Genomic DNA, 54,731 nt, shown 5'->3' on the forward strand with positions numbered 1-54,731 from the left:
ATCATCAGATCGGTTGCCGGCTTTGCGTGGTTCGCGATGACGTTTTTCATCGTTCCCGTAATCGTCTTTCAGGACGGGAGCGTTCGCGATTCGATGCGCGAAAGCGTCGGCCTGTTCCGCGAGACGTGGGGGCAGGTCGGTGGCATCAACCTCGGCGTCGGACTCGTACTGCTGCCGCCGATGATCCTCACCGGACTCGCTGGAATCGGCCTGCCGGTGTTCGTCCTCGCCGATCCCTGGTCGGTTCTCGCGTTCACGCTCGTGCCGACGCTGCTGGTGCTCGGTGCGCTCATGGTCGTCTACCAGGCCGCAACCGGGGTCGCAAAGACGGCGCTGTACCAGTACGCACGTGAGGGGACGCTGCCGCCGGAGTTCGACGGTATCGATCCCGATACTCTGACGCGGTCTTCCGGACCGACCGGTGCGCTGAACCAGCCGCCGAATCAGAAGTCCGGCCAGATATAGACGATAGTAGCCGCTGAAAGTCGGTGCATACCTGGTCGCACGGCCGCCGTGCAATCAGCGTGCCAACAATACCAGTTATCACATAGGAACTCCCTCGGAACCCGACTCACACGGTCCGCCTCCTCCGGAGACGATCGGTCCCGTTGAGACGATCGAGACGCCAGTGCCGACGGAGAAATGGCTATGGAAGGGAAGATTCTTCCGACTGCCTGCCGGAGTGATAGCCATGAGTCAGTTTGCGGCCACCGGCCGGTTCACCGTTCGCGACGGCTACGCCGCGGGTGGAACTCGGCTACGGCCGGAAACACGGCTGTTACCAACGAGCACTCCGATACTCGTTTCGACAGTCAGCGTGGACTCACGCGCACGGAAATCGAATACGACGACTACGACGACGGAGGTTGATGCAGAATGAGCCAACAGCAACTTCAGCAGCTCTCCCAGGAACTGCAAGAGATCGAAGAACAGATCGACGCACTCGAAGCAAACGTCGAAGAAATCCAGCAAGAGCAGACCGAAGTCGACGAGGCCATCGACGCGCTCGAAACCCTCGAGAACGATTCGACGGTGCAGGTCCCACTCGGCGGCGGTGCCTATCTGCGTGCAACCATCGACGATATCGACGAAGCGATCGTCGAACTCGGATCGGACTACGCCGCGGAGTTCGAGCACGACGACGCAGTCGATGTCCTCGAACGCAAGAAAGAGACCCTCGACGACCAGATCGACGACCTCAACGACCAGATCGAGGATCTCGAAGGCGAGAGCGACGAACTCGAATCGCAGGCCCAGCAACTCCAACAGCAGGCGATGCAACAGCAGATGCAGCAACTCGGTGGACAGGGCCAGGAGCCAGACGAGTAATCAACACGCAGTAATCAGTCCGCAGTTCGACGACCGATCGATTCCGTTCCCTGTTACGAACGCAGTACGCAGTTACCGGGTCCAAGTCACCACCGACCGATCACAGCCACCAACAGTTCCAGTCACAGTTACCGTTACCAATGTTCGATAACCTGAAGGAGAAACTCGGAAGCTTCCGCAAGGATGCCGAGGAAGCAGCCGAAGAGAACGTAGAGGAAGTCGACGATACAGCAGTCGAAGCTGAAGCCGAAGTCGAAGCCGAGGGAGAGGGGGAAGGAAACGAAGGAGGCGAAATCGACCCCGACGCTGCCGAAAGCACTGTCGAGGAGGCTCCCCCCACTCGGGACGCTGCCGCCCAGACAACGGACGAGCCCGCCACGCCGGACGACGCTGCGGCCGCCGCTTCGAGTTCACCCTCGGAACCCAGCGACGGTGGCGAGGAGGCCGTGACTGACTCTCGGTCGGAGCCAGCGCCGGCAACCGACGCGACACCTGACTCGCCGTTGGGTTCCGGGTCAGCATCGCGACCCGACAACGAGACAGCGACACCGGCAGATACCACTGACGCCGACGCTGAACTCGAAGAAGACGCTGCGTCGGCGGTCGACGAGACTGAGGACGAAGGCGAGGGAGAGGACGAGGACGAAGACGAGGCAGCAGCCGAAACCGAAGCCGACGACGCCACCGGTACCGGCTTCGGTCGCAAAGCCAAATCCTTCGTCAAGGGCAAGTTCGTCATCGAAGAGGAGGACCTGGAGGACCCGCTTTACGAACTCGAGATGGCGCTACTGTCGAGCGACGTCGAGATGGGCGTCGCCGAGGAGATTCTCGACAACATCCGCGATGAACTCGTCGGGGAGACGCGCACGTTCACGACCTCGACCGGCGACGTCGTCGAAAACGCGCTTCGGGAGGCGATCCACGACGTGATCAGCGTCGGCCAGTTCGACTTCGACGAGCACATCGCGGTCGAGGACAAGCCGGTCACGATCGTCTTCACCGGCGTCAACGGCGTCGGAAAGACGACCTCGATCGCGAAGCTCAGCCGCTACTTCGAGGATCGTGGCTACTCGACGGTGATGGCGAACGGAGACACCTACCGCGCGGGTGCCAACGAGCAGATTCAGGAACACGCCGACGCGCTCGACACGAAACTCATCGCCCACGAACAGGGCGGAGACCCCGCTGCGGTGTTGTACGACGCCGTCGAGTACGCCGAAGCCAACGACATCGACGTCGTCCTCGGCGACACGGCAGGGCGACTGCACACGAACGAGGGGCTGATGGACCAACTGGAGAAAATCGACCGCGTCGTCGATCCCGACATGACGTTGTTCGTCGACGAAGCCGTCGCCGGGCAGGACGCGGTCAACCGCGCCCGCGAGTTCAACGACGCGGCCGAAGTCGATGGTTCAATTTTGACGAAAGCGGATGCGGACTCGAACGGTGGGGCGGCGATTTCGATCGCACACGTAAGCGGCAAGCCGATTCTGTTCCTCGGCGTCGGTCAGGGGTACGACGACATCGAGCAGTTCGATCCGGACGAGATGGTCGATCGGTTACTCGAGGAAGACGCGTAGCGGGCTCTCTCGCCGCTGAACGGGAACTGTACCGCAGAACGGCGATGGATGGCGACCGCGGCTGCACTCGGAATCGACGGCGTGCTTGATTACCGCGGAAAACGGCGATCGAAGACGAAATGTATATTGGTGTTGTGTCTGACATAAGAGTATGCGCCCTCCTCGATCTCGGCGGTCCCTTCTTGCGACAGTTGCGGCGGTGGTCCCATTTACGGCTGGCTGTTCGGAAGCGTGGTTTGACGATCCCGAAACGCCAGCAGAGACGTCGACGACTGTTACTCCCGAATCGTACGACTGTAGCGATCTCTCTCGACCGGAGCCCCGTCCCGAGGCCACGTCGTCCGCGTCGACGTTTGAAGACGGTTCGGCGGAGCAGTCGCTCGAACCGCTCGAGTATCCGTCGACGCTCCCGGATGCCGAAACGACGACCGGGGCAGCCACCCAGTACGCAATCGAGTTCGAGCAGGCGTATCGACAGAACGCGCTGCTCGTCGAATACGGGGAAGCGACGCGCGCGTTCGATCTCTCAGTCACTGATCGGCAGTCGTCACCGATCGGGGCGGACGGAGAGACGAACGGCAATGTGACCGACGCGAGTTCAGAAGAGACGGGAGAAACGAACGGGACCGAGTCGGCAACGGGATCGAACGGCACCCTCGTCTCGCTCGTCTACAACCTGACAACTGAAACGACCGACGATAACCACACCAAGTGGGCTGTACGAGCGGTTTATTACGTCGGCGAGGTCGTCCTGCGAGCCGTCTACGGCGGCGTTGCTACTGATCCGACGTTCGATCCAGACCCGCGCGAACAGACGCACGGTGAACTCGTCGCCTGCCTCCGATGAACCGTCGGCGCTTCCTCACGGGCCACGCGGTGGCAAAACACCAATAGCTTATGAACGCAATCGCCATACTCCTCGATATGTCCCGCGGTATCGGCGTATTCGACCCGATCCAAGCGACCATTCCCGAGTGGGCCGCGATAGTCGTCGCGCTCGTGACGCAACTCGGAGACATCTGGTTTCTCGCGGTCCTCCTCGGCGTGCTCTACTGGCGTCGCCCATGCGAGCGCGGGGAGGTCCTCGTCGTCGCCGGCCTCGGCCTGGCCGGATTCGCTCTGATTACAACGCTCAAGTACACCTTCGCGCTGCCGCGGCCGGCACACGCACTCGTTGAACTCGAGATGCTTTCGCCGACGGTCCGCCCGTTGTACGAGTTCACCGGGACGGCAAGCGGCTACGGCTTTCCGAGCGGGCACGCGCTGGTGACGACGGTCGTCTACGGGAGCCTGGCGGCGCGGCTGTCGCTCTGGACGCTGAGACGGCGGTTGCTCGCGGCGGGAACGCTCGTCACGGTGGTCTGTCTGTCCCGGGTCGCCCTCGGGGTGCACTTCGTCGTGGACGTGGTCGCTGGAATCGGTGTTGGACTGGCGTTCCTGCTCGCAGTCATGCGCCTGCCGGCGGGGTATCCGGACGACGAACAGACGGTCGTTTTCGCGGTCGCGGCCGCTCTGAGCGTCGCTGCGGTTATCGCGAGCAGTGCCACCCTCGATTCGATTCTCGTTCTCTTCGGATCGCTCGGCGCGGTCGTCGGCTGGCGGCTCGTCGGCCGGGAGCGGCTGGCGGCGGTTCCGGAGAGCCGGTGACAGCGACGCGGTGGCAAGTGACGGCGCGTTTATCACGCCCGACCGAAAACGGAGGGTATGGAATCCATCCGCGTCGCAACCCGCTCGGACGCGGCCGCCGTCCGGGAAATCTACGCGCCGTTCTGTACGTCCTCGTCGGTCACGTTCGAAGAGACGCCGCCGACCGAGTCCGAAATGGCCGACCGCATCGAGTCGACGCTCGAACAGTACCCGTGGCTCGTCGCCGAAACCGACGCGGGCGTCGCCGGCTACGCCTACGCGGGGCCGCTGCGCAAGCGCCAGGCCTACGAGTGGCTCGTCGAACTCTCGGTCTACGTGGCCGAGGACGCCCGCCGGTCGGGCGTCGGTCGCGCGCTGTACGAGGCGTTGTTTGCGGTTCTCAAGCCGCAGGGCTACTGCGATGCCTACGCAGTGACGACGCTACCGAATCCGGAAACGGTCCGGTTCCACGAGCGACTGGGCTTCGAACGACTCGTCGACTTTCCCGCGATGGGCTACACGCAGGATGCCTGGCACGACGTCTGCTGGTGGCGACGCCCGCTCGCCGAGAAGGAGGACGAGCCGGACCGGCCCACGCCGTTTCCAGCGTTCAGCGAGGCGGTCGACGTGGGTTCGTTGCTCGCGGCCGAAGCAGACGGGGTATCCGACACGGCGGGGCCAACCGAAGTCTCTTAGTGACCGCCGACTGACATGGTCGCTATGGCACCCTCGAACTGGCGCACCTACCTCGTGACACAGGCCTCGCTCTCCGCGGGCCGGTCGACGGCAGAGATCGCCCGCGAGGCCATTGCCGGTGGCGTCGACGCGATTCAGCTTCGGGAGAAAGACACCGACGCGCGAACCCGATACGAACTCGGGCGCGAACTCCGCGAGATGACGGCCGACGCGGGGGTCGACCTGGTCGTCAACGATCGGCTCGACATCGCGCAGGCGATCGACGCCGACGGCGTTCACGTCGGCCAGTCCGATCTCCCGGTCGCCGTCGCGCGCGACCTGCTCGGTCCCGACGCGATCGTCGGCTGCTCGACCTCGACGGTCGCCGAGGCACGGCAGGCCGAAGCCGACGGTGCGGACTACCTCGGCGTCGGCTCGGTCTACGGGACGACATCGAAGCGCGTCGCCGAACACAAAGACGGCATCGGCCCCGAGCGCGTCGCCGAGATCACCGACGCCGTCTCGATCCCGGTCGTCGGCATCGGCGGCATCACCGACGACAACGCCGGCCCCGTCGCCGACGCCGGCGCTATCGGCGTCGCCGTCATCTCCGAAATTACCGCCGCCGACGATCCACAGGCTGCGACCCAAGCGCTCTCGGCGGCTCTCGAAGCACCAACGCAAAGCCCTTCGAACACGGAAGGACAACCATGACTGACTCGATCGACGTATCCAGCGCTGAACTCGCGAATTCCTTACGGGCGATCGACGAGTCAGCGCCGCTCGTCCAGGCACTGACGAACGAAGTGACGATGAACGACGTGGCGAACCTTATCCTACACTGGGACGGGCTGCCGGTAATGGCGGACTCGCCCGGCGATGCCGGCGAGATGGCCCACGGCGCGGACGCGCTCTTGCTCAACACCGGTCAGGTTCCGGCGACGAAGGTCGAGGCCATGCGCGAGGCCGCACGGACGGCGACCGAGCGCGGAATCCCGATCGTCCTCGATCCCGTCGGCGTCGGGTCGACTCCGACGCGCAAGGACGTCGCACAGACGCTGCTCACGGACGTGACGTTCACCGTGATCAAGGGCAATTACGGCGAGATCAGCGCGCTCGCCGGGGTCGAGGCGGACGTGAAAGGCGTCGAATCGGTCGGCGACTACGAGGAAATCGAGGAGACGGCGCGATCGCTCGCGGACTCGACCGGGTCGATCGTCGTCGCCTCCGGCGTCGAAGATATCGTCGCCGACGCCGACAGCACCTATCGACTCACCGCTGGCCACGAAATGCTCGGCGAAGTCGTCGGCACCGGCTGCATGCTCGGCGCGACGCTTGCGGCGTTCAACGGCGCGCTCGAGGACGAACACGCCGCCGCACTCCACGGCACGCTCGCCTTCGGCATCGCCGGCGAACGCGCCGCCGAACTCCGCTACGAGGGGCCGGCGAGCTACCGGACGAACTTCCACGATGCAGTCGCCGGGCTGACAGCCGATGTCGTCTCCGAACTCGACCTCGAGTTCAGCGGCCGCATCGAACGGGTCGCGTGAGTGTGGCGGTGAAGAACGCTTAACAGACCGGTTTCGGGTTCGCGCCCATCGCTTCCATGTTCTCGACGTACTCGGCGTAGGCGGCCTCGATAGCGCCCGTTGCGGCGTCCATCGCGCGCTCCCGGTCCGCCTCGGTCCGACAGACGGCCGCGAATACCTCGCCGGTGCGTTCGAGTTGGGCGTCCAGGTCGTCGCCGAACTCGCGGAAGACGGCTGCGGTCTGGGGGTCGGCGTCGCCGACGAAGTAGCCGACGACCTGTTCTTTCGAGCGCTTGCTCGCGAGGATGCGACCGGCGAGTGCACCGACGCGTTCGACCGTCGCGTCGATTCCGCGCAGGTGGTCGTGGAGGGCCGGGATCGCGTCCGGTTCGTACTCGTCGTCGCCGAGTTCGTCGCGGACGGTCTCGAAGTGGCCCTCCTCCTCCGCGGCGGTCGCTTCGAACGCCTCGCGTGCGTCGTCGTGGGATTCGTCGTCGGCCCAGGCGCTGAAGGTCTGCCAGGCGGCGTACTCGGCGTCGGCGGTCGCCTCGAGCACGGGTTCGGTATCGATGTCCCCGCCGGTCTCGGCGTAGAGCGATTTCGAGGAGCCGAGTCGCGAGAGTTCGGTCTGGGCGGTTTCGCGGACGGTGTCGAGGAAGGCGTCGAAGTCGGCGACAGTGTCGCTATCGTCAGCCATACCGGTGCTTTGGGAACCCGATAGTTAGACCTATCGTCAGCCACCGACGCTACGGGTCGTCGGTTCGAGCCAGGAGTGCGAGAAAGAGCGCGATCGAACAGACGAGTATCACGACGAGGAGCGTCTCCGCGACGAACCGGATCGACGCGGGGCCGAGATCACCGACGCTGACGAATCCGGCGGCGAGAACGACGATTCCGAAGGCGAGCAACTGATTCGTCGTTTTGCGGCTCCTGAGCCAGTTGGTGTCGTCGGTCATCGGAGTGGAATCACGGTCGCAGCATCTCCTGTCGGGGAGATAGCAGTTTCGATCGCACGCGGCTCGAAAAAGAATCGATACGAATCGGCGGAGCCGACGGTCGAGACAGCCACGGCGAGCGGTGCCGGTCACCGCGCGAGCGCGAGCGGCCTCGTGGTCCCGTTAGTTCGCGTCGCCGGTTTCGACGGGCGCGTTGACCAGGTTACCCCACTCGGTCCAGGAGCCGTCGTAGTTGACGGCGTCCTCGTAGCCGAGCAGTTCGTGCAGGGCGAACCAGGCGACCGAGGAACGCTCGCCGATGCGGCAGTAAGCGACGGTCGTCTCGCCGCCCGTAATGCCCTTCTCGGCGTAGAGTTCTTCGAGTTCGTCGCGGCTCTTGAACTTGCCCTCGTCGTCCGTGACGGCCGCCCAGGAGATGTTCTGCGCACCCGGGATGTGGCCGCCGCGCTGGGCCGTCTCCTGCAGTCCCGGCGGGGCGAGCACTTCGCCGCTGAACTCTTCGGGCGAGCGGACGTCGACCAGCGGAACGCCGCGCTCGATCGCCTTCTCGACATCGTCGCGGTAGGCGCGAATGTTCTCGCGCGGGCCGTCGGCGTCGTACTCGACGGCCGAAAAGTCCGGCTCCTCCTCGGTCGTCGGGTAGTCGTTCTCGAGCCAGTACTCGCGGCCGCCGTCGAGCAGGTAGACCTCGTCGTGGCCGTAGTACTTCAGTTGCCAGTAGGTGTAGGCGGCGAACCAGTTCGAGTTGTCGCCGTAGAGGACGATCGTCGAGTCGTCGCTGATCCCGTGGGACCCGAACAACTCCTCGAGATCCTCCTTCTCGAGGATGTCGCGGCGAGTCTGGTCCTGCAGTTGCGTCTCCCAGTTGAACCCGACCGCGCCGGGCGCGTGTTCCTCGTCGTAGGCCTCCGTGTCCACGTCGACCTCGACCAGCCGATGTCCGGGGTCGTCGCTCTTGAACTCGTCGAGTCGATCCTCGACCCAGTCGGCCGTGACCAGCACGTCGTTGGCGTACTCGTTCGTTGCCATACCCGAGACCAGGTACCCCAGGGTCATAGTGGCTCATGAACCGGACAATTCGGTCGCCGATCAACTGTTCCGGATGGTATTGCCGGTAGATGCGCACCCGGATCGCCGATCAACGCCGGCGCGGCCGTAAGGAGGAGAAAGCCGACGAACGCCGCCGGTTTCCGGAACCACACCGAGTTCAGTCCGCCACAATGGCGGATTATGTTGCCGCTATTTCGGTATCGAGGGGAGACGTGCCGGGATCGGTGTCCTCTCCGTGCTGGACCCATTTCGAGCACGCAATGGACGAATCCGTCGTCGTCGATCTCGACTGGCTCGCAGACGCTCGTGAGGACCCGGAGGTACGCCTCGTCGACGTGAGGGACGCGTGGGAGTACGACGGGATCGGCCACGTTCCCGGGGCCGTCAACATCCCGTTCGACCGGTATCGGGACGACACCGATATCGACCGGGGGACGCTCCCCGGAGCCGAACCGTTCGCCGACTTGCTCTCGACGGCCGGGATCGGCCCCGAGGATACGATCGTCGCCTACGACGACACCCACGGCGTCTTCGCCGCCCGCTTTTATCTCACCGCGCTCGAGTACGGCCACGACGACGTGCGACTGCTCGACGGCGACTTCAGCGCCTGGAATCTGGAGTACGAAACGACCTCGAACGAACCCGAGTTCGAGCCGACGACCTACGACCCCGAACCGCTCGACCCGGACGAAAGCCCGCTGGTCTCCCTGGCGGCCGTCGAAGACGCCATCGAGCGCGACGCGCTGCTGGTCGACACCCGCGAACGCGACGAGTTCGAGGACGCCCGCCTCCCCGGTGCCGTCCGGTTCGACTGGCGCGAGGCCGTCGACGACGAGACGCGAGGCCTCCTGCCGGCGGACGAACTCGAGGCGCTTCTCGAGGAGTACGACATTACGCGCGACCGTGAACTCGTTCTCTACTGCAACACGGCGCGGCGAATCAGCCACACCTACGTCGTCCTCCGAGCGCTCGGCTACGAGGACGTGTCGGTCTACGAGGGCAGCCTCACGGAGTGGCTGGCGATGGACGGCGAGGTCGAAAGCGGACCGGTCGAACGGTAACGAGTCGCACGGTTTACTTCGGCGTTCGGGAACCGGTCAGTTAGCACAGGGCGGTCATACTCAAAAAATTATAGTATAACTGGTCTAACTGGTACCTATGAACGGGTCTCGTCGCTGCGTTCTCGCCAGCATCGGAACGGCGCTTACGGCTGGCTGCACGGACCGCTTCGCGGCCGATTCAGGAATTAAACTCGGAAGTCTTCGCGTCGCGAATCCGGCGGACAGAGCGCATACGGTCGATTTGTGGCTGGAGCGGGACGGCCAAGGTGTCTACGATGGGTCCGTCGAAGTTGCCCCGGACGAGGACGTGTGGATCGACCCGACGTGGTCCTCCGAACCAGCGGAATATGATCTGTACTACACCGTCTCGGATTCGGACGAGGTGTCCGTCTCGCGACTGCACGAGATAGACACAGATATCAACGGGGAGTGTAGCGTTGGGGATCTGTGGACGATCAAGGGGTCGAACAGGAGCGGCGTGTCACTGCGGAGCGTCGATCAGTACGAGGCGGCCGAGTGTAACGTTTGAGCGCGGCGCTGGGTAACACTACGTTTCAATTCGAGCCGTGGCCGCGTCAAGGAGGAGCACGAACACGAATACGAACGCAGCGACGGACACGAGATACCCCCACTCGATCGAGTTCTGAAAGTATTGAAAGACGAGGAACGTGAGAAACACGACGAGAGCCTGTACGATCCGGTCGCGCAGCGTCCGGCCGGCGAGTTCCATAACGAGAGTCCATCGGGAGATGACAATATGGTTTTGTTTTGAATCGCGTTCAGAACTCGGCTGGACGGATCGGTGCGAGTTCCGAGTCACTAGCGCGGACGTCGAACGCGAACTCACATCGCGATTTCGGGCCGAGTTCACCGCCGGGCGCGAGTGTGGTGGTTCGATGGGTGTGGTTGGATCGTGATGGTAATCTGATCGTCTCGCGTCCCGCCGTCAACTCGGCTGACCGCCGCGACCCGAGTTCACTTGCGGTGGAACCGCGCTACTGAACTCGTTTCGCGGGGGTTAGTTCGGTTTGGATCGGTCGGTGTCGGTGCTGGGGGCGGTGTCGGCATCGGTACCGGAATCGGCATCGGTGCCAGGGTCGGAACCAGGGGAAGGGTCCGGCGGAGCGACGCGACAACCGCAGGGACCGGCGATGGCTTCGCCGGGGCCGATCATGGTTCTCTGTGCGATCGGGGTTCCGCAGCGGGGACAGCGCGGGAGTTCACACTGGGCGAGTCGGTCGGGGTGGTCGGTATCGTTCCCGTTCCCGCCGTCGCCACCATGGGCGCTGTCGTCGGCGTCGTCGCTCATCCCAGCCGACACCTCGTTGCTCTCGTAATTCGGCAGGAGATGCGCGCTGCTGATCGAATTAGGCGATGCATCAGTCGTGCGGGATGTTTATATCCCATGAGAATGTACGCAAACATGGCTTCAGTGCAATCCCGCATGGAAGCCACGTCTCGGATGTTCCTGCATCCGGGGCATTTCAATGCCCGTTTAATGGCTTCCGTCCTAATTGTTGACTGGTAGTGACTTATATCTACCGCTGAACGCCGGGAAGGAGCAGAATTCAGAACGCGACCGCGGTCCACTCCCGTCAAGCGCCGTCGATATCTCGCCAATCCGGTGCCGTCGAATACCGCCGCGACGAGAGTTCATCGAACGCCGCGTAGACCGCCTCCGATAGCGCCGGGTGCACGTGAACCGGTTCCGCAACGTCGTCGACGGTCCCCTCCCCGCGGTCCATCGCGGTGACGACCTCCTGAATCAGCGTCGACGCGTGCGGCCCCACGATGTGACAGCCCAAAATCTCGCCGTCCGGGGCTGCGAGCACCTTGACGAACCCATCGTCGGCGTGGAGGATCATCCCCAGCGGCGCGGCGTCCACCGGCACCGTCGCCGCGTTGAACTCGCGGCCCGCATCCTCGAGTTCACCTTCGGTCCGCCCCACGCTGGCCACCTGCGGGGACGTGAAAATCGCGTGGGGCATCGCGGCGTAATCGACCGCCTCGCCGGCGTCGTCGAGGACGTTCGCGGTGACGACGCGAGTCTCGTAGTCCGCCGCGTGCTTGTAGGGTTGCTCGCCGAGCACGTCGCCGAGTGCCCAGATCCCGTCGACGCTCGTTTCGAGCCGGTCGTCGGTTTCGACGTGGCCCGACTCGTCCGTTTCGACGCCGGTCGCCTCCAGGTTGAGGGTATCGGTGTTCGGCCGCCGACCGGTCGCAAGCAAGAGGTCATCGGCCTCGCGGTCGATCGCGTCGTCTCCGTTACCCCCTTCGCCGCTCGGTTCGGCCGTGACGGCGACGCCACCGTCTACCGACTCGACGGCGGTCGCTTCGTACCCTGTCCGAACGTCGCAATACCGTCCGAGTGCGTCCGTCACGACATCGCTCACGGTGTCGTCCTCCCGCGGAACCAACCGGTCGCTTCGCCCGACGATCGTGACCTCGGTCCCGAGCGCGCCGAAGAAGTAGCCCAGTTCCGCACCGATGTAGCCGCCGCCGACGATCACGAGCGAATCGGGCCGGGAGTCGAGAAAGAGCGCGTCCTCGCTCGTCAGGAACTCGACAGCATCCAGGCCGTCGATCGGCGGCACGACCGGACGGCCGCCGACGGCGATGACGACGGTGTCGCCGCGGATTCGCTCACCGTCCGTGTCGCCCGGATCGCTGTCACCGCCGTCGCTCGCATCGATTTCGATCGTCCGCTCGTCCACGAACCGCCCCGTACCGCGGTAGCGGTCGACGTTCTCGGCCGCCTCGATCGATTCCGCCTGCCGATCCGCCTTCTCGTAGACCGCGTCGTGGATCGCCGCGGTGAACTCGCCGTAGTCGACGTCCTCGAGTTCGGCGTCGATGCCGAACTCCGAAGCGTGGCGGAGTTCAGCGACGATGTCCGCCCGGTGGATGAGCGCTTTCGATGGAACGCAACCGCGAGTGATGCAGGCCCCGCCGAGGGGGCCGGGTTCGACGACGGCGGCGGAGAGCCCGTCGCCGGCTGCTGCGGTCGCGACCTGACTCCCCGATCCGCCGCCGAGAACGACCAGATCGTACGCGTCCATACACGCCATAATCACGGCTGACTGCGTAAAACTGAAGCCTGCTATCCGAACGGACGGTGTCCGCCGCGGCTCCGTCCCGATCAGTCTCGGTCAGTCCCGGCCGGGTTCCTGACAGCCGACGATCGTCACCGCCCCCGTTCCGGCGAGCCCGTGGTTCCCCTCGGCACCGCGTTCCCACTCGAGTCGGCCGCTCGATTCGTCACCATCGAAACCGGCCTCGTCGGTCGAGAAGTGCAATTGGAGAGCCGTTCGCCCGTCCCCGTTCACATCGACTTCGTGACCGCCGTGAACCGGCCGCGCACCGCCGCCGTCACTGACGGCATCGGGTGCCCCGAACCGATACCGAACGGGTTCGCTCGTCGGATCGAACTCGTCCGTCTGCGAGACGACGACCGGAACGACGCCGCGGCTCCGCGGATTGATCGGGGCCGGATCGCTTCCCGGTTTGATATCGATCTCGAGATCCGGCGGGAAGTGGGCGGCCGCCTGCCCGCCGAGCGTCGCGATTCCGAGCGTCGTCGCCGCAAGTCCCGTCCCCGCCCGGAGAACTCGGCGTCGGTCGACTCCAGTCTCTGCGCTCGTCGCTTCGTCCCGTTGCGATGAATCGCGTCGTGGTCCGTCCATACTACAGGCCATACCTCACGGTCTCCGGTGGTATTCGCTCTGGTCCGACTGTAGAACGAACCGCGTCGACAGCGGGGCGAACTCGGTCAGTCGTTAGAGCCAGTCGTCACCCGGGTCGTCCGCAGTCGCTTCCTCGTACGATTCGACTGCGGCCGCGAGGTTTTCGAGGGCCTCCTCCGGGGTCTGTCCCTGGCTCGAGACGCCGGTCACCTCGTCGTCGGCGATGTGGAGTCCGTGATCGTTGACTCGCAGAGTCACGTCCGCATCCTCGAGCGCGTCGTACTCCGAGGGATCGACGTCTGCATCGGAGCTCATACGCGAGTATTGTCGGGGTCGAGTGAAATACTCACCGACGTGCCGACGTGTGGTCCGTGTGTCCCCTCATCACAGTTCGGACCGTTTAACTAACGCGTACACGAGCAGTGCTGCAAGGACCGTACTGAGATACGCCTCGGACCCGGCGAGCAGTCGGGCGAGCGGGCCGATCGGCCCGATATCTCCGTATCCGATCGTCGTGTAACTGATGTAGCTGAAGTAGAGGTTCTCGTAGAACCCCTCTGCCCCGGTTTCGAAGAGCGGGCCGCCAAACGCATACGGTATTGCGAAAAACAACGGCGCGATGGCGAAGACGATGCCGATCCGCATCGGCCGCATCCCGTGCCCACAGGTGAGCCCGAGAAAGCAGTTCTCCACCACTCGACCCAGATTCTTCAATCGAGTCCACAGCCCCGCATCCGGATCGGAAACAGCCTCGAGCGTCTTGTGACGGCTGTACCGCTGGCGCTTGACGCGGAACTCGCCGGCAGTCTTCATATCGCCGATCTCGCTTGCGCTCTGTTTGGCCTTCAGATACGTCGTCTCGATGACTTCCGGCGTCATCTCGAGAGCGTAGTCGGGATCGAACTCGTCCGTCCGTGGCTCGTCGAAGCCGTGAATCGTCCAGCCGTTTCGGTCGAGATACTCGCGATGTCCGCTGAAGTCGAACGTATGGCCATCGAACTCGTCGAACTCGGTCCGGCAGAACCGGAAGTAATCGAGGAGTTGGCGGCGGTCCGTTGTCCGTTCGGCCTCGAGTTCAACGTCGCCGACGCTCGCGAGCGTCAAATCGTACCGGACCCAGCCCTCGGCGGGTTGAACGATCCGTCCACTCCGGATCTTACCGCGCGTGAAATCGACGAACGCATCGTCGTCGATTCCGTGCGCCTCGATATCGATCCGCTCTGAGACGAGACAGCGACTGAAATCGATCGTGCCGCCGAACGCCACGTTTCGAACGTTCGCGGATGCGATTTCGGCGTCGTGAAAGTCGACGTCGTCGGCGAATCGCGCCTTCTCGAAGGACACGTCGTCTTTGAGGTGATTCGCCCCACCGACGAACTCACAGCCGCGGAAGGTACACGGCCCGTCGAACTGACCGCCCGAGAAGTCGGCGTCTTCGCGAAATCGACCCTCGTCGAAGTTGACCGCGCGGGCGAACGAGACGTTGGGAAAGTCCGCATCCCCGTTGAAGGTCGCCGATTCGAAGCGTGCAGTCCCGCGGAATTCGGCGTCGGCGAACGTGACGTAGCGAAACGACGCCCGGCGAAACGTAACTGCGTCGTGAAAGACTGCTTCGGCGAAACTGGCATCATCGGTCAGCGTTCGAGCGCCGCCGGCGAACGAGGCCCCACGGAACGTCGCCTGCTGCTGAAACGTCGCGTTGGTGAACGCAGTATCATCCCTGAACTCGACTTCGTCGAAATCTGCGTCCGCGCCGAAGCCAGCGCCGTGAAACTCCGCGTCGCCGGTGAACGTCGCCTCCTGAAAAACCGCCGTCTCGCAGCACGTGAGATCATCGAACATCGTGAAGCCGAACTCGGTCTCACGAAAGGAAACCGTCGATCGGAAGGTCGCTCCGGAAAACGACGTGTTGTCATCGAGGTGATTCGAGTCACCGTGACACTCCGCCGCCCGGAAGGTCACTTCATCGTCGAACGTGGCCTCGTCGAACCGAACGTCATCGCGAAAGGTAGCTTCATCACAGTCGACCGGCCCCTCGAATGTCGCGCCGTCGAACGCAACATCGTTGTCGAACTGCGCTTCGAAGAGGCTGGTCTCTCCGGTGACGGTCACGTCAGAACACGAAACCGGTGTCTCGGCGTGTGCCTCGGTCAGTCGAAGCGATCCGAGAGTCGCCCCGTCCAGAACGACCGGAACTGTCACCCGAGAGTACGACAGCGAGAGCGCTTCGATGGTCGCCCCGCTGAGATCGACCGGATGGCGATCGGCGCTCTCCAGGGTGGTCCGATCCAACGCGAGTGCAGGCAACGTGACGCCGCTGAGATCCTTCTGGTCTTCGGTACCGCGCTCGAGGACCGTCCGAAACGTCTCGCGAACGTCGTCGTCCGTGATCCCTCGTGCCTCCCGTTCGGCCGGCGAAAGATGCAGAATGGAGGGATCAACGGTCGCGGGATCGTCAGCCGCGACTGCACGTGCATCGCCTCCGACGCCGGTGCTCTCACCCCCCTCGTCGCCTCGGTTGCTCCTGTCAGCCGCATCCCCTCGCGTATCTTCCATGGTGGATCAGTAGGTAAATCGGAATCATATAAGTTTAGAAGACAACTCGTCCGCCGGCCACTACCGCGAGAACGGCTCACCGCGGGTGTCGACGAGTCACTTCCTCGTAAGGGCAGTCTGCGTGTACAGCGCGAGTTCGAACTCGGGATACGTGTGATAGGTCTCGTAGCCGCCCTCGTCGAGTTCGATCGTCGTGACGGCTTCCGCCTCCCCGTCGAACGAGTACGCGAGGTCGAACGAGTCGTGTTGTGACAGATATCGGTCGCGGGGAAACGCCGAAAGGGGGCGGTGGTCGACGACCGTCACACACCGCAGCGCGTCGGTCTCGAAGACAAGCCGACGGGAGGGCCGGTCCGGGTTGAGCGAGATCGCTGTCCCATCGCGGCCAACTACCGAGGCGGGCTTGCAGGTCGAGAGTTCATAGAACTCATAGGAGGGTGCGCTGACATAGTGAGAGCTGCCGATGATCCGAAACGTGAACTCGGTTCCCAGCAGTGGTCGTGTGAGCGAGTCGAACACGCGGACGCCGTCGGTCGCCGGCGGAGAGTCGGCGTGAACGAACTGAAGGGTATCCTGTGTCATTGTCAATCGACGATAATATCGTAGTTAGGGCGGAAGACGTTGTTCGGTTCGACGCCCCGATAGGACGGAAGCGACCGCCACTGCCACGTCTCGAACGTATCTGTATTCTTATGAATATAGTCGCTCTTGGCGCGCTGGAGAGCAGGTTCCGGTGTCGGCCCGTCCGAGAGCACGTAAAATCGTTCACCGGGTTCGAGTTCCGTATCCCCATCGAGGTCGTCGTAGACGTAGTACGGAAGGTACCGGTCGAAACCGGCCTCACGAACCGTGTTGGCGTAGACTTTGCTGTGGGTGGGGTGGTCGCCGCTCGTATAGACCCAGGAGACGACGAGGCCCTCGTCGCTCAGGTGGTCGCGAAGCAACGAGTAGAACTCCGTCGAGTACAGCGACAGCGTCTCGTCGCTTCGGACACCCGGAATATCGAGGAGGATGAGGTCGTACGTCTCATCAGTTGCCTCCAGATAGGTGAACGCGTCCTCGGTGGTCGTGTTCAGTCGATCGTACTCGTACGCCTCGTCGTTATACTGCCGGAAGAACTCTCGCTCCCGCGCCATCTCGAGGAACTCGCCGTCGATATCGACCTGATCGACCGACGCATTGTACTGGCGGAGGTGGTCGACGGCGATGTAGTCGCCACCGCCGACGAGCAACACGTCGACCGAGGACGGATCGTCGAAGGTCGTTATGGGAACGTCGACGAGTCCGCTGTGATAGGAGTCGACCCAGGTGTCACAGAACTGGATCGCCCGATCGAGATGCAGACACGTCTCCGTTCCGGCGTGTCCCTCGAGTTCACGTTCGTAGGTGAGGACGGTCTGATACGGCGTGGTATCGTAGCTCCGGGTATCCACGCTTGCCACGCCCTCGGGGAACTCGCGTTCGATAGTTCGTTCGAGATAGGTCGTCGTCACCGCGCGGTCGACCGCGTTCGGGTGGCCGATGAGACCGCCGTAGGTGCCGGTCAGGAGGAGGCCGACGAGCAGGAGGGCGCGCCACTTCCCGGCGGTTGGACGCGAGAGCGTGCGGGTCGCTCCCGAGAACGTCCACGCGGCAAACCCTAGTGCGGCGAGTGCGTTCAACAGGCCCAGTGCGAAGACGCTCACGACGAGCCCGAACCGGGGGTACAACACGAGCGCGTAGACGACCGTCCCGGCAAGCCCTCCGAGATAGTCGACGCCGAGCACCTCGGAGAACGACCGCTCGTCGGGCTTGCCGACCGTGAAGAAGACGGTGAGGATCCCGCGGACGAGTCGTCGCGGGTAGAGCCGGCCGAGCGACGCAAAGACCGTATCCTCTCGATCCTCGACGAGATCAGTCAGCAGCGGCACCTCGAACCCCGATAGCACGCCGACGACAAGGATCGGGACGTGTGAGAGGCCGAGAATCAGTGCTCCCGCGCCGGGAACGCTGACCGGCGGGAGCGAGTTGACTCCGATGATCGCCATCGCCCCGACAGGGCCAGCGATTGCGAGATACACCTCGGTCCGGAGGAAATTCGACTCGGGCTCGCCGAGCTGCGCCGAGAGGACGGACCCGATTCCGAGCGAGAACATGTAGAGGCCGATGGTGATCGAGTACCTGAGGACGGTCCCGCCAAAAAACACCGTCAGCAACTCCGAGTAGACGAGTTCGTACGCGATCGAACAGAAGGCGACGACGAACGTCACCGCGAGCGTTACGCGCCGATCGGTCACGAACCCGCGAGCCGGGGCTGGGGTCCGAGATCCGGTGGCGGTAGTCATTCCATCATCTGACATAGTGTCTGAGCGTTCCTTCGTCGAACGTCACAGCGCCGTCTCAGCCGCTCTGTGAGCGCAATGAACGACGACGCTGACGGCAGCGAGGGCGACAGGGCGACAGCGACCCTACTGGTGACGCCTACACTCGCGGTCGCACGTGCCAAGCCTCGTCGATGGTCCACCCACTGGTTGCCTGCTCAAGCTTGAAGTCCGCAGCCTGCCACTCGAAATCGGTATCGCCATCTGGCGATTCGAGATGTGTCCCGACGCGGTACCACCCCGCATCGATCTCCGATTCGGTTTCTGTCTCCCCCTGTCCGTCCGCAGAAAGACCGTGGAGGTCGACTTCGAACATCGATCCGGGTTCGGGGTCGGACCATTCCTCGTCCCAGTCAGCCGGCTCCGGCCCCGGAGACTCCGCCTGGTATGCGTCGTTCGAACCCATGTAGGAGACGCCGAGGGTAGCAATGGTAGCCCGATACGTCTCGAGTTCGTCGTCGTGGTTATCGCGCCAGTGGCTGCCGGAACTCGCACCGTAGATGGCCCAGCCGTGGCGGCCCGTGGGTGCCGACGAGGGGACGCCGTTCCCGCGACTCGTCGCACCGCTTGATCCCGATCCTGAACTCGATGATCTCGATCCGGCGCGTGCGAGACCGATCGGAACGATCGTCGTGGCAACTGGGGCGTCGACGTTGTCGGCGCGCGACTCGACTTCCGGTTCCGAGACGAGGGCAATTTCCATCGTCCCCTCCACAATCGAGACGTCATCGAATACCGTGGACTCGCGCGGCGGCGGGGTCTCGTCGCTGCTCCCCAGACAGCCGGCGAGTCCTCCGGCTGCAATCGCCAGCCCGCTTCCGGAAACGCGGAGGAGACGCCGTCGATTCATACGCTCCTGTGATCGTTCTATCACAAAGTGCTTTGCGTTTTGATGAATCGCCGATTGTTCACTGTTCGAACAGTTGAAGTGAACGCGGTGAGTACGTCACGAGTACTATGACCGGTAACGAGAACGCAGTACAACGGTCTCTCACGGGTGATGTTCGGCTGAACGGCGGCGAGGCGACGCCCGTCGAACTCCGCGGTGCTGACGATGTGTACGTGCGCGCCGATGCCGTCGACGGACGGCTCACGATCTTCGATCCCGAATACGTCTTTACGGATGTGCCGACCGAGGGTGAGCACGTCGACAGGGACGACGTTCGAACGGTGATGGCGGGCGATATCGAAGACGGCTATGTCGATCGTATCGACGGCGACGTTCTCGTCACCGAGGCCGAAGACGTCTTTGTCGAACACGGGGCAGCCGAACACGTCTCGACCGTCGGCGCCGAGCAGGTCTTCTTCGACGACGCGGCCGCACCGACCCGGTCACCGGACGGCTACGAGGTCTCAGTATCGGGCTGGCAGCAACGCCACAGCGTCCGGGATCCGCGCAATGGCGTCTCGATCCGAGGCGGGAAGAACGAGCTAACCGTCACCGACGCGCGCCACGATCTCACCGTCTACGTGACCGGCTGGGGGAACGACGTTCGCATCGAGGGCCAGGCGATCGACGCGACGGTCTACGTCGTCGGCCGAGAGAACCGCGTCAGCGTCGGCCCGTACGTCACGGCAACGATCGGGGCCGAAAGCGGCTACGATAACGAACTCGAAGCTGATCCGCTTCCGCCGGAAGCCCTTATCGAGACGACTCGAGAGGACGCCTACGGGGAGGCGTTCTTCGGCCGTCACAAGATCACCTATCAGGAGCCGGCACCTGATAAAGAGTGGTGTCCCAACTGCGGCGAGAGCGCAGACGCCGTCATCACGCGCAAACAGCGTGACGCCTTCTTCCTGTGCAGTCGGCCGGTTCGCACCTACGATAGCGGCGATGGAGCGTTCGAGTGCGAACATTGTACGCCGTTTGCAACTGGGCCAGTCGAACTCTCGCCCGACGAGCGAAAGCGGATTCTCGGCTAGAACAACTCTCAGTCCAGATCAGCGCGCCACCGATGCGCGACCGTCGCGTTCGCTGCCGCCAGTCGCTCGTCGCTCGTCGGCCGGACACCGTTTTGCAACGGCTATCGTCTAGATAAAACCTTTAACACCGTCGTCCCGTAGACCGAGCAAATGGTACTCGACGATCTCGGGAGTTCTCTGCGGAGCAGTCTCGATAAACTCCGCGGGAAGTCACGAATCAGCGAGGAGGACGTCGAGGAGATCGTCAAGGAGATCCAACGCTCCTTGCTCTCCGCCGACGTCGACGTGTCGCTCGTGATGGAGCTGTCGGACAACATCAAAGAACGCGCCCTCGAGGAGGAACCGCCGGCCGGTACGCCGGCGCGAGACTTCGTCCTCCGCATCGTCTACGAAGAACTCGTCGGTCTCATCGGCGACTCGACGGAACTACCACTCGAAGAGCAGACGATTCTCCTGGCGGGCCTGCAGGGGTCGGGTAAAACGACGTCCGCCGCGAAGATGGCCTGGTGGTTCTCGACGAAGGGGCTCCGTCCGGCGGTCATCCAGACCGACACCTTCCGTCCCGGTGCCTACGACCAGGCGAAGGAGATGGCAAGTCGTGCCGAAGTCGACTTCTACGGCAATCCGGACAACGACGATCCGGTCGAAATCGCCCGCAAGGGACTCGAAGAAACCAGCGAGGCCGACGTACACATCGTGGACACGGCGGGTCGCCACGCGCTGGAGGACGACCTGATCGACGAGATCGAGCAGATCGAGGGCGTCGTCGAACCCGATACCTCGCTGCTCGTGCTCGACGCGGCGATCGGCCAGGGAGCCAAGGAACAGGCCCAGCAGTTCGACGAGTCGATCGGCATCGACGGCGTCGTCATCACGAAATTAGACGGGACTGCAAAGGGTGGCGGTGCCCTGACGGCCGTCGATCAAACCGATTCCTCGATCGCCTTCCTCGGAACCGGCGAGGAGGTCCAGGACGTCGAACGCTTCGAGCCCGACGGCTTCATCTCCCGCCTGCTCGGGATGGGCGACCTCGGCCAGCTCGCGGAGCGCGTCGAGCGCGCGATGGACCAGACCGAGATCGAAGAGGACGACTGGGACCCCGAGGACATGCTCCAGGGGCAGTTCACCCTGAACGACATGCAAAAACAGATGGAGGCGATGAACAACATGGGGCCGCTCGACCAGGTCATGGACATGATCCCCGGCTTCGGCGGCGGGATCAAAGACCAGCTCCCCGACGACGCGATGGACGTCACTCAGGAGCGCATGCACACCTTCAGCGTCATCATGGACTCGATGACCGAGGCCGAAAAGGAATACCCCAAAGCCATCGGCGCGAGCCAGATCGAACGCATCGCCCGCGGCTCCGGGACCAACGAAGATCAGGTTCGCGAACTCCTCCAGCAGTACAAGATGATGGAGAAGACGATCAAGCAGTTCCAGGGCATGGGTTCCGAACAGGAGATGCAGCGCATGATGAAACAGATGCAACAGGGTGGCGGTGGCGGCGGCATGGGCGGTTTGGGGCCGTTTTAAGGGAGTCTTCTCGGTTCTCTCCCGTCTCTCGCTCTTCGTCCTCGTATCGAGTTCAGCTTGGGAGTTGCAAAGAGCACTGTATCGTGACTGTCTCTCCTGTCTCACAGGTATTGAAAACAAAGTGACCACTCGATAGTTGTGAGTGTCACCAGTGGGGCAATTTCGGACACAGAACACTTGGTGCAGACACTCACTGACCCACTCGATATGACATATCTACCAGCATGTTAATACAGGAGGACACACATTCTCGATTCGATGAATCGACGGCAGCAACTCGCACAGCTCGGCGGCGTTGGGCTCGCCGCTCTCGCAGGCTGTCTGGACACGTTTCGCAGCGACGACGCAACGGTCGTCATCACGGACCGCACCGGCCAGCGCGCACTCGATCGTGCGATCGGACGCCTCAACGAGGTCGCGATCGAACTCGGAACACGGACCGACGAGAACCTCGGCCGTGGAGCACAGGAATCGACAGAGACTGCGTTCGAGCCGACCCCTTATTACGAGACGATCGACGCCGCTCGCTCGGCGCTCGATACGGCCGCCGACGAACTCGAAGCCGACCGACAATCCGACGTTGAAATCGGTCGGGAATACGCTGATAGCCTCGAGGCATTAGTTTCGGTAACTGCAACTGTCAGCGATGACGAGCTGTCGGCGGAAATCGAGGAAGTCGGCACCGTCTTCGAGGAGGCCGGCGAAGAAACCGACGACACCGAAACGGATCTCGAGCAGGCCACCACGACCATCGAGGACCGAACCGCGCTCCTCGATGAGGCACGGACGACCCACGAGACCGCTCGGACGAGTATCGACGGCCTCGATGACGCCCGGTTCGAGGCCCTGCCGACCATCGATCTCGACCGGCTCACGGACGGCCTCTCGACTCTCGGGACCGTTCTCGACGCCCAAACCGCTCTCGCGAGCAGCTACGGCGACCTGCTCGACGGCTACGCTGCACTCGAGGCCGGCCGCGAGTTCATAGACGACGGTGCCTACCAGGAGGCCGAAGCTGCGTTCGTCGATGCCGAATCGGCGTTCACGACGGGACGGAAAACGGTCGCGGAGAATCGCGACGAGGCACCCGCTGAACTCGCAGCGTCGTTCGAAACGGCACACTGCCAGAGTAGCCACTTGCAGTCGGCAGCGACGGCGTTCGCCGAGGCGGCAGCGGCTGCTGACAACGGAAACTATCTCACCGCCCAGGAGCGTCGGGACGAGGCCGACGAGTCACTCGGGGCGGCGGGTGAGTGCGGCGACCAGTAGACCAGAGACCAGCAGGAGTCGTCTCACCCCTCGACCGGCCGTCCGTCTTCCGTCGGCGGCGCGATGTGGTCGATGTACTCCTCGACTGTCGGTTCCTCGACGCGGACGCGGACGCTGATCTCGCCGAGTTCGTCCGGTTCACCGACCGAGAAGGTGATCCGGTCCTCGAAGGCGGCCTGCTTTTTGAGCGCGAACGAGAACGTCTCGCCTTCGCGCGTCGAGAAGAACTCGCCGCGAGCGGTGTCGAGGATTTCCTGCCTGTGAAGCAGTTCGGAGAGGTGTTCCATCGAGTGTGTTTCCCCTCGGACTTCGCCGAACGATTCCTCGAGATCGGCGGTCGGGAAGATATTGGCGACGGCGTCGGCGACCCGACTCGTCACCTCGGTATCGTGGATCGGTGCCGTAATTTCGACGGCGACGCGGTAGATGTCGGTCATGTGTATCAATGGTTCAGTGTTTCAGTGTCTCAGTAGCGGAATCGGTGTTGGTATCGATATCGGTGTCGGGATCGGTGGCAGTCGTGGTGGTAGCGGATTCGTTCGATAGCTACGGCTGCGGTTCTTCCGTCTCGGCCTCAGTCTCGGTTGTCGTGTCGGCCCCGGGTTCAGATTCGGGTTCGGGTTCGGCTTCGGGGTTGTCACCACCACCACAACCAGTCCTGTCACCGTCACTATCGCTATCGCCATCACTATCACAGTCGCGGTCGCGGTCATCACCAGCCGATCCCGTACGGATGATCGACCGGATGCGCTCGTGAAACGCCTCGAGCGAGTCGGTGTTTTCGACGACGACATCGGCGCGATCCATCGCGTCGTCCATGCCGAAGCCGCGTTCACGTTCGTCGCGGGCGGCCAGCCCCTCGCCGCCGTCGGCTTCGCGGACGTCACGGCCGCGATCATCGATCCGGTCGGCGCGAACCTCGAACGGGGCTTCGATACTGATCAGCGTAAACGACTCGCCGAATCGCTTTTCGAACGTATCGACTTCGGTATCCGAACGAATGCCATCGACGAGGACCGTCTCGTGGTTCTGCAAGCGGTCTTCGATCATGGGGAGCGAGCGCTCGGCGATAGCCGCCGGGCCGTTCTCCTCGCGCAACGCCTGTGCGACCGTGCCGTGGTCTTTCGTCGGATCGAGACCGCGGTCCGCCGTCTCCTGGCGGACGACATCGCCCATTGTCACGACCGGAATCCCATCCTCGCGTGCGACGGTGGCTGCCTCGCCCTTGCCACTGCCGGGAAGACCCACCGTTCCGATGACGTGCATCGAGGAAACGTACCGGCGAGACGTGCATAAGGGCTGTGTTCGCCGGCGCAAGATAGCCCATCCCGTATCCGACGCCATCCCGAAGTTGTAGCTGCCGAAACTCGTTAGGACTGCGATAGTTCTCCCCTACGGACTCGTTTCTCTCTCCCGAACTCGGTCGGCAGCACTCACAACTGCGCTGGCAAGGTAGTTTCGGATCAACAGCGGGAGGGAATTCGTTGCGTGAGTGAAACCAACACGCTCGGGGAAAACGGGTCGTTCTCGTGGATGGGACCATCGGTAATTCGTCTGAATCGGCATTGTTCGTCCAAACGGACGGTACGCATTATTTATCACTCCATCATCGGGTTCAGGTGCTGATATGACAGCACCAACCCTCAACAGGCGCCGGTTCACCGCGGCTCTTGGAGCCGGTATAGTTACAGCGGTCGCGGGCTGTAGCGACGACCAACAGGAAGACGATGCCGGCGGTGACGACGGTATGGGCGGCGGCGATGACGGCACGGGCGGCGGCAATGGCGGTGCCCCTGACGGGAACGGTCAGGAGGACACGGGCGGTGAGACGGGCGACGATGGCGGCATGGGAGCCGACGACGGCACCACCGACGGCACAGGCGGCAACGAGACGGGTACTGGAGGAGACGGCAACGAAACGAACGAGTCCGACGAGGGCGACATGGACGGGACGACGGACGACACCTCCGGCGGCAACGAAACCGATACCGGTACCGAGACGGGCGACAGCGCACAGTCCCCCTGACAGAGGGACGGTCACCCCTGAACGCAGACACTAGCACAGACCACACCAAACCCGTTCTTTTCGGTTCCCGATTCCGATCACCCGGCCCGCTCGGACCCATCAGTCAAAGGGTATAAATTGGCCTGACGAATACGGACGTGATGACGAACTCGTGGGCACGTAGCTCAGTCCGGACAGAGCGTCGGACTTCTATCCTCATTGGGATTGCAATGGGGGAAGCCATCCGATGGTCGTGGGTTCGAATCCCATCGTGCCCGTGCGAAAACTATCGGTTTTGGACTTCTATTCGAAAGTCCGTATGGCGACTCCTACCGACCAAATTCGACGCATTCGCGATTCGATAGCCATCCTGAGAATCCGGATCCCGTTCGACAGTTGAACACCCCCCTCCGCCGGCTTGCGTTTTTCATTCTCGTACAGCACTGGGGGTGGTCAGCGTGACGACCGTCCCCTGGTCGCCCGTCGATCACTCGACATGCGAACACTGCGGAGCCCACGTTACCGATCAATTTCGTCGCGTCTTCGGTGACGACCAAGACCAGGCCCATCGGTGCAGCGAGTGTGATACTTACGCGCGGTTGAGCCGCGGGTCTGCAGCTGGCGTCGACGTTCCGGTCCCCGATCCGGAAACGTCGCCCGGCCGTCACGGAGGTGAGGCCGATGCGTAAGCCGGCGTTCGTTCCTGCGAGCCGGCTGTACGATATCGAGAGTCAGACGCCCATAGCCCATCCAGCCCACCAAGCGGCTGACGAAGAAGTTCGACAGGCTATCGAAAGCCGAGGTGAGTCGGCGTGAGCCGCCTGGTCGAATCCGACGAGTGCGAACGGTGCGGTGATCGGATTACCGGGCTTCGTCGTCTCTGCACGGACTGTACGCGCGATGTACGCGACGCGCGGGAGGGACCGCTATGAGTTCTCGAGTGTCGGCGCTGGAGAGTTCGAAGGCCAGCGGTGATGCGCTCGAGGCAGAACTGGTTCAGACGATCGACGCCCTGGAGTTCGTCGGTGATCGGACGGCCACCTGGCACGACGCCAGAACCACGAGCCTTCTCGAACCGGACGAGTCGCTGCCGTTCTACGGTATCGTTCTGGTCGAATCCGAGACGCCGGTCGAAATCAAAGGCTGCCAAATAGAGACGAGTAACGGCGACCGATCGACGCGCGGGCGGTTCTACGTCAAGCGAGCCGCCCACGAGCAACTACTCGAAGCCGCCGGGATGTACCTGCTCGTCGTCTACATTCCGCGGCCGGGACTCCCCCAGGTCGCCCGCGCGATCGTTCCGGCGACGCTCGTCGATGAACTCCTGGCCGGGCGGTGGTACGAGGTCGGCGGGTCGCGCTCGGAATCCGAGGTCGCGAAACTCACCTGGTCGCACGTCATCGAACCCGCGGGAGTCGATCCGTCGACGACGGTCGGTGATCGACGATGAGTTCCGGCCTCGAGCGAGGAGATCGTGACCTCGGCGCCGAACTCGAGAGCCCAGCGACCGGCCAGGTCGGGATTCCCGTCGACGCGATCTGCACCGGCTGTGGCCGGATTCACGTCAAGCGGTCGCCCCTCGAATCCGTTCGCGAGGCTTCCACCGATACCGAGCCAACTGAACTCGAAGTGCGGGACCTCACGTCGTTCAAACACGTCTGTCACCGCTGTCAGACCGCGACATGGTGGAATTCTGTGGCCATACTCTCGGGTCTGCTCGAGAGTGAGGGAGGTGAGTAGCGGTGTCACAAGTCGAGACGACGCCGCACGAGTGCGAAGGCCGGTGGAAGTGGCCCGACTGGGGCCGCGGGCCCTACGATGCGCTCTCGTCGGTGATGCTCGGTCCGCCGTTTGAAGGTCACCTTGAGTTGGACGCGGAGATCGACGGCGAACCCTGGCATCTCGTAGTGAAGTACAGCAAGTCGGGATTCGCGCCGCGACTCTCCGATGGGATCAATGCTGAACGGCTCTACGAGTGGGACATCATCGGTCGTGGACGCGGCGAGAGCAAGGCGACGTTCAATATCTCGCCCCGGTTCCCAAATATGCGCCACTGGGAAACCGGCGACCCGGTGAACCTGCCCTGGGAAAATCAGGTCGGCGAAGTCGACGGCGTCGACGTCGAGTACCACACGAGTAACATCGAACCCGAGCGTGGGCTCGAATTGCTACCGGAGTTCTTCGCGGCGATCTTCGACGAAGCCAACGAGCGGATTCACTCAGAGTATTTCCGAACGGACCCCCACGAAGCCAGCCGAATGTGGGCGTACGAGCGATACGTGCGTATCCGTCGCGAATGGGCCGAGAAACTGTCTTCGGCCGGTGTCCTGCAGAAGATCGCGCTGCACCTCTCCGACCTGGAAGGAATCAAAGCCGAACTGCACATCGATAACGAGGAAGTGATCAACCACCAGAACCGCCTCATCTTGAATCCGGCGTCAGCGAAAGAACTCTTCCCCAGTCACACCTACGGCCGGAAGTTCGAGATCTACCAGCTGGCCGATCCGGATGCGGTCTCGAAAGACCACCCGTCGTACCATCCGAAGGTCGAAGTCCTGGTCAACAAGAAGATGAACGACGGTGAGGCGTGGGCGTGGGCCGATCGAGGCGAGGTCACCGAGCAGATCGAGGAGACGCTACTGAACGCGCTGCACTGGGAAGACATCCCGCTCGGACCGGACGGCAATGGCGTCTACATCGCCGACGATCACTTCGACGCTGTCGCGCGCGACGAACCAGTTGAACTCTACGACGATCCCACGCCGCGGCTCGAGGCGAAGAGCGAACACCTGCTCATGACGACGCTGCGGGATATGGGTGAGACGCCGCGAGAGGTGACCGAGGAGGTCGCCACCGATGGCGGGTCGACCGTCGACGAACTCGCCGAACAACTCGGCAAGCACCCCGCGACGATCTACCGAGCGATCCAGGACCTCGGCGAGATCTTCGAACTCGACCAAGGCGATGTATCGTTCCGGGTGCGGAAGTATCGCGAGGAGTTGCGCGCGCTCGTCGAGTCGGCCGAGTACGCGATCGAGAGTTTCGCCGATCGGATTCAGCACGTGATGGGCCTGGCCGATCACGTCGCCGAGTCCTCACCGTTCCAGCAGTGGCTTGCCGAGAACGGCGCCGAGATAGAGTACGATGCAAACGGGAATCCGAAGAAGCTCCGTATTGATGCGGTTCTCTCGCTGCTGAAACGCGATAGCTTCGAGAACGCCCGCCAGGTCGCACAGGAGACGATAGACGCCTGGCGGCACTCAGGGAACGACGTAGTGCAGTTCAGTAAGGTGTCGATGGTCTGGCGGACACCTGGCGGCGGGAAAGACAGCCACCGCGTAGGTTCGATCGCCGACTGGTAGAACAGCCCTCGTGAGTGGCAACACTCTCTCGACACTTCTTTTCAGCAACTCAGTTTGTATTCTATCGGTGACTGTCCAGTTCTGGTTGTAGTCCTTGACTTGGGGCCGAAGTCGGCAGCCCGATCGCGCCGCACCGCATGCGGGTCGATTTCGCGCTGCGCGCGAAACGCCCCTTGCCGGGTGTCCCCAAGGGGACAGAGCCAAAAAATTACACCGCTACCGCCCCGTTTCACACAGAAACTCTCCAGTTGATGCACAGGAAACAGGGGTCTCTGATGAACTACTATACGAAATTATTTGCAATGTTACCGAACATGGATAGGGGCTCACTCAGAGAACCACTAACTCCCATCTCGAAAATCACTTTGAGTAAACGATAAGCAGTCTTTTACAAGGATATTCGACTATTGCCTCAAAATTGTCTGTCTATTCAATACAGGCGTCAAAACGGGTGTCATTTTTCAAATGAATTGGTCCAGCGACCGCTGCTCCACATCTTCTTTTTTCCACCTTATTATACTAATAATGACAAATGCTCGTGGTTGGTTCTTCAGATTCCCAATGAAGAAGTACTTCTTATAATCGTCATCAAGTAATCGTAGATTGTTGATGACTTGTTCGGGATTGTCTGGCTCTTTATCCCAAAACCGGTAGATTCCCCATTCGATGGTATGTTGATCGTGGTTTCCTTTGGCTTCACAATCCTCGCAGGTGTACTCGATGCGAAGCTTATGCGGGTACGAGTTCTTCGAACGAAGTTCCTCACCTGTTAAATCTGTGGCAATGGGCTCTGGGTCGTCGATTGGTTCAAGATAGGCGTCATGTATCTCTGCAGGTTCGACTAGCCCCATACTCTTTTTTTCGTCGTTGAGCCGATTCGCACAGGTCTTTGGAATCTGCTTCGTCAGTTCGATCCGGTCGTCACGATCAAGCCGACCAACCTGCTCAACTTTTTTATACAAATCATCCCAATCACGTTTTGAACCCTGGATTTTCCAACTTTCGTCTCTCCAGTCGTGTGATGGATCTTGCTCGACTGGGACTTCGATGACGTTCCAGCGCTTCGCGTGACTCGTATATCGATGTGTTGGGTAAATCCGGACGAACCCCTTTTTATCAGACCATCCACCGAGGCAAACTGTGTGCCGCCCGTCACTGATCAACTCTGGCCCTGCCCGCCCCAAGACTACTAAATCATTGATGGTATCAGTGGTGATGTCATCAGAATTTGATTGAGACCTCATTGATTTGATTACTCATTAGGTGTGTCATATAAAAATGCTTGGTATAATTATAGTATCGGATTCGGATTACACTTCCACTTTCACTCCGCATGCAAGCGGCATGTAAGGATTTAAAACATCTGACTGAATTAATTCTCCTATGAAGATCAGCGTCGGTAGTATTAAACTTCCAAATTTCCAGATTCGCGAGGAACTTGATGAGGAGCACGTTAAAGAGATACGAGAAAGTTTTAAAGAAGACGGTCAGTGGAACCCAATTATTGTCCGTCCACTTAACGGTACAAGTGACGCAGAATATGAAGTAATTTCGGGTGCACACCGACTGAGTGCTGCCAGAGATCTTGATTGGGTGGAGATCGACGCGATTGTGAAGGATCTGGCAGATCAAGAGGCTCGCGGTCTCGCGATCAAAACCAACCGTATGCAGAAGGAGATGAAGGACGAGGAGGTTGGTGAACTTTGTAAGGAACTCTACAACGACTACGGACTTGACGAAGAAGAGATTGGGGAAATCACGGGTATGTCGCCTCGTACAGTGCAGGACAAGATCACGCTCGTAATGGATCTTGCAGATCCGGTCTATGAGCTTGTGAAATCTGGTGATCTCGCAGCTCGAAAGGGACTAGTTGTTGCGACCCTTCCGAAGGAAGATCAGATGCGGTTCGTTGAAATGATGCAGGAGGAAGGGTGGAGTCGTGACGAAGCTCGCGCTCAACTCGACCGCTTCCAGAACGATACAGTAGTCACTGTTGGTTACAGTGGAAAGGACTTCGATGAACTCGTAGACGAGCTGAAGGCAAAAGACGTCGAGGTACTCGTAGACGTTCGAGCCTCTGGCGAGTCAATGTATAAACCTAATTTCAACACCGATGTCTTGGAGAACCAGTTCGAAAACATCGATGAGATCAATTACGTCCATCGACCTGACTTCGGCGTCCCACAGCTGATGGTTGAGCCGTACAAAGAACAAGCAATCGGTCACAAGTGTTTCAGTGACTGGTACAACTGGCATATCCACAGCGAGGAAGACAAGCTAGAGGAGTTCGCGGATTTCTTGAAAAATGCCGGGAAACCCGCGCTTATGTGCATCGAGGAGTTCCCTGAACCGGAGGGCGATCAGCACCATTACTGTCATCGTCACCACTTGGCGAATGAACTCATCGACGAAGACTACTTCCGCCACCGCCAAGACATCTAAGAGCGCTTCTTAGGTTATTATTCTCAGATAGCCATTGCCAGCTGAGATATACTGCGCCAGATATTGAATATTGAAGTAGGAGGGAATCAGATTCAGATATAGCGAATGTATCTTATGGATTTGAAGGATAGGGACACTGTTACGCCTAATCTTAGTCGACTCACTTCTGACATTTCTATGGTGTGCGAACACCTATACGAAGAAATGGATAAATCAGAGAGTCTGTGGATTTTCGCACCCTCAGAAGATCTCAAAAACGAATACTGGCCAGTCGCGATGGCAGTTGCCGATGAGATACGAGAGCGATCGCCCTATGCTCTGAAGAATGTGATTAGTCGTTATACGGATCCATCTGCTGTTCGTAACTTCACGAATACCCACGAAGAGATCCTGTTTCTAGTCAAGGATAAGAAGGAATACTACTTCGATAAAGATTCAATCCGAGTTGCTCACGCATACGAAGGCAATGAGTGGGGTGAACGGTCCGAGGGACAGAGTGCGTACCACGATAATCAGGTACGACGGTATAATCCGGATGGGAAAGACCCGGGGAACTTGTGGTTAGCTGAGGATCGAACAGAAACTGCTGATGCGACGATTGATCGAACCGAGTCCTTGCCGCGAGGTCAAGCGGTGATTCGGTGTGTTCGTGCTGGATCACGAGAAGACGAGATTATTAACGTGGCTGGATTCAACGATTCGATTATCGATCTCATTGAAGAGGAAGATCGTGAGTGTAGACACCTATCGTTAGATGAGCTCATTGAGAAATACCGATGATATCGCTATCTAATTTCGCTGATTTGGAGGTTCATTGGGAGAGCAGTGAGGATCTCTCGGACTTAGAAACAGCGAGTGTTCAATCCGTTATCACCTCACCTCCGTATTGGAATTTGAAGGACTACGGTCATGATGAACAAATCGGCACAACTGATGAATCCTACGAACGGTACTTAAATCGTCTACAGCAGGTTTTCAACGAATGTTATCAGTGCCTTCGTGATGACGGCACGATGTGGATTGTCGTCGATTCCCTCATCGAACGGGGAAATATGAAACTGTTGCCGTATCACGTTGCGGAACGAGCGCGTGATTGTGGGTTCCTGCTCCAGAACATGATTGTCTGGTACAAGCCGACAGCGATTGCAGGAATGAATGATAGAACAGTTGTGAACAAGAAGGAGTATATCGTGTTTTTATCGAAGTCTGAGAGTTACTCGTTGCATCCAGAAATGAACGAAGACGTAGGTGATGAAGATCCAGCTAAGACGACGACAGATGAGTTAGGTACGATCTGGCGGCACCCAGTGAAGCGTGGAAGCCTCGGGCAGAATGTATCGCATAAAGCGCCGTTCCCAGTTCCATTAGCGAAACGATTAGTGCAGGTGTCTACTGAGCCAAGAAATATTGTGCTCGACCCGTTCCTAGGAAGCGGGACAACGGCATATGCAGCGTTATCTGAAGATCGTCGATGTCTTGGATACGAAATCAATCAGGAGTTCGAGTCTGTAGTTTCGTCTCGACTCGCTGATTTGCAACAATCGGCTCTCCACACGAATTTTCAGGGCTGATAGTACATCTAGATTTGCTAGATCTCTATTTCTACTTTTCAATCCATCCCCTCGGGGTTATACGGCGACAAAATCGGTTTCCCGAATATGCACACGAGTTCAAGCAGGCCGTGTGCATATCTCGTGTCGATCGACCTCGCGAAACCGGATTCGTCTCTGGTGGGCCGACAGGTTCGGCCGGTTTTGGGCCGATATGGGCCGTTCAGTGAGCCGAAAAAACTAGGATTTCGGGGGTCGTGTGTACGAGCATGCGAATCCGAACCGATGGCGATTATGCGTATCGACAAGACGCTATCGAACGCGCAGCAGACTTCTACGACTATAACAAGACGAAAGCGGTCGTGAGTGCCTGCGACGACGTGCCCCATTTCGTCCAGGCGGCTCGCCAGGTACTCGCCCGTGATGATCTTACCCTCGAGCAGCGCCGGGAGATCGCCGAGACGCTATCGACGAGAGCAGTGAGTTTCGAGGTCGACACCGAGATCGTCGTCGACACCGAATAGACACCGATCGAGGGTGTCATAGAAGGTTCGCATACTCATCCTACGCCTTCCAGACAAATGGTAAGGACAGAGGATGTAAAGAACGGTATGAGACATACTAAAAGAGAAAAAGACTCTTGTTCAATGGTATTTCAATTTTGGTATGGTCTCCCGCAAAGCACGCCTCCGATATATCCCGTATGGATTGGTCGTTCTCGGTCTCATAAGCGTGTGGTACGGTTACTTTGAGAGGTTCCCATTTCTTGTAATCGGAATCGCCGCTATTCTTGGAGCAGTATCTACCCTCGTTCGTGGGTATACCGCGACTAATCTTGCGATGATGTTTGGAGTACTGGCACTGTGCGGTTTGCTTGTGGGTATCTACACACTCGCCGTTAATGGAGCGTCAGTATGGACTGTCGCATATCTTGCAGTTGGAATTGCGGCAGGCATACGGGCCAGACAATACTGGCAGGCCCATCCGTGGAAACCAGAAGATAGCAACTGGTAGGTCTGTTCGGTTCGTAGGTGTAGGGGACCATCTATTCTATACAGAATGAGAGAAATGAAGGCCATGCGACTCGTTCTATGATCCCCTCTACTGATAGCTGTGAATCTGTGCTATTAGTTAGAAAACTGAGTCAATCGAGATTTTTGCCTGCTGAGTGCCGCGGTGATCGCCACCACCGTGCCAGCGGAGTAGCGGGAGGTCACAGGCGCGGACCATCTTATCCTGAAGGACCGTCAGTCCCGATCGCCCATGTGGACGATAGACGACGAAACAGTACCACCCGTCATGTCGCCGTAGCTTCTCGTGGTATTCACGATAGATTTTCCAGTTTCCGGGCTGGCCGTTCGAATGCTCGTGCATCGTCGATTTGATTTCGACGGGCGTGCCGTTGCCGAACCTGGCGTCGTGCCAACTGGCACGCTCGAGTTCAAACCGACGTTTCTCGGCCACCCGCTTCTCGACGATCGTGCCGAAGTGGTTGGCTCGCTTCGAGCGGTTCACGCGGACCACGCGCATCGCGCGCCACTATATATACTCCTGCGCCGGCCGAGACTCGAACTCGACGAGCGACGCGATGGGCCGCGGGGACGCGGTCCTGTCGGACCGCGCCGCCCATGACTACAGGGGGGTCGGTTGCGCTTTACAGGTTGATACCCCGACGCCGTCATGCGATCACCTGCTCGACTGTGTTAACCCAGTCTGCTCGCTTGCCGCCTTCATCGATGTCTTTCCACCAATTTGAGACGGTAGCGTGGCTGTAGGGGACGAACTCGGCGGTTTCGCGCGCGGACATTCCCTGGCGTCGACACTCCTCCATCGTCCAGGCGGCGACGCGTTTCACGTCTTCTTCAGCGATTGCATCACCATCTTTCTCGTCACCCTTCGGTGCGTTCCAGGACCAATCGGCTTCGTCCTGGGTGTGAAAGTTCCAGTCGGTCGGCGGGATGCCCTCGAGCGGCCGCGGATCGACATCGACGAGTTTCCCGCCCGAGACGCGATCGGCGACGACCGCGGTCTTCTGCGAGGTCTTTTTGATTATCGTGCCGACGCGCCACAGCAGCGGGTGGATCGACGATTCGTCGTGGCCGATATAGATGAGCGCGCCGCCGTATTTGCGGATCTTGAACACCAGTGGTCCCATTTTCTGGCGGACTTTGTGCCCGTCTGCACCCGTTCCCGAAGCGTTCGTCGAGAACTCGTCGCCGATGAATAGCTTCGGTTGCTGCGAGTTCGTAACTGGATCACCGTCTTGCTGAACCCACTCCTCGAGCAGCGGGTAGTGTGGAATCCAGCCATCTTCCACGCTGCCGTCGTCTCGCACCCAACTGTCGAGGCGATCCAGCGTTCGGATGTTACTGCCGACGAGTAGATTACCGTCGACCCAGCGCTCACGGAGCTGGCCCAACAGCCCAGCGAAGTCGGTCTTGCCCGCGCCCATTTCGCCGAGCAGCACGATCACGGGTGCGGGGCCGGCGACGATCTCCTGCAGCCGAGTGACGGCTTTGATTCCTGCGAGGTCGGCCTGTTGGCTCGGGTCGCCGATATAGTGCTTGAGCGTCACCGTGTCGCCGTTTTCGAGCGCCTGGCGCGCAGTATGGCCACCTTCGGCCTGGAGGATCTGCTTGTTCTTGCCGACGCTGAGGTAGTCCTTCGCGGCCTTAGTTTGCCACCGGTCGGGATCGTGGTGCAGTGCCCGCACGGTGAGTTGGCGGTCGATCTGCTCGTCTCGAACGAATCCCGAGTGTGGAAGCACCTCGTCGGGATCAGGCTCAAGGTTGTTCCGCTGGTACTCGCGAAAGCCACCGACCGTGTAGTTGTCCTGCTCGTCACTCATCGGTGCCCCCATCGGTTGCTGCCGCGCCTGGTTGCTCGGTCGGGACTGGGGTTCGTGGGCCGTGTTCGTCGGTGTACTCGGTGACGTACTCGGTCATGTCCTGAATCTCGTCTATATCGCGCTGTTCGGCGTCGTCTTTAGCCGATTCGAAATGGTCCTTGACTGTGGTTCTCGGGTTCATCAGCCCGCGTTCGTCGGCTTCCGCTTCCTCGTTGATCACGTCGCGCTGGATCTCGAGCCCCATCTTCGAAATGCGGCCGCGGAGTCGATTGTACTCGAGAAAGGCGTCGACGAGGTCGCCGTGAATGTCCTCGAGCATGGCTTTCGTCGTGACAAGTTTCGAATCCGCGAGTTGGCTGAAGTAACACCCGCGCACGACGAGTTGATCCGTGTCTTCGTGATAGGTGAACTCGCGCACCTCGTAGGCGTCGCCATCGTTACAGACGTAGGGAGACGGGCCTTCAACGGTCTTCTCAGACCACACCTCGGGTGCGACGTAGAGCTTCCGTCTGGTATCGTCAACACCATTGATGTGGTACACTTGCTCCATGTGCCGATTGCGGAGCTTCCTGGCTCCGGTGATGAACAGCCCGAGCAGCGGCGGCCCAAGCAGTAGCATTGCCGCGAAGATCCCTCTGGCAACAGGTGGGATTCCTGGAATCTCGGGCTGAATCCAGATGAGCGCCGCGCCGAGTGAAACTGCAAGGCCGGCGACGAGCAGCTGCCCTTCTGCGAGCAGGTAGGTCAACCGGTCTGACCAGCCGCCGAACGTTGAACTCGTGTCTCCGCTCATGCTTCAATCACTCCGTTTTCCTCCTGGCGGACGACGTATGCGGCCCCGAGTGCCGCGAGTCCGGTCGTCATGATAACGCCCGTGAACAGCCCGGATTCACCGCCGAACGTCCTGAACGGATTCTGTTCGGCTGTGCCCGCGCTTACAAACGCGCCGGTCCCCTGCTGCAGTGACCGTCGCGTCGCGATCGCGACGCCCGCGCCCTGCCGATCGGTGACCGGCATCGTGATCGTATTCGATCCCTCGGCTAACTCCGTCTCTTGGTAGTTGAAGCTCCCCGTCCCCTCTTCGAAGTCGCCGGCTTCGGTCATCGATACTTCCGTTTCCGATTCCGCCTCGATTTCGATCGTGAACATTCCTGGCGCGTATTCCCAGTCGGTGATTCGAGTGCCGCTGTCGATCTCTTGCAGATAGTCGTCGGTCGCTTCGGCTGTCGTCTGGCTGTCCTCGAGCGACTCGTTGCCCTGGTCGCTCGCGTTGCCGGGGTCCTCCTGCGCCGCGATCGGGATGGTCGCCACGCCCATGCCCATCGCGAGCAGCACCGCTACCACGCTGACGAAAACGAAAATCCGTCTCATCTCACTCACCCACGCCTGGAATCAGGTCGGTCACGAACCCGACGACAGCGAGCACGACGACGCCAATAATCGCGAGTCCGACGACGCCACCGCTCCCGTCACCAAATCCGAAGTTCGGGAGTCCCAGACCGCCGTCACCGTCGCCACCGCTTCCCTGCTCGGATTCTAACTGGTCGATCTTCTCTTCGAGCGCAGCCATTTCCTCCGCGTACTCACTCGAGTCGAACGAGTCATATTCTGGGCTCGAATAATCAGGTTCCTCGGTCGTTACGTTCCCTTCTTGGCCCTCAACGCCGTAATGCTCAAGAATCGACTGCACGTCGCGCGTGTACATGATGTCCTCCTGACTATCGAACTGATCCATGTCCGCAACCACCGTGTCGATCGAGTCGGGCGTCCCACTAAGTGCCTCAATGTCTGCGATCGTTTGGTCGGAAACGTGAGTAAGGGAGTCCCCGTTGGCATCCCACATGTCACCGATTTCAACGACGCCGTTCCACAGGTCGATTTGACCCTCGCCGTCGCGATCGTCAGTGCCTTCGTCGAACATGATCGACCTCGCGATCATCCCGTCGACAGGATCAGTCACAGAGAACGCGATACCGAACGTTGTAGCCGAATCCGGGTTGTAGCTGTAAACCTGTGTCCCGTCCGCCACGTCGAAGACGGTAGTTCCGGCATCGTTGCCTTCGAACACATAGCTGCCATCAGGGGAGATATCAAGGACGTTGACTCCGCTCCCAGCCCCGGACTGCCACTGTTGAGTTCCGTCCGACAGCGTGTAAGCGAACAGGTCACCGTTCGCGAGCGCAACGATACCGTATTCGTTCGTCACAGCCGCCAGCGCAGTGTTGCTGGTGTAACTGTTTTTGATCCACTTTTGGTCGCTGGTCGTCGGCCCGCCGGAATCCGGTAGTGCGAGCGCATGTGCCTCGGCAGTGCCGGTGCAAACCATTGTGTTGCCATCCGGGGAGATCGCAGCGCTAGTTGCGTTGTTCGGCAAGCCTCCGTATGTCCAGCGTTCGGTGCCGTCATTGGCGTACAGCGCGACGACCGATGCGTCGGGGACGAGAAGTGTGTCGCCATCAGGCGAGAGCGAGAGGCTGTCGCTTGCCGAGTTTGACGACCACATCTGATCACCACTCGATACGTCGAACGCGATCGTCGATGCACCGGAGGCCGAGACAATCACCGCGTCAGACGTTGCTACGAGAGCCTTCGGGATGGTACTGCTGAACGGGGTGACGGTCCACTTCTCGGTACCGTCCGTCGGGTCAATCGCCCGGATAGCGCCGTCCGATGTCCCATTAACGGTAAAGAGTAGGTCCTGTCCGGGGACAGTCGCCACGCCCATGACCGTCGACGGCTGGCTTTGCGACCAGCAGGTTTCCCCGGTGAGAGCGTCGAACGCATGGAGTGTGTTGGATCCACACCCCGAGTAGGCTATCGTTCCGACCGCATACTGGCCACCGGATTCGAGGCCCGAGTCGGGGACATCACTAGCGAACAGAACACCGTCATAGCGTTTGTTCTCGACTTTCGCAGCCGGGTATACGTGCCGGGCGTCGAGGTTGGGATCGGAGTCGACCCACGAATCAGTCGATCCAGTCCAGTTGACTGCCATTCCGCGCACCTGCGACATGTCGGCGCGTGCGAAGCCAAACTGTTGCATCCACGCTATCTGGAAACGGTCGTTCGCCGGGTCATCGGTTCCCGACAAGAACCGCGCCATCCCTTCGGGAGATCGGACCTGTTGGGGCGTGATGTTCCCCGCATCTAACTCTCCATAAATGTCTTCGATAAACGACTGGTCGTATCGAGATACAACATCGTCCGAGAGCGTCGAAATCCGATCATGGAGATCGAGCCACGCGAGTCCGTCAAACGCTCGCTGCGCGCCAAGAGACGGGTCCTCGCTCGCGTCACCAACGTTCTGAACTCCGAACCTGAGATCGGTCACGTACTGCGTGCCGTCATCAGATGTGAACGTCACTTGACCTTGGCCATGCAGCGGATGGCTTTCCGGATCGTAGCTGTCGAGAACGTCCTGCGTAATGGGCTGCGAATGCAGCATGTCACCAGTGTCGAAGTCCCGAAACTCGATGACAGGAGACTCAGGAACACCGTCCGCTCCATCGATATGATCGATATCATCGAACGCATTTTCGTCAACAACCGTGCCGTCGTGCAACTCCCAGTTAACAGTCTGGGTGTCACCAGCATCCGTAAACCGCATTTGGCAGCTGTCAGACTGAACTCCGTCGATATACGCGGTTCCAGTCACCGGATATGGATCACTTGTTTCCATCCCGTTCTTATGGATATACATCAACTGCAAGAGCGCCTTATTGCCAACGTGCAGGTTATTGAACTCAGGAAGCTCGTAGTACTGCCGAATCCGCTGTAAAGCGTAGTCATAGGCAGTCGTTGAGTTCTCTCCATCTTCCCACGCGGTTGCCATCCCGTGACGCGCCTCAAGCGAAGCGATCGGACGGGTATCTTGCATATAGTTTCCAAAATTAACGAGATGTGAATCCATCCACTCAATCTCGTTATGGACATGCTGATGGAGAATATGCCGATCTGCAGAAATCGAAGTGCTAACCGAATTCTGTAGCTCATTGACGGCAATCGCACCAACGAACACAGCAAGGCTGGCTGGATTGCTCGATATCGCGACGGTCGTTGCCGCCTTTGTGACCGCCTCTTTCAGTCCGTTAACAACGCCCCCATCCGCGGCCACGGTGCCGCTCGAGGCCGCCGTCCCGATCGACGCCGCGCCGACCGCGGCCGCGGCCTGGAGTGCTTGCCGACGAGTGAGCGAGCAGCCGGGGACAACCTCGTGATCCGTGGGCTGTGGGCCGGCCGACATCAGGCACCCCCCGCGCGCAGACGAGCAACCAGCGCCACGCCGATCGCGACGATCGCCGCGACCGCACCGAAGCCAGGCGAGCCGTCGAGCCCGCCACCGAACCAGCCGCCGCCGATCGACTCGTCATCGGCCGCGACGTAGGCGCTGTCAACGTTGTTCTCGTTGCTCACCGTCAGGATCGCCCGATACTCGCTCTCTTGGCTCAAATCAACCGAGGTGTCGGACAGGTTGAACTCGCTCGTCACGTTGTCTCCGGGGCTGGCAGTCCACGAGTCTTCCAAAACGGGAGTCGCGCTGGTTCCACTCTGGTTGTACGCAGACTCCTCGTAAATCGTCAATTCGGCCGTTTCAGAACTCGTGTTCTCAAATGTATCTGAGAAAACGATATCGGCTTCGACGTATTCGGTTTCGTTGCTCGTTTCGACAGTGCGGTTCTCGACCTCATCGAGATCGCTGTTCTGGGCTGCAGCGGCCCCAGAGAAGCCAGCGACCGTAATAGTGACGAGTGCCAGTACTGCGACGACTGCGACCGTATGTGCTTTTGAAAATTGCATTGTAAGCCTCCGAATCGGTTACTTGTAGGCGATCAGGTAGAACGCGGCTCCGTTCAGGAAGACGGTGAACCAGCCGACGTACCACATCGACTCGAGCGTGATTGCGACGGCTGGAACGAGTGCCCCGAGCACGTTCAGAATCACCGCCAGAAGCATCACGACCGTCTCAACCTCCGTGTAGTCCTCAGGCGTGTTCTCGTTGGTTAGCCACCCGACGACCAGCACGGTCATCGAAATGACGAACGCATAGGTGACCTCCGTCCCGTGGGCTGCATAGAGCGCGTCTGCCAGCGAGAGATTCAGCGGCTCGCTGAACTCGAGCGTGCCGACCGCCCCGATCGAGAACGATGCCAAGACGAAGATTGGTGCAAGCACGCTATCTGTTAGGTCGATACCGTCTTCCCGACGAACCGAGTCGGGAACGTACTTCTGCGGTAGGCTTAGTGCCATACCTCAGCGCGTCGAACCCCCCTGCACGAAAACCTCAGCAAAACCGTGGCACGGCCTTGGTGACACCTTGGTATCGCCGATAGTCACCAACCTTTATACGAAGGCGGGTTGCCCGCCGGATATGGCGCTGAACAAACTCCGACAGTTAGATCAGAACTCGCTCGGTGTGACGCTTCCAAAGGACGATCTTCGAATTGAGGGACTGCTCGATGAGAACGGTAACCTACGAGACGAGCATCACATCCACATTCGCCACGTCGACGACGGAGAATGGCGTCTTGAACTTGTTAGAAGAGCAATGAATGGGCGTTCGCTCTGATCCGCTTAAGGTGCTAAAAAAACAATGTTAATTGATAGGTTTAGCTAGTGAGAGTGAATTCGCCAACAATAGCGTTACTAGCGGCAGCATCCTCAATATTAGATGCACCACTCACATCACTCTCATCACCTTGGAAAGCTTGCACAGTATAATCTGCGTCAGTTGCGAGTGTAGACCCATCATACGTTGCCGAACCACCAGTTGCCACAAATGTGTCTTGGACTGCTCCAGAGGAGTCAACAACGGCGACACCATCTGAGTTATCCATATTAGTTAATTGTACTTCGACTGTTGGCGTGCCATCGCCTTCAATATCTACGCTTGCACGAGGCTCATCATCAAGTCCACTACCCATATCCAGCACAAATGCTGCGATCACAGCTGCGAGAATAACGGTGATCGCGACCATCAGGATGACCCCGATAACGGGCGATACTGCGCGTTCTTCTTCGTTGCCAATCAGCTTGGCGCGATATTTTGTAAGGTCCATTGTTTGCTTTGTTTACGCACCCACCAACGGTGAGAAGACTTATTCCGGATACCCTGGTAGGAACCCGGTGACGTTCGAGGGGGTTGGAGATCGTAGCCTCGATCGTCGTCTTCTCGTCGTCTTCTGGTGCTGATAGCAACCAGTGGAGTACCGGTATATATAACTAATCGATAGTGTACGCTTTTGGATCACATCAGGAACTTCATGGGTTTCAGATCTGATAATCAATGTCCCGCAGAAACCCTACAGCACCACCTTGAACCGACGCCTTCTTGCGTTTTGGTAATCTGACGAGAGAACGGCAATACCAAAGCCAGTTCAGTCCTACGAGTTGTACATGACTGAGACTGTGTTCGTGACCGCCCGTGATCTCGCGCGCACCTACGACGGCGGGGCCTACGAGAACGCGTGGGAAGCGGTCGAGCAGTACCGCGAGGCAACCCGCTATGCGAACACACACGACGCCGGTTCAGGCGCTACCGCGTCGGCATTGAATCTTCCGCGTGGTCGGCTTCGCACCTGGATCGACGACAGTGGGGCACCGGATGTCGTCCGCGGGATCGACACCGCACGCGAGTATGGGTGGCTCAAGTGCACGCCCAACGACGATGTGTTCGCCGGGCTGAACGCACTGGTTGCGAATATCTTCTCGGGCGGCGCGATTGCCGAACAGTACTATCGACCCTCGTTCGCGCTGAACCACTACGGTGCGGACTCGCACGTGATCGACGCACTCGAGTTGGTCGGCGTCGACTACGAGATCATCGACGATCGGGACGGCCGCGCTGACGAGGCTCGTCCAACAGCGGACGAGACTGTCCTTGGGCGCGTACTCGCCGTACTCGGTGCTCCCGTCGGACCGAAAACCAACCAGCACCTCTCGTTACCAAGTTATCTCGTGGTCGGCTCTGAGGAGGTTCGCGAGACGTTCGTCTATGCCTATCTCGAGAACCGTGCCGTCCATCACGAGGGGAAGGACACCTTGACGATCATCGAAGAACGCAACGACTCGTACCTCTCGAGTCTGGCGGCGCTCATCAACGATATTGCAGGCGGTGGGGTCAAACGGAACGCCGAATCGATCACGATCTCGGCCGACGCAGCTCGGTCGCTCGGCACAGTTCGGTAGTACGATTGAACCGGCTTCTACAAGCGAGAGCGTAGCTGCACCAAGTGCCCGGATCTATTCTTCTAGCTCTTCGGCGTCGAGTTCTCCTGCGAGATATGCGCGCCCGCGATCAGTGATCTGATACAGCCCCTCGTCGATGCGATCGACGAGTTCAGCGTCGCGCAATTTTCCGAGCCGCGTGCTCAGGTAGTGCCGCGAGTAGTCGGTGTTGACCGCAAGAACTCGCGGCGAGAGGATAAGGCTGCTGTCTGAGAGGGTTTCGAGAATGCGGTCATCAGCCTGCGTCATCCACGAAACCCTCGGTCTTCGCATACAGATAGGTGTGATACGAGCATTTTATCAATACTGGTTACCGTGATTGATAGCAACATTCGGTTCACTGTAGATTAACGTACGGTCGGTTAATTATAAGTAGACACGATGTTTCGGTGCTGGTGACGGAAGCCAGACGGACCCGCCGCTGCCCGGTCGGGTCGCTGGAAGAACGCGGACCCGGTGTAAGGGCACCGGCCCGCCTGGCTCCCGTAGATCAGGTACGGAAGCATGCAATTGCTCGACGCAACGGTGGATAAAGCCCCCGATCGACGGTATCGACCAGACCGCGGCCCACAGCCCACGGCCGAGTCAAACGAGTTCGGAAACACTTCCGGAAACGGAATCGGAAATTATCGGAAATTATCGGAAACGTTCGAGAGCGTCCAGAATAGCCGAAATTCAGGAATACTGATTTATCGGAAAGAATTGGAAACGACCCTGCAACGACTAAGAATCATCAGTCCCTTCGCTCTAATCTACCGACGGACAGCGACCGCGCGCGCCCCCGAGAACCAATCAACGGCGCGCACGGTGAGTCCGCGGTCCCACAAGTGTGAGACCATGACGAACCAGACACGCAACCACGGTAAGCGTATCGCATCTTCTGACCATCGCTGTAGCTGCGCGCTCGAGGTGCATCGATGAGCGCTGGCGAACTCGAGCCAATCGCTCCACACGAGGCTGTTGAAATGTATCACGACGCGATGCTCGACGAGCACGCAGAGTCGACTCGCCGAAGCGAGAAACATCGACTGCGTGCGTTCGTGCAGTTCTGCGATGAACACGAAATAGAGAATTTGAACGATCTCTCCGGGCGGGATCTGTACAGATACCGAACATGGCGTCGCGAGGGCCAGGGAGACGATCGTGAGCCGATCAAGTTGGTCACTCTTAAGGGCCAACTTGCGTCGGTTCGCCGTTTCCTTCGATTCGCGGCGAACATCGATGCCGTAGAACCGGAGCTGTACGAGCAGGTCACGCTACCGACGATGAAGAACGGTGAGGACGTATCGGATTCGACCTTGGCCCCAGAACGGGCAATCGAGATTCTCGAATACCTCGAACGCGCACAACCCGGTTCGCGGGACCACATCATCGTAATGCTCCTCTGGCGAACGGGAGCGCGAAGCGGTGCAATTCGTGGGCTCGACCTTCGTGATCTCGACCTCGATGGTTCTCATCCGCGCGTCTCCGGCCCTGCAGTCCATTTCGTTCACCGTCCGGAAACCGATACGCCGCTGAAAAACCAGGACAAGGGAACTCGATGGAACCGAATCAGTGAGAAAACGGCTCGCTACCTCGAAGATTACATCGAGTATCACCGCCCCGAGGTCACCGACGACCACGGTCGAAAGCCGTTGATTACAACAAAGTATGGCCGTCCTGCAGGGAACACGTTGCGGAAGACTCTCTACCGGGTCACCAGGCCCTGCTGGCGTGATGAATCGTGCCCGCACGACCGCGACATCGACACGTGCGAGGCGACACACCTAGACCACGCGAGCAAGTGTCCGTCGGGACGGTCACCTCACGATCTCCGTAGTGGTCGCGTGACGTTCTATCGTCGGGAGGACGTTCCTCGGCGAATCGTTCAAGATCGACTCAATGCGAGCGAGGACATTCTCGACCGGCACTACGACCGTCGTTCCGACCGAGAACAGGCCGAACAGCGAACTGATTACCTTCCAGACCTATGAGATCCATGAACGCCAATAAGAGGGTCGCAAACCCCGAGATCACCCGATCCCATCGTGCCCGTGCGAAAACTATCGGTTTTGGACTTCTATTCGAAAGTCCGTGTGGCGACTCCTACCGACCAAATTCGACGCATTCGAGATTCGATAGCCATCCTGAGAATCCGGATCCCGTTCAGCAGTTGAATATGGCGGTTGACCGTGAGAGTCGGTGCATCGGCCCCGTTCAGTTCTGGCGCTGGTTGTACGATGCCAAAAATCAGCGCCGACCGGCTGGTCCATCAACCGATCAACACAGAGTTCACCAACCGATCGAAACCATGGAAACACGCGGAGGAGAGGGGAAGCGACTACCGGCTAGCCTCGAACCGCTGGAGTACGACAACCGACCGGTAGAGAAGATACGTCACGGCCAAGCCGATTCCCATCCAGAACCACGCGACGACGATTCCGCTGTCCGCTTCCTGCCCGCTGCCGAAAATGCCAATCGCCGTAAAGACGACGAGGATACTGATCACTACCTGTCGAATGTGAGAACTCTGATCGGTGGCCATACGTCCAGCATTCCGTTCGGTTGTCATCACTATTCCGATAACTACAATGTCAACGACGGGAGCAAACATCGACGGTCACGCCGTTGACGACGAGTCCCGGTGAAAACCGATACGGACGATGCCGTCGGCGAGTTCGTCCGTCGACTGTATCCGGTCGGTTCGATACGTCGTCTCCTGGTCGAGATCGGCCTCGAACGGCGGAAAGAAGAGAACTCGTTCCTGCGTGTTTTCGTATCGAATGAGGCGCGTGTCGTAATCGCTCCAATAGAGGTCCCCCAGAAACGTCTCGCCTTCCTGAACCGAAACGGCGGGTTTGTATTCGAGAGAGGAAGAGACCACGCGAAAGCGAGCAGCAGGGTAGAAGTCGTTTCCGTAGAGTCGAGCCTGGAAGTCGGGTTGGGGTTCGGATTCAGCCTCGGATTCCGACTCCGATTCCGATCCAGACCTGGATCCGGATTGCGCCGAGACGCGCGTAGTCCCGATCGATTCGGAAACGAGCGCACCGAGGAGAAGTGACCCGCTTCGTACGACTGATCGTCGTGAGATGGAGTGATGGCCTGAGTTTGACATAGTTGTCTCGCCGGTTTCCCGGTACCGCGTCGGTCTCGATCGCGCGAGTTCACAAATTATTCGCCGATCGAGAGGGCCTCAACGCTGGTACGCGTCGGAACTGTATAAACGGCGACGATGAGAGTACAGGGCAGCGTAGTGTCCGGCGGGGCGGTTCGTGCGCCGGTCGAACCCCTGCTGTCGGGTTCAGGAGATCGCTGTTCGTTCGGTCTCGGGGCGAAACCGTTCGGACTATCGGTCTAGTAACATGGATGTCACGTGGTTGGTCCCGCGTCTCTGCAGGCTTCATACGTCGCGGTAACATAGTGTAACCACATGAGCGACGAGACGACACCATCGAGTTCAGTGCCGGTAACGCCGGAGCGCCCCGACAGCCCGGTCCACATGCAGGGGACCGACCACATCACGATCTGGGGAAGCAACGCCGAGGACACGATCGAGTTCTATCGCGACCTGCTTGGAATGCCGCTGGTGCTTCGCCAGCCGAATCTCGACGATCCCTCGCAGACGCACCTGTTCTTCGATACGGGTGACGGGCAGATTCTGACGTTCTTCGTCAGCGACGACCGGCCGTCGAACCGGCGCGGGCAGCGCGGCGGCGTCGGAGCCGTCCACCACCTCTGTTTCAGCGTCGACCCCGACGAGTACGAGGAGACGATGGCCGCGCTCGAGGACGCGGGTCACCAGTACAACGTCTTCGACCGGGGCATCTTCCACTCGATCTACACGACGGACAACAACGGGCTCGTCATCGAACTCTCGGCGGACAAGTACGAGATTCCGAACGACCGCCGCGGCGAGGTGCTGGCGAAAGCCCAGGAACTGCGCGAGTCCGACGGTGCCGAGTACGCCAAGGACGAGCACCTCCGCGGGGCTATCGAGGAACTGGGACTCGAGGTCGTCGAGAACGACTTGCCCGACGCGAGCGCGGGCGTCGGTGGTCTGGAATGAGCGACGCCAGCGACGTGAGCGACGGTCCCCATCAGGACCAGCCGCTCGTCACGGCCGGCACCGAACTCGGGGACGCCACGGCCGCGATGATCCTGGTTCACGGACGGGGTGCGACCGCCCGGAGCATCGTCCAGATGGGGCGGGAAGTCCACCGCGAGGGCGTCGCCCTCCTCGCACCGCAGGCCGAGCGCAACGAGTGGTATCCGAACTCCTTCCTGGCTCCCGTCGAGTCGAACGAACCGGGCCGGTCCTCGGGGCTGCAGGCGATCCGGAATGCGATCGAGACGGCGACCGACGCCGGGATTCCGACCGAGCGCATCCTGGTGCTCGGCTTCTCCCAGGGTGCCTGTCTCGCGAGCGAGTTCGTCGCGCGCAACCCCCGGCGGTACGGCGGGCTGGTGGCGCTGAGCGGCGGCCTCATCGGTGACGAAATCGAAGCCGACGACTACGCGGACACCGACGGCGACCTCGACGGAACGCCCGCCTTCCTCGGCTGTAGCGACGTCGACCCGCACATTCCCGAGGAGCGAGTTCACGAGACGGCGCGCGTTCTCGAGGAGTTGAACGCGGACGTCACCGAGCGCATCTACGAGGGGATGGGCCACGGGGTCAACGAGGACGAACTCGAGACCGTCGCGGAGCTGGTCGCCGAACTCGTCTCGGGGTCACGGTAAGGCACCGTCGCCGATCAGGGTCCGAGTGCGGTGCCTGTTGCATTCGTTAGCAGCGACGACGTTCCGATTGACGCGGACTGGGGCTTATGCTACTCTCCGTGCTACCACCAGCTAATGGCCTCGAACCGATCGGGACGGCGCGCGTTCGTGGCACGCACTGGTGTGGCGGCTGTAGGAGCGGTCAGCGCCGGCTGTCTCGGACGAGGCGGTGACTCGACGGGCGACGCGGAGGCCGACGCCGGAACCGACGAGTCGGAACCGGTCGTCGACGTAGCGGAAGCGACAACCAACGACACCGATCCCGATACCTGGGCGTCCGTCTCGACGATCCGACTCGACGCCTTCGTCGGCGGGTGGGTCGGCGTCGAGCCCGCACACATCGACCGCGTCGAGAATCCGACGCTCGTGCTCCTCGAGGGCCGGGAGTACGAGTTCACCTGCGAAAATCGGGATAACGTCAAGCACAACCTCGCGATTTACGACGCGGCCGAGGAGGTCGTGGACGAACTCGCGACGGGTGTCGTGGCCGACAGGGGCGAGACGGCGAGTCTCACCGTCGAAGCGACGGCGGAGATGACGACCTATATCTGCGAGCATCAGCCGGTGATCCAGCGGGGAGAGATCGAGGTTATCGATCCGGACCGGTGAGTGAGAGTGTGAGTATGAGCGTGAGTGGGGTCGGAATTCGGGGCCGGTGACGGTTCGAATGTACTGACCTACTGGCGGGGTAACTGATGGACACTACTTAGCAGACTGCTGTGGTAGGACGGTCGGCTATGGCACAGTCGCAGATGCTCGAAGACGACGTAACGATTGTAACCGGGGGATCGAGCGGCAACGGGCGTGCAATCGCGCGTCAGTTCGCGACGGAGGGCTCGGATGTCGTCGTCGCGGACATTCGAGATTCGCCGCGCGAGGGCGGCACGCCGACGCACGAGCTAATCGAGGAGGAAACGGACGCCGGGGCGACGTTCGTCGAGTGCGACGTGACGAGCGTCGACGACCTCGAGAACGCCGTCGACGCGGCCGACGAGTTCGGCGGCGTGACCGTGATGGTGAACAACGCCGGGATCTTCCACGGCGAGGAGTTCCTCGAGGTCGCCGAGGACGACTTCGATCGGATGATGGACATCAACGTCAAAGGGGTCTACTTCGGGGCGCAGGCGGCGGCGAATCGGATGGTCGAGGCGGACGGCGGCCGCATCATCAATCTCTCGTCGATCGCCGGCCTCGAAGGGGCGGGCGATTTCGTCACCTACTGCGGGACGAAGGGGGCGATTCGCCTGCTGACGTACGCGATGGCGGCGAAGCTGGGTCCGGAGGGCGTCCGCGTGAACGCGATCCATCCCGGACTGATCGAGACGACGATGACGACCGACGACGTCGAAATCTTCGGAACCGAAGCGGAGTCGGGGTACCTCGAGACGATACCCTCACGCCGGTCGGGTCAGCCCGACGACGTGGCAGACGCGGCGCTGTACCTCGCGAGCGAACTCTCGTCGTACATCAACGGCGAATCGCTCGTCGTCGACGGCGGGATGACGAACACGCAGTAATGTCGGGAGACAGCGGGTTCCACTCGCAGTTTCACAGCCGGCTGCACGACCACGTTAGCGGACGATCGTCACCGGCATCGGGGCCCGACGGGCGATCCGCTCTGCGACGCTGCCGAGAAGCACTCGAGAGACGCCCGACCGACCGTGGCTGCCGACGACGATCTGATCGACGTCGTTCTCCACCGCGAACGAGACGATCTCCCGGTCCGGCCGCCCGACGGCGGTCTCGGTCGTGAACTGGACGTTCTCGCTGTTTGCGAGGTCAGCGGCTTCTTCGCGGAGCGTGTCGGTCGCGGTGTCTTCTTCCTCCGTGAGGAGGTCCTGGGCGTAGTTGATGCTCGCACCGGTCGAGCCGCCCGCGGCTTCGACGACGCGCAGCAGGATGATTTCGTCGTCCGCGTGGGTGGTGAACGCGTACTCCGCGGCCTGCTGTGCTGGGGCCGAGCCGTCGTAGGCGACGAGGATTGTCATCGGTATCTGTTCGTATCGTTCCCGGAGCGTATAAAAACGGCTGTCGTCGGAGACGTGCGGGGGAGGCGGGTGGTACCGCGTTCGAGAGCGGACGGGGGCGATTAGCGGTTGCCGGTCTCGCGTCCGGTGCTGCCGTCCATGGCCGGATCGGACCCGAGCGAGAGTCGCACGAAGATCGGGACCGTGACGATCGCGATGGCGATTTCGAGGCCGACGACGACGAGAAACGCCGGGTCGTAGCCGTAGGTGCTGGCGACGGTGCCGCCGACGAGAAAGCCGCCGAGGAAGCCGAGGCTGCCGGCGAGGTTGAATCCGGCCATCGCGAGGCCGCGCTCGCGTTCTGCCGCGAGGTCGGTCACGAGCGCCATGGTCGCCGGGGAGACCAGCGCGCCGAGGATGCCGACAACGACCATCGCCACGGCGGCGGTGCGTACCGACGGGGCGACGCCGACGCCGAGGATACCGAGCCCGTAGCACGCCGACCCGGCGACGATCGGAATCGTTCGGCCGATGCGATCCGAGAGCGATCCCATCGGATACTGGAGCAGGGCGAACGGCGCGAAGAAACACGCGAGCAAGAGCCCGGTCGTCCCGGCGTCGAGGTTGAACACGTCCTGGAAGTAAAGCGTCCCCACGAGGGCGAAAAAGCCCGCCGTCATCCGATCGATGAATCCGAACGCGTAGGGGATCGACAGCGTCGGTCGCCGGCGGACGCCCTCGAGCAGCGCCCGCGCGGTCCGGCTCGTTTCGGGCGTTCGATCGGCGAGTCTGGAGACGAGCGCGCCGACGCAGACGAGCAGGCCGGCCGCGACGAGCAACGGCGCGATCGGATCGAGTTCGGTGAGCTGGCCGCCGATCGGTGCGCCGAGGGCGGCCCCGAGGCCGATGGCGATGCCGGCCGCGCCCATGTTGCGCCCGTGGCCGCCCTCCAGATCCATCAGCATGGTCATCGTGAGCGAGAACGCGCCGATGGTCATCGCGCCCTGGAAGACCCGCAGGAGGAGGACGGCACCGAAGGGGATCGATCCGAGGGCGGGGACCGCCGCGAGGGTGGCGTAGCCGACGGCTCCGGCGAGCGCGCCAGCGACGATAAAGGGGGTTCGCCGACCGGTCACGTCGCTTACTACGCCCCAGACGCCGACGAACGCGACGTAGGCGGCGAACTCGGCGACGAGGAACCACATGCTCGCGTCGAGCGTCGTCGCGGTGAGTCCCGAACTCGTCGTGTCCGCGCCCAGCACGGAGACGAGCGTGCCGATGCCGGGGTAGAGCAACAGTTGGGAGAACAACACGGCGAACACGACACCCGCGAGCACCAGTCGGTCACGATCACTCGAGTGCACGCTGGCTCCTTCGGACTACGGCCCTATGAAGCCGTCCGTTTCGCCACAGAGAGCGCGGATCAACCGGTAACGACCGAGCGGCTCGTCCGGACCGAACGTCTGTCACCGAACTGTCCGGTTACGAGCCGTATCGACGGCTTTTCACCAGTGGACGACACCTCGTGAATGATGACATACACGCGTCGACGCCTGCTGGCGATGGGTGGGGCGACCGCAACAGCGGCTCTAGCCGGGTGCACCGGGCGGCTCGAAGGAACGCTTTCGGCGGGGCCGGCAACCGTCTCCGCGGACGCACGAGCAGAAACCGGTTACGACGAACACGCCGTCGAAGAACTCGTCGTCGAACGGACGGTCGGCCGGTTCGGTATCGAGCGGACGATCGAAGCGACCAACTGGTACGCCGAGTACGACCGCGCAATCGCCCTCGATAGCCTCGGCCTGACGCGCGCGCAAGCAGCAGTTACTGCGGTGCTCACCACACCACAGGTATCCGTTCTCGGGCGAACGTTCAACCCCGTCGGCGATCTCTCGACGGCCGAACTCGTCACCATGATCCAGAACCGGTACGACGGGCTCGAATCCGTCGAGTTCGAAGACGAGACGACCCTCTCGATACTCGGGTCCGAGACGACCGTCGATCGGTACGTAGCGGAGGCGCGCCTGGTCGACGTCGGGACGACGGTCGACGTGTACCTGCAGGTGTCCGAACCGGTCGAACACGGCGAGGACTTCGTGATCTGCATCGCCGTCTACCCGCAGGCGCTCGGATTCGAAACGGAATCGGACGCCGTCGAAACGATGTTCGAGGGCCTCGAACACGACGCGGAGAGCGACTAGACGAGGGTCCGCGGCCGACGCTGAACTCGTCTCGCGGCGAATCGGGAGGCGGGACCGCGTGCGATGTGTCAGCACGGCCAGCGGATTTTGCCGTTACTGCGACGCATATGTGGATGGAGTAGTATGCACACTAAACATGAGCGACGACGCGAGCGACGGGACTGACGCCGAGTTCAGTGCGGACGGATTCGGTACGCGAAGCGTCCACGCCGGGCAGGAGGCGGATCCGGAGACGGGTGCGCGAGCGCCGCCGATCCACCAGACGACGTCCTACACCTTCCCCGACGCGGACACGGCGGCCGAGCGCTACGCCCTGGAGGACGACGGCTACATCTACTCGCGGATCAGCAATCCGACGGTCGAGACCCTCGAAGACCGCCTTGTCTCACTGGAGGGCGGCGCCGGCGCGGTCGCGACGGGTAGCGGCATGGCCGCGCTCGACTCGGCGACGCTGATCCTCGCCGAGGCGGGCGACAACGTGGTCTGTTCGACCGATACCTACGGCGGGACGACGGCCTACTTTTCGAAGACGGCGACGCGACGGGACATCGAACCGCGATTCGTCCCGACGCTCGAGTACGACGCCTACGCGGACGCGATCGACGAGAACACCGCCTTCGTCCACGTCGAAACGATCGGGAATCCCTCGCTCGTCACGCCCGACTTCGAACGCGTCGCCGCGATCGCCCACGAGCACGGGGTGCCGCTGGTCGTGGACAACACCTTCGCCACGCCGGCGCTGTGTCGGCCGCTCGAACACGGCGCGGACGTGGTCTGGGAGTCGACGACGAAGTGGCTCCACGGCTCGGGGACGACGGTCGGCGGGATCCTCGTCGACGGCGGCTCGTTCCCCTGGGGCGAGCACGGCTACGACGAAATCGCCGGGCAGAACCACGCCTACCACGACGTCGACTTCTCGCGGGACTTCCCCAAGGCCCCCTTCGCCGCCGCGGCCCGTTTCCGATCGCTGCGCAGCCTCGGCAATCAGCAGTCGCCGTTCGACGCCTGGCAGACCCTCCAGGGGCTCGAATCCCTGCCGCTTCGGGTGGGGAAACACTGCGAGAACGCCGCCGTCGTCGCCGAGTATCTGGACGAACACGACGACGTGGCCTGGGTCACACACCCCGGTCTGGAATCGCACCCGACCCACGATAACGCCGCAAAATATCTGACCGACTACGGTGGCATGGTCGCGTTCGGCCTCGAAACCGGCTACGACGGCGGCAAGACCTTCTGCGAGAGCGTCGAACTCGCCGGCTTCCTCGCCAACATCGGCGACGCGAAGACGCTCGTGATCCACCCCGCCAGCACGACCCACGGCCAGCTCACCCCCGAAGAACAGGACGAAGCCGGCGTGACGCCCGACCTCGTCCGCATGTCCGTCGGCATCGAAGCCCCCGAAGACATCCTCGCGGATCTCGACCAGGCCATCGAAGCCGCGACACGAACACCGACGGGAGGGCACCCGCGCACATGACGATAGACACCGTCGACCTCGGCGAGTTCACCTTCGAATCCGGCGAGTCGATTCCCGAACTCGAGGTGGCCTACGAGACCTACGGCGAGTTCACCGGCGACAACGCCGTTCTCATTTGCCACGCGCTGACCGGGAGCGCCCACGTCGCGCGCCGGCCGGACGCCGGAGACGAGACCGCGGGGCAGGCGCGGGCCTGGTGGGGCGACGTGGTCGGCCCCGGAAAGGCGATCGATACGACCGAGTACTACGTCGTCTGTGCGAACGTGCCGGGCTCGTGCTACGGAACGACCGGTCCCGCGAGTACGAATCCCGAAACGGGCGAGCCCTACGGCACCGACTTCCCGCCGGTGACGGTCGGCGACTGGACTCGCGCCCAGCGCCGACTGCTCGACGAACTCGGCGTCGGTCGTCTCCACGCCGTCATCGGCGGCAGCGTCGGGGGGATGAACGTGCTGGACTGGCTACGGCGGTATCCGGACGACGTTACCCGGGCGGCCGCCGTCGCCACGGCGGGACGGCTCGACGCGCAGTGTCTCGCGATCGACACGGTCGCACGGCGGGCGATCACGAGCGATCCCGACTGGAACGGCGGCCACTACTACGGGGCCTCCGAGAGCGAAACGAACGGCGGCTCGTCGGACTCGTCCGACGGTGACACCGGACCCGAGGACGGCCTCGCCCGGGCGCGTCAGCTCGGACACATCATGTACCTCTCGAAGGCGTCGATGGCCCAGAAGTTCGGTCGGCGCTCGGCCGGCCGCGAAACGGTTCGCGAGGAGCCGCCGGACCCGGCGGCCGCGTTCTTTCCCTACCGCGAGGTCGAATCCTACCTGGACTACCAGGCCGAGAAGTTCGTCGACCGATTCGACGCGAACAGCTACCTCTATCTTACGCGCGCAATGGACGATTTCGATCTCTCGACGGGTTACGAGTCCGATACGGCCGCACTCGCCGCCTTCGAGGGCGAACTGCTGCTCCTGTCGTTTACCGCCGACTGGCACTTCACCGTCGACCAGGCCGAAGCGCTCGCCGAATCGGCTCGCGACGCCGCTCTCGATGTCGCACACCACGTCATCGAATCCGACCACGGCCACGACGCCTTCCTCGTCGAACCCGAGACGGTCGGGCCGCCGCTGTCGGCGCTCCTGGCGGACGGGCTCTCGGGGCGACCGATCACGGACACCGCCGAGTCGAACTCGTCGGCTCCGTCCGAAACGTTCGCCCCCGTTCACACGAGTCTGTTTTCGCAGTGACTCGGCGCGCGGTCGGACGAGGCCGATGAACTCGTCCGGGAGATCGGTCGTGCGGACTGGTCAGGGTTCGGAGGAGCGTGTCCGACCGATTGAGAGCGACGAAAGCGATGCGGAGACGAGTTCGGGCCGAGTCGGCGGTTCAACGACTGGTCACGGCTCCATTCGAAGTGCGAGCACGTACGTGACGATAATCGCCGCAAGGAAGAAGAGGATCTGTCCCTGCAGGAGGAAGAGGAACGCGCCGAGTGTACCGATCGGATACACGAGCGTACTCCCGAGACTGCGGTCCGGGGAGCGATCGCTCGGTAGTTCCTCGGTCCGTGCTGTCATACGTTTCGATGTGTGGGCCGGACTCATGTGTGTTTATATTCTAATAACTACTGTCCGTTCCAGCGAGTAACCGATACCGCCGAACGGGGTCGAGGGTACAAACGGCGAGAACCCGGGCAGACGGGTCGAAACTAGGCTTTTTTATATATCACGTTCGCTGGTGTATTCGTACATGACTAGC

At 61.1% G+C, this 54,731-nt stretch carries 63 protein-coding genes and 1 tRNA gene (2 of these 64 cut by a window edge); 35 read left to right on the top strand and 29 right to left on the bottom strand.

Annotated features, from left to right (window positions below):
* The 8 genes from C481_RS17820 to thiM all read left to right on the top strand — a co-directional run.
* Positions 1 to 465 carry the final stretch of a DUF6159 family protein gene (locus C481_RS17820; protein ID WP_006110718.1) on the top strand. It extends 486 nt beyond the left edge of the window, so only the last 465 of its 951 coding nucleotides appear in the window; its start codon lies beyond the left edge, outside the window; it ends in the stop codon at positions 463 to 465.
* A 411-nt stretch (positions 466 to 876) separates the two neighbouring features.
* Positions 877 to 1,329, top strand: a complete 453-nt coding sequence (gene pfdA, locus C481_RS17830) for a prefoldin subunit alpha (RefSeq protein WP_006110720.1) — start codon at positions 877 to 879, stop codon at positions 1,327 to 1,329.
* Positions 1,330 to 1,469: 140 nt separating this feature from the next.
* Positions 1,470 to 2,909: a signal recognition particle-docking protein FtsY gene (gene ftsY / locus C481_RS17835; protein ID WP_006110721.1), complete on the top strand. Its 1,440-nt coding sequence runs from the start codon at positions 1,470 to 1,472 to the stop codon at positions 2,907 to 2,909.
* Between the two features lie 151 nt (positions 2,910 to 3,060).
* Complete coding sequence (locus C481_RS17840; RefSeq protein WP_152422208.1) at positions 3,061 to 3,756, top strand: hypothetical protein; 696 nt, start codon at positions 3,061 to 3,063, stop codon at positions 3,754 to 3,756.
* Between the two features lie 77 nt (positions 3,757 to 3,833).
* Positions 3,834 to 4,556 (top strand): phosphatase PAP2 family protein, encoded by a 723-nt coding sequence (locus C481_RS17845; protein WP_049904772.1) that lies wholly within the window; start codon positions 3,834 to 3,836, stop codon positions 4,554 to 4,556.
* 57 nt (positions 4,557 to 4,613) lie between these two features.
* Entirely contained in the window at positions 4,614 to 5,231 is a 618-nt protein-coding gene (locus C481_RS17850) for a GNAT family N-acetyltransferase (RefSeq protein WP_006110724.1), read from the top strand.
* 24 nt (positions 5,232 to 5,255) lie between these two features.
* A complete protein-coding gene (gene thiE / locus C481_RS17855) occupies positions 5,256 to 5,924 on the top strand; it encodes a thiamine phosphate synthase (RefSeq protein WP_006110725.1) in 669 nt (222 codons plus the stop codon).
* Positions 5,921 to 6,760, top strand: coding sequence for a hydroxyethylthiazole kinase (gene thiM / locus C481_RS17860; RefSeq protein WP_006110726.1), 840 nt, complete (start codon positions 5,921 to 5,923; stop codon positions 6,758 to 6,760). The genes thiE and thiM overlap by 4 nt, the downstream gene beginning before the upstream one ends.
* A 19-nt stretch (positions 6,761 to 6,779) precedes the next feature.
* Here thiM and C481_RS17865 read toward each other — a convergent pair whose 3' ends face one another.
* The 3 genes from C481_RS17865 to C481_RS17875 form a co-directional block, all read right to left on the bottom strand.
* Complete coding sequence (locus C481_RS17865; RefSeq protein WP_006110727.1) at positions 6,780 to 7,436, bottom strand: hypothetical protein; 657 nt, start codon at positions 7,434 to 7,436, stop codon at positions 6,780 to 6,782.
* A gap of 49 nt (positions 7,437 to 7,485) precedes the next feature.
* Positions 7,486 to 7,695 carry a hypothetical protein gene (locus C481_RS17870; protein WP_006110728.1) on the bottom strand — a complete coding sequence of 70 codons (210 nt, stop codon included), beginning with the start codon at positions 7,693 to 7,695 and terminating at the stop codon, positions 7,486 to 7,488.
* A 162-nt stretch (positions 7,696 to 7,857) separates the two neighbouring features.
* Positions 7,858 to 8,724, bottom strand: a complete 867-nt coding sequence (locus C481_RS17875; protein WP_006110729.1) for a sulfurtransferase — start codon at positions 8,722 to 8,724, stop codon at positions 7,858 to 7,860.
* Positions 8,725 to 9,005: 281 nt separating this feature from the next.
* Here C481_RS17875 and C481_RS17880 point away from each other — a divergent pair, with 281 nt between their 5' ends.
* Positions 9,006 to 9,806, top strand: coding sequence for a sulfurtransferase (locus C481_RS17880; RefSeq protein WP_006110730.1), 801 nt, complete (start codon positions 9,006 to 9,008; stop codon positions 9,804 to 9,806).
* 97 nt (positions 9,807 to 9,903) lie between these two features.
* Positions 9,904 to 10,335, top strand: a complete 432-nt coding sequence (locus C481_RS17885) for a hypothetical protein (protein ID WP_006110731.1) — start codon at positions 9,904 to 9,906, stop codon at positions 10,333 to 10,335.
* An 18-nt stretch (positions 10,336 to 10,353) separates the two neighbouring features.
* Here C481_RS17885 and C481_RS17890 read toward each other — a convergent pair whose 3' ends face one another.
* The 9 genes from C481_RS17890 to C481_RS17930 form a co-directional block, all read right to left on the bottom strand.
* Positions 10,354 to 10,536: a hypothetical protein gene (locus tag C481_RS17890; RefSeq protein WP_006110732.1), complete on the bottom strand. Its 183-nt coding sequence runs from the start codon at positions 10,534 to 10,536 to the stop codon at positions 10,354 to 10,356.
* 288 nt (positions 10,537 to 10,824) lie between these two features.
* A complete protein-coding gene (locus C481_RS17895) occupies positions 10,825 to 11,115 on the bottom strand; it encodes a hypothetical protein (RefSeq protein ID WP_006110733.1) in 291 nt (96 codons plus the stop codon).
* A 286-nt stretch (positions 11,116 to 11,401) separates the two neighbouring features.
* On the bottom strand, positions 11,402 to 12,865 hold the full coding sequence (locus C481_RS17900; protein ID WP_006110734.1) for a dihydrolipoyl dehydrogenase: 1,464 nt from the start codon (positions 12,863 to 12,865) through the stop codon (positions 11,402 to 11,404).
* A gap of 90 nt (positions 12,866 to 12,955) precedes the next feature.
* Positions 12,956 to 13,489, bottom strand: coding sequence for a hypothetical protein (locus C481_RS17905; RefSeq protein WP_006110735.1), 534 nt, complete (start codon positions 13,487 to 13,489; stop codon positions 12,956 to 12,958).
* A 93-nt stretch (positions 13,490 to 13,582) separates the two neighbouring features.
* Positions 13,583 to 13,804, bottom strand: a complete 222-nt coding sequence (locus C481_RS17910) for a type II toxin-antitoxin system HicB family antitoxin (protein WP_006110736.1) — start codon at positions 13,802 to 13,804, stop codon at positions 13,583 to 13,585.
* Positions 13,805 to 13,873: 69 nt separating this feature from the next.
* The gene (locus tag C481_RS17915) at positions 13,874 to 16,045 is read right to left on the bottom strand and encodes a pentapeptide repeat-containing protein (RefSeq protein WP_006110737.1); all 2,172 of its coding nucleotides are present in this window, start codon (positions 16,043 to 16,045) and stop codon (positions 13,874 to 13,876) included.
* Between the two features lie 96 nt (positions 16,046 to 16,141).
* Positions 16,142 to 16,627 carry a DUF2617 family protein gene (locus C481_RS17920; RefSeq protein ID WP_006110738.1) on the bottom strand — a complete coding sequence of 162 codons (486 nt, stop codon included), beginning with the start codon at positions 16,625 to 16,627 and terminating at the stop codon, positions 16,142 to 16,144.
* Positions 16,628 to 16,629: 2 nt separating this feature from the next.
* Positions 16,630 to 18,369: a spermidine synthase gene (locus C481_RS17925; protein WP_241434710.1), complete on the bottom strand. Its 1,740-nt coding sequence runs from the start codon at positions 18,367 to 18,369 to the stop codon at positions 16,630 to 16,632.
* Between the two features lie 136 nt (positions 18,370 to 18,505).
* Positions 18,506 to 19,255, bottom strand: a complete 750-nt coding sequence (locus C481_RS17930; protein ID WP_006110740.1) for a hypothetical protein — start codon at positions 19,253 to 19,255, stop codon at positions 18,506 to 18,508.
* Between the two features lie 107 nt (positions 19,256 to 19,362).
* Here C481_RS17930 and C481_RS17935 point away from each other — a divergent pair, with 107 nt between their 5' ends.
* From C481_RS17935 to C481_RS17945, 3 genes are all read left to right on the top strand, one after another.
* Positions 19,363 to 20,328 carry a hypothetical protein gene (locus C481_RS17935; RefSeq protein ID WP_006110741.1) on the top strand — a complete coding sequence of 322 codons (966 nt, stop codon included), beginning with the start codon at positions 19,363 to 19,365 and terminating at the stop codon, positions 20,326 to 20,328.
* A gap of 150 nt (positions 20,329 to 20,478) precedes the next feature.
* Positions 20,479 to 21,864, top strand: a complete 1,386-nt coding sequence (locus tag C481_RS17940) for a signal recognition particle protein Srp54 (protein WP_006110742.1) — start codon at positions 20,479 to 20,481, stop codon at positions 21,862 to 21,864.
* A gap of 258 nt (positions 21,865 to 22,122) precedes the next feature.
* Positions 22,123 to 23,133, top strand: coding sequence for a hypothetical protein (locus C481_RS17945; RefSeq protein ID WP_006110743.1), 1,011 nt, complete (start codon positions 22,123 to 22,125; stop codon positions 23,131 to 23,133).
* A gap of 23 nt (positions 23,134 to 23,156) precedes the next feature.
* Here the strand turns inward: C481_RS17945 and C481_RS17950 are convergent, their stop codons facing one another.
* Positions 23,157 to 23,570 (bottom strand): RNA-binding domain-containing protein, encoded by a 414-nt coding sequence (locus C481_RS17950; RefSeq protein ID WP_006110744.1) that lies wholly within the window; start codon positions 23,568 to 23,570, stop codon positions 23,157 to 23,159.
* A 109-nt stretch (positions 23,571 to 23,679) separates the two neighbouring features.
* Positions 23,680 to 24,399, bottom strand: coding sequence for an AAA family ATPase (locus C481_RS17955; protein ID WP_006110745.1), 720 nt, complete (start codon positions 24,397 to 24,399; stop codon positions 23,680 to 23,682).
* 361 nt (positions 24,400 to 24,760) lie between these two features.
* On the opposite strand from C481_RS17955, the gene C481_RS21350 reads away from it, so the two are divergent.
* The 6 genes from C481_RS21350 (at position 24,761) to C481_RS17985 (ending at position 28,500) form a co-directional block, all read left to right on the top strand.
* Positions 24,761 to 25,159 (top strand): hypothetical protein, encoded by a 399-nt coding sequence (locus tag C481_RS21350; protein ID WP_006110746.1) that lies wholly within the window; start codon positions 24,761 to 24,763, stop codon positions 25,157 to 25,159.
* A gap of 153 nt (positions 25,160 to 25,312) precedes the next feature.
* Positions 25,313 to 25,416: transfer RNA gene (locus tag C481_RS17965), tRNA-Arg, on the top strand.
* 171 nt (positions 25,417 to 25,587) lie between these two features.
* Positions 25,588 to 25,827: a DUF7563 family protein gene (locus C481_RS22775; protein ID WP_006110747.1), complete on the top strand. Its 240-nt coding sequence runs from the start codon at positions 25,588 to 25,590 to the stop codon at positions 25,825 to 25,827.
* 239 nt (positions 25,828 to 26,066) lie between these two features.
* Entirely contained in the window at positions 26,067 to 26,588 is a 522-nt protein-coding gene (locus C481_RS17975) for a hypothetical protein (RefSeq protein ID WP_049904751.1), read from the top strand.
* Positions 26,585 to 26,878: a hypothetical protein gene (locus C481_RS17980; RefSeq protein ID WP_006110749.1), complete on the top strand. Its 294-nt coding sequence runs from the start codon at positions 26,585 to 26,587 to the stop codon at positions 26,876 to 26,878. Before C481_RS17975 ends, C481_RS17980 begins: the two co-directional genes overlap by 4 nt.
* A 2-nt stretch (positions 26,879 to 26,880) precedes the next feature.
* Positions 26,881 to 28,500 carry a DUF7845 domain-containing protein gene (locus C481_RS17985; protein ID WP_006110750.1) on the top strand — a complete coding sequence of 540 codons (1,620 nt, stop codon included), beginning with the start codon at positions 26,881 to 26,883 and terminating at the stop codon, positions 28,498 to 28,500.
* A gap of 461 nt (positions 28,501 to 28,961) precedes the next feature.
* Here the strand turns inward: C481_RS17985 and C481_RS17990 are convergent, their stop codons facing one another.
* Positions 28,962 to 29,744, bottom strand: coding sequence for a hypothetical protein (locus tag C481_RS17990; protein ID WP_006110751.1), 783 nt, complete (start codon positions 29,742 to 29,744; stop codon positions 28,962 to 28,964).
* 139 nt (positions 29,745 to 29,883) lie between these two features.
* On the opposite strand from C481_RS17990, the gene C481_RS17995 reads away from it, so the two are divergent.
* From C481_RS17995 to C481_RS21805, 5 genes are all read left to right on the top strand, one after another.
* Positions 29,884 to 30,942 (top strand): ParB/RepB/Spo0J family partition protein, encoded by a 1,059-nt coding sequence (locus C481_RS17995; RefSeq protein ID WP_006110752.1) that lies wholly within the window; start codon positions 29,884 to 29,886, stop codon positions 30,940 to 30,942.
* Between the two features lie 177 nt (positions 30,943 to 31,119).
* Positions 31,120 to 31,722: a DNA methyltransferase gene (locus tag C481_RS18000; RefSeq protein ID WP_006110753.1), complete on the top strand. Its 603-nt coding sequence runs from the start codon at positions 31,120 to 31,122 to the stop codon at positions 31,720 to 31,722.
* A complete protein-coding gene (locus C481_RS18005; RefSeq protein ID WP_006110754.1) occupies positions 31,719 to 32,513 on the top strand; it encodes a DNA-methyltransferase in 795 nt (264 codons plus the stop codon). The genes C481_RS18000 and C481_RS18005 overlap by 4 nt, the downstream gene beginning before the upstream one ends.
* A 248-nt stretch (positions 32,514 to 32,761) precedes the next feature.
* Entirely contained in the window at positions 32,762 to 33,016 is a 255-nt protein-coding gene (locus tag C481_RS18010) for a DUF7692 domain-containing protein (protein ID WP_006110755.1), read from the top strand.
* A 142-nt stretch (positions 33,017 to 33,158) separates the two neighbouring features.
* On the top strand, positions 33,159 to 33,506 hold the full coding sequence (locus C481_RS21805; RefSeq protein ID WP_152422210.1) for a hypothetical protein: 348 nt from the start codon (positions 33,159 to 33,161) through the stop codon (positions 33,504 to 33,506).
* Positions 33,507 to 33,623: 117 nt separating this feature from the next.
* Here the strand turns inward: C481_RS21805 and C481_RS22780 are convergent, their stop codons facing one another.
* The 7 genes from C481_RS22780 to C481_RS18045 all read right to left on the bottom strand — a co-directional run bounded on the left by C481_RS22780 (position 33,624) and on the right by C481_RS18045 (position 40,587).
* The gene (locus C481_RS22780) at positions 33,624 to 34,022 is read right to left on the bottom strand and encodes a hypothetical protein (RefSeq protein WP_006110756.1); all 399 of its coding nucleotides are present in this window, start codon (positions 34,020 to 34,022) and stop codon (positions 33,624 to 33,626) included.
* A 148-nt stretch (positions 34,023 to 34,170) separates the two neighbouring features.
* The gene (locus C481_RS18020; protein ID WP_006110757.1) at positions 34,171 to 35,340 is read right to left on the bottom strand and encodes a P-loop NTPase family protein; all 1,170 of its coding nucleotides are present in this window, start codon (positions 35,338 to 35,340) and stop codon (positions 34,171 to 34,173) included.
* Positions 35,333 to 36,133 (bottom strand): hypothetical protein, encoded by an 801-nt coding sequence (locus tag C481_RS18025; protein WP_006110758.1) that lies wholly within the window; start codon positions 36,131 to 36,133, stop codon positions 35,333 to 35,335. Before C481_RS18025 ends, C481_RS18020 begins: the two co-directional genes overlap by 8 nt.
* The gene (locus C481_RS18030) at positions 36,130 to 36,711 is read right to left on the bottom strand and encodes a hypothetical protein (RefSeq protein ID WP_049904752.1); all 582 of its coding nucleotides are present in this window, start codon (positions 36,709 to 36,711) and stop codon (positions 36,130 to 36,132) included. The genes C481_RS18025 and C481_RS18030 overlap by 4 nt, the downstream gene beginning before the upstream one ends.
* Before the next feature lies 1 nt (position 36,712).
* On the bottom strand, positions 36,713 to 39,583 hold the full coding sequence (locus tag C481_RS18035) for an outer membrane protein assembly factor BamB family protein (protein ID WP_006110760.1): 2,871 nt from the start codon (positions 39,581 to 39,583) through the stop codon (positions 36,713 to 36,715).
* Positions 39,583 to 40,137 carry a hypothetical protein gene (locus C481_RS18040; protein WP_006110761.1) on the bottom strand — a complete coding sequence of 185 codons (555 nt, stop codon included), beginning with the start codon at positions 40,135 to 40,137 and terminating at the stop codon, positions 39,583 to 39,585. The genes C481_RS18035 and C481_RS18040 overlap by 1 nt, the downstream gene beginning before the upstream one ends.
* An 18-nt stretch (positions 40,138 to 40,155) precedes the next feature.
* A complete protein-coding gene (locus C481_RS18045; RefSeq protein ID WP_006110762.1) occupies positions 40,156 to 40,587 on the bottom strand; it encodes a hypothetical protein in 432 nt (143 codons plus the stop codon).
* 121 nt (positions 40,588 to 40,708) lie between these two features.
* Between C481_RS18045 and C481_RS18050 the strand changes: the two genes are divergently transcribed.
* Positions 40,709 to 40,906: a hypothetical protein gene (locus C481_RS18050; RefSeq protein ID WP_006110763.1), complete on the top strand. Its 198-nt coding sequence runs from the start codon at positions 40,709 to 40,711 to the stop codon at positions 40,904 to 40,906.
* A 40-nt stretch (positions 40,907 to 40,946) separates the two neighbouring features.
* Here the strand turns inward: C481_RS18050 and C481_RS18055 are convergent, their stop codons facing one another.
* Positions 40,947 to 41,396 carry a type IV pilin gene (locus C481_RS18055; protein WP_006110764.1) on the bottom strand — a complete coding sequence of 150 codons (450 nt, stop codon included), beginning with the start codon at positions 41,394 to 41,396 and terminating at the stop codon, positions 40,947 to 40,949.
* A gap of 337 nt (positions 41,397 to 41,733) precedes the next feature.
* On the opposite strand from C481_RS18055, the gene C481_RS18060 reads away from it, so the two are divergent.
* Positions 41,734 to 42,525: a hypothetical protein gene (locus C481_RS18060; RefSeq protein WP_006110765.1), complete on the top strand. Its 792-nt coding sequence runs from the start codon at positions 41,734 to 41,736 to the stop codon at positions 42,523 to 42,525.
* Between the two features lie 54 nt (positions 42,526 to 42,579).
* On the opposite strand, the gene C481_RS18065 is transcribed toward C481_RS18060, so the two are convergent.
* Positions 42,580 to 42,813, bottom strand: coding sequence for a helix-turn-helix domain-containing protein (locus C481_RS18065; protein ID WP_006110766.1), 234 nt, complete (start codon positions 42,811 to 42,813; stop codon positions 42,580 to 42,582).
* Between the two features lie 668 nt (positions 42,814 to 43,481).
* On the opposite strand from C481_RS18065, the gene C481_RS18070 reads away from it, so the two are divergent.
* Positions 43,482 to 44,537: a tyrosine-type recombinase/integrase gene (locus tag C481_RS18070; protein ID WP_006110767.1), complete on the top strand. Its 1,056-nt coding sequence runs from the start codon at positions 43,482 to 43,484 to the stop codon at positions 44,535 to 44,537.
* A 347-nt stretch (positions 44,538 to 44,884) separates the two neighbouring features.
* Here C481_RS18070 and C481_RS18075 read toward each other — a convergent pair whose 3' ends face one another.
* The gene (locus C481_RS18075) at positions 44,885 to 45,088 is read right to left on the bottom strand and encodes a hypothetical protein (protein ID WP_241434711.1); all 204 of its coding nucleotides are present in this window, start codon (positions 45,086 to 45,088) and stop codon (positions 44,885 to 44,887) included.
* Positions 45,089 to 45,163: 75 nt separating this feature from the next.
* The gene (locus tag C481_RS18080; RefSeq protein WP_006110769.1) at positions 45,164 to 45,658 is read right to left on the bottom strand and encodes a hypothetical protein; all 495 of its coding nucleotides are present in this window, start codon (positions 45,656 to 45,658) and stop codon (positions 45,164 to 45,166) included.
* Positions 45,659 to 45,973: 315 nt separating this feature from the next.
* Here C481_RS18080 and C481_RS18085 point away from each other — a divergent pair, with 315 nt between their 5' ends.
* The 4 genes from C481_RS18085 (at position 45,974) to C481_RS18100 (ending at position 48,839) form a co-directional block, all read left to right on the top strand.
* Positions 45,974 to 46,609: a VOC family protein gene (locus C481_RS18085; RefSeq protein WP_006110770.1), complete on the top strand. Its 636-nt coding sequence runs from the start codon at positions 45,974 to 45,976 to the stop codon at positions 46,607 to 46,609.
* A complete protein-coding gene (locus C481_RS18090; protein ID WP_006110771.1) occupies positions 46,606 to 47,283 on the top strand; it encodes an alpha/beta hydrolase in 678 nt (225 codons plus the stop codon). Before C481_RS18085 ends, C481_RS18090 begins: the two co-directional genes overlap by 4 nt.
* Before the next feature lie 114 nt (positions 47,284 to 47,397).
* Entirely contained in the window at positions 47,398 to 47,931 is a 534-nt protein-coding gene (locus C481_RS18095; protein ID WP_006110772.1) for a hypothetical protein, read from the top strand.
* A 128-nt stretch (positions 47,932 to 48,059) separates the two neighbouring features.
* Complete coding sequence (locus tag C481_RS18100) at positions 48,060 to 48,839, top strand: SDR family oxidoreductase (RefSeq protein WP_006110773.1); 780 nt, start codon at positions 48,060 to 48,062, stop codon at positions 48,837 to 48,839.
* A 54-nt stretch (positions 48,840 to 48,893) separates the two neighbouring features.
* Here C481_RS18100 and C481_RS18105 read toward each other — a convergent pair whose 3' ends face one another.
* Both C481_RS18105 and C481_RS18110 read right to left on the bottom strand, forming a co-directional pair.
* Positions 48,894 to 49,310, bottom strand: coding sequence for a universal stress protein (locus C481_RS18105; protein WP_006110774.1), 417 nt, complete (start codon positions 49,308 to 49,310; stop codon positions 48,894 to 48,896).
* Between the two features lie 101 nt (positions 49,311 to 49,411).
* Positions 49,412 to 50,653 carry an MFS transporter gene (locus tag C481_RS18110; protein ID WP_049904753.1) on the bottom strand — a complete coding sequence of 414 codons (1,242 nt, stop codon included), beginning with the start codon at positions 50,651 to 50,653 and terminating at the stop codon, positions 49,412 to 49,414.
* 168 nt (positions 50,654 to 50,821) lie between these two features.
* Here C481_RS18110 and C481_RS18115 point away from each other — a divergent pair, with 168 nt between their 5' ends.
* The 3 genes from C481_RS18115 (at position 50,822) to metX (ending at position 54,220) form a co-directional block, all read left to right on the top strand.
* Positions 50,822 to 51,490, top strand: coding sequence for a DUF6517 family protein (locus C481_RS18115; RefSeq protein ID WP_241434712.1), 669 nt, complete (start codon positions 50,822 to 50,824; stop codon positions 51,488 to 51,490).
* A gap of 136 nt (positions 51,491 to 51,626) precedes the next feature.
* Complete coding sequence (locus C481_RS18120; protein WP_006110777.1) at positions 51,627 to 52,967, top strand: O-acetylhomoserine aminocarboxypropyltransferase/cysteine synthase family protein; 1,341 nt, start codon at positions 51,627 to 51,629, stop codon at positions 52,965 to 52,967.
* On the top strand, positions 52,964 to 54,220 hold the full coding sequence (metX, locus tag C481_RS18125) for a homoserine O-acetyltransferase MetX (RefSeq protein WP_006110778.1): 1,257 nt from the start codon (positions 52,964 to 52,966) through the stop codon (positions 54,218 to 54,220). Before C481_RS18120 ends, metX begins: the two co-directional genes overlap by 4 nt.
* A gap of 150 nt (positions 54,221 to 54,370) precedes the next feature.
* On the opposite strand, the gene C481_RS18130 is transcribed toward metX, so the two are convergent.
* Positions 54,371 to 54,550, bottom strand: a complete 180-nt coding sequence (locus C481_RS18130; protein WP_049904754.1) for a hypothetical protein — start codon at positions 54,548 to 54,550, stop codon at positions 54,371 to 54,373.
* A 172-nt stretch (positions 54,551 to 54,722) separates the two neighbouring features.
* On the opposite strand from C481_RS18130, the gene C481_RS18135 reads away from it, so the two are divergent.
* Positions 54,723 to 54,731, top strand: partial view of a hypothetical protein gene (locus C481_RS18135; RefSeq protein WP_006110779.1) — the 5' end (the start) only. 1,023 nt of this gene lie beyond the right edge of the window; 9 of the gene's 1,032 nt are visible here — the first part of the coding sequence; the start codon lies at positions 54,723 to 54,725; the stop codon falls past the right edge of the window.

Origin of the sequence: Natrialba asiatica DSM 12278 (assembly GCF_000337555.1) — an archaeon.
In the GTDB taxonomy this organism is placed as follows: Archaea; Halobacteriota; Halobacteria; order Halobacteriales; family Natrialbaceae; genus Natrialba; species Natrialba asiatica.

Excerpts from the sequence above, each read along its gene's own strand:
- C481_RS17910 (WP_006110736.1), bottom strand. The coding sequence starts at position 13,804 with ATGAGCTCCGATGCAGACGTCGATCCCTCGGAGTACGACGCGCTCGAG.
- metX (WP_006110778.1), top strand. The coding sequence starts at position 52,964 with ATGACGATAGACACCGTCGACCTCGGCGAGTTCACCTTCGAATCCGGC.
- C481_RS18120 (WP_006110777.1), top strand. The coding sequence starts at position 51,627 with ATGAGCGACGACGCGAGCGACGGGACTGACGCCGAGTTCAGTGCGGAC.
- C481_RS18030 (WP_049904752.1), bottom strand. The coding sequence starts at position 36,711 with ATGAGACGGATTTTCGTTTTCGTCAGCGTGGTAGCGGTGCTGCTCGCG.
- C481_RS18065 (WP_006110766.1), bottom strand. The coding sequence starts at position 42,813 with ATGACGCAGGCTGATGACCGCATTCTCGAAACCCTCTCAGACAGCAGC.
- C481_RS17865 (WP_006110727.1), bottom strand. The coding sequence starts at position 7,436 with ATGGCTGACGATAGCGACACTGTCGCCGACTTCGACGCCTTCCTCGAC.
- C481_RS17870 (WP_006110728.1), bottom strand. The coding sequence starts at position 7,695 with ATGACCGACGACACCAACTGGCTCAGGAGCCGCAAAACGACGAATCAG.
- C481_RS17845 (WP_049904772.1), top strand. The coding sequence starts at position 3,834 with ATGTCCCGCGGTATCGGCGTATTCGACCCGATCCAAGCGACCATTCCC.
- C481_RS18105 (WP_006110774.1), bottom strand. The coding sequence starts at position 49,310 with ATGACAATCCTCGTCGCCTACGACGGCTCGGCCCCAGCACAGCAGGCC.
- C481_RS18130 (WP_049904754.1), bottom strand. The coding sequence starts at position 54,550 with ATGACAGCACGGACCGAGGAACTACCGAGCGATCGCTCCCCGGACCGC.
- C481_RS17895 (WP_006110733.1), bottom strand. The coding sequence starts at position 11,115 with ATGAGCGACGACGCCGACGACAGCGCCCATGGTGGCGACGGCGGGAAC.
- C481_RS22780 (WP_006110756.1), bottom strand. The coding sequence starts at position 34,022 with ATGCGCGTGGTCCGCGTGAACCGCTCGAAGCGAGCCAACCACTTCGGC.
- thiM (WP_006110726.1), top strand. The coding sequence starts at position 5,921 with ATGACTGACTCGATCGACGTATCCAGCGCTGAACTCGCGAATTCCTTA.
- C481_RS17900 (WP_006110734.1), bottom strand. The coding sequence starts at position 12,865 with ATGGACGCGTACGATCTGGTCGTTCTCGGCGGCGGATCGGGGAGTCAG.
- C481_RS17950 (WP_006110744.1), bottom strand. The coding sequence starts at position 23,570 with ATGACCGACATCTACCGCGTCGCCGTCGAAATTACGGCACCGATCCAC.
- C481_RS18055 (WP_006110764.1), bottom strand. The coding sequence starts at position 41,396 with ATGGACCTTACAAAATATCGCGCCAAGCTGATTGGCAACGAAGAAGAA.
- C481_RS21350 (WP_006110746.1), top strand. The coding sequence starts at position 24,761 with ATGACAGCACCAACCCTCAACAGGCGCCGGTTCACCGCGGCTCTTGGA.
- thiE (WP_006110725.1), top strand. The coding sequence starts at position 5,256 with ATGGCACCCTCGAACTGGCGCACCTACCTCGTGACACAGGCCTCGCTC.
- C481_RS18095 (WP_006110772.1), top strand. The coding sequence starts at position 47,398 with ATGGCCTCGAACCGATCGGGACGGCGCGCGTTCGTGGCACGCACTGGT.
- C481_RS17880 (WP_006110730.1), top strand. The coding sequence starts at position 9,006 with ATGGACGAATCCGTCGTCGTCGATCTCGACTGGCTCGCAGACGCTCGT.
- C481_RS17920 (WP_006110738.1), bottom strand. The coding sequence starts at position 16,627 with ATGACACAGGATACCCTTCAGTTCGTTCACGCCGACTCTCCGCCGGCG.
- C481_RS17850 (WP_006110724.1), top strand. The coding sequence starts at position 4,614 with ATGGAATCCATCCGCGTCGCAACCCGCTCGGACGCGGCCGCCGTCCGG.
- C481_RS18035 (WP_006110760.1), bottom strand. The coding sequence starts at position 39,583 with ATGTCGGCCGGCCCACAGCCCACGGATCACGAGGTTGTCCCCGGCTGC.
- C481_RS17990 (WP_006110751.1), bottom strand. The coding sequence starts at position 29,744 with ATGAGGTCTCAATCAAATTCTGATGACATCACCACTGATACCATCAAT.
- C481_RS18080 (WP_006110769.1), bottom strand. The coding sequence starts at position 45,658 with ATGTCAAACTCAGGCCATCACTCCATCTCACGACGATCAGTCGTACGA.
- C481_RS17890 (WP_006110732.1), bottom strand. The coding sequence starts at position 10,536 with ATGGAACTCGCCGGCCGGACGCTGCGCGACCGGATCGTACAGGCTCTC.
- C481_RS18025 (WP_006110758.1), bottom strand. The coding sequence starts at position 36,133 with ATGAGCGGAGACACGAGTTCAACGTTCGGCGGCTGGTCAGACCGGTTG.
- C481_RS18010 (WP_006110755.1), top strand. The coding sequence starts at position 32,762 with ATGCGAATCCGAACCGATGGCGATTATGCGTATCGACAAGACGCTATC.
- C481_RS18040 (WP_006110761.1), bottom strand. The coding sequence starts at position 40,137 with ATGCAATTTTCAAAAGCACATACGGTCGCAGTCGTCGCAGTACTGGCA.
- C481_RS17935 (WP_006110741.1), top strand. The coding sequence starts at position 19,363 with ATGACCGGTAACGAGAACGCAGTACAACGGTCTCTCACGGGTGATGTT.
- C481_RS21805 (WP_152422210.1), top strand. The coding sequence starts at position 33,159 with ATGGTCTCCCGCAAAGCACGCCTCCGATATATCCCGTATGGATTGGTC.
- pfdA (WP_006110720.1), top strand. The coding sequence starts at position 877 with ATGAGCCAACAGCAACTTCAGCAGCTCTCCCAGGAACTGCAAGAGATC.
- C481_RS17930 (WP_006110740.1), bottom strand. The coding sequence starts at position 19,255 with ATGAATCGACGGCGTCTCCTCCGCGTTTCCGGAAGCGGGCTGGCGATT.
- C481_RS18115 (WP_241434712.1), top strand. The coding sequence starts at position 50,822 with ATGACATACACGCGTCGACGCCTGCTGGCGATGGGTGGGGCGACCGCA.
- C481_RS17905 (WP_006110735.1), bottom strand. The coding sequence starts at position 13,489 with ATGGACGGACCACGACGCGATTCATCGCAACGGGACGAAGCGACGAGC.
- C481_RS17885 (WP_006110731.1), top strand. The coding sequence starts at position 9,904 with ATGAACGGGTCTCGTCGCTGCGTTCTCGCCAGCATCGGAACGGCGCTT.
- C481_RS18070 (WP_006110767.1), top strand. The coding sequence starts at position 43,482 with ATGAGCGCTGGCGAACTCGAGCCAATCGCTCCACACGAGGCTGTTGAA.
- C481_RS18045 (WP_006110762.1), bottom strand. The coding sequence starts at position 40,587 with ATGGCACTAAGCCTACCGCAGAAGTACGTTCCCGACTCGGTTCGTCGG.
- C481_RS18100 (WP_006110773.1), top strand. The coding sequence starts at position 48,060 with ATGGCACAGTCGCAGATGCTCGAAGACGACGTAACGATTGTAACCGGG.
- C481_RS17980 (WP_006110749.1), top strand. The coding sequence starts at position 26,585 with ATGAGTTCCGGCCTCGAGCGAGGAGATCGTGACCTCGGCGCCGAACTC.
- C481_RS17925 (WP_241434710.1), bottom strand. The coding sequence starts at position 18,369 with ATGACTACCGCCACCGGATCTCGGACCCCAGCCCCGGCTCGCGGGTTC.
- C481_RS18000 (WP_006110753.1), top strand. The coding sequence starts at position 31,120 with ATGGTGTGCGAACACCTATACGAAGAAATGGATAAATCAGAGAGTCTG.
- C481_RS18020 (WP_006110757.1), bottom strand. The coding sequence starts at position 35,340 with ATGAGTGACGAGCAGGACAACTACACGGTCGGTGGCTTTCGCGAGTAC.
- C481_RS18050 (WP_006110763.1), top strand. The coding sequence starts at position 40,709 with ATGGCGCTGAACAAACTCCGACAGTTAGATCAGAACTCGCTCGGTGTG.
- ftsY (WP_006110721.1), top strand. The coding sequence starts at position 1,470 with ATGTTCGATAACCTGAAGGAGAAACTCGGAAGCTTCCGCAAGGATGCC.
- C481_RS17915 (WP_006110737.1), bottom strand. The coding sequence starts at position 16,045 with ATGGAAGATACGCGAGGGGATGCGGCTGACAGGAGCAACCGAGGCGAC.
- C481_RS17995 (WP_006110752.1), top strand. The coding sequence starts at position 29,884 with ATGAAGATCAGCGTCGGTAGTATTAAACTTCCAAATTTCCAGATTCGC.
- C481_RS17840 (WP_152422208.1), top strand. The coding sequence starts at position 3,061 with ATGCGCCCTCCTCGATCTCGGCGGTCCCTTCTTGCGACAGTTGCGGCG.
- C481_RS17955 (WP_006110745.1), bottom strand. The coding sequence starts at position 24,399 with ATGCACGTCATCGGAACGGTGGGTCTTCCCGGCAGTGGCAAGGGCGAG.
- C481_RS17940 (WP_006110742.1), top strand. The coding sequence starts at position 20,479 with ATGGTACTCGACGATCTCGGGAGTTCTCTGCGGAGCAGTCTCGATAAA.
- C481_RS18085 (WP_006110770.1), top strand. The coding sequence starts at position 45,974 with ATGAGCGACGAGACGACACCATCGAGTTCAGTGCCGGTAACGCCGGAG.
- C481_RS17875 (WP_006110729.1), bottom strand. The coding sequence starts at position 8,724 with ATGGCAACGAACGAGTACGCCAACGACGTGCTGGTCACGGCCGACTGG.
- C481_RS17975 (WP_049904751.1), top strand. The coding sequence starts at position 26,067 with ATGAGTTCTCGAGTGTCGGCGCTGGAGAGTTCGAAGGCCAGCGGTGAT.
- C481_RS18005 (WP_006110754.1), top strand. The coding sequence starts at position 31,719 with ATGATATCGCTATCTAATTTCGCTGATTTGGAGGTTCATTGGGAGAGC.
- C481_RS18090 (WP_006110771.1), top strand. The coding sequence starts at position 46,606 with ATGAGCGACGCCAGCGACGTGAGCGACGGTCCCCATCAGGACCAGCCG.
- C481_RS18060 (WP_006110765.1), top strand. The coding sequence starts at position 41,734 with ATGACTGAGACTGTGTTCGTGACCGCCCGTGATCTCGCGCGCACCTAC.
- C481_RS18075 (WP_241434711.1), bottom strand. The coding sequence starts at position 45,088 with ATGGCCACCGATCAGAGTTCTCACATTCGACAGGTAGTGATCAGTATC.
- C481_RS17945 (WP_006110743.1), top strand. The coding sequence starts at position 22,123 with ATGAATCGACGGCAGCAACTCGCACAGCTCGGCGGCGTTGGGCTCGCC.